Genomic DNA, 56,059 nt, shown 5'->3' with positions numbered 1-56,059 from the left:
GCCGACAACCAGCATTATCCGGAAGATATACCTGTGTTGCTTGAAGCCAATAAGAAATATCCGGGTTGCTTTGTTTTAGGGCGGAGGAATTTGTCTGGGGTAGAACGTTCTTTCGGGAGTAAGTTTGCAAATGTTTTCAGCAATTTCTGGTTTTGTGTGCAGACATTGCAGTATGTTCCGGATACCCAGACCGGTTATCGGTTATATCCCTTGCACAAACTTTACGGAATCAATGGGCTGACATCACGTTACGAGGCAGAACTGGAGTTGCTGGTCTTTGGAGCCTGGCGTGGCGTGAAAATTGTATCGGTTCCGGTGCGTGTCTATTATCCTCCTCGCGAAGAACGGGTGAGTCATTTTAGGCCAGGTAAGGACTTTTTTCGGATTTCGGTCTTGAATACGTTTTTGTGCCTGTTGGCTTTGGTATATGGATGGCCTTTAGCTGCATGGAGAGGATTAAGGATATTGGTTAGTACGCTCTTAGCCTTGTTGTTCTTCTTGGTAGGAACATTACTGGTGATTACTCCATTTTCGTTGTGTTATGTGGCTTTATCTAAAGTCGTAAAGTTGGATTTCAGTGCGATTCGTAAGCTTCTTCATGTATTTGGTTCTTTAACAGTCAGAATGCTTCCACTCATAGGGGTAAAGACGCGCATCATGAACCAATCTTTTGAAGATTTTTCAAAACCTGCCATGATAATCTGCAATCATCAAAGCCATTTGGATTTGATGTTGCAGTTGAGCCTGACATCTAAGATTGTATTTCTGACTAATGATTGGGTTTGGAAAAGCCGTTATTTTGGCTTTGTCATACGTCATGCCGAATATTACCCTATATCGGCAGGTATTGATGTGATTCTGCCTAAATTGAAGACATTGGTAGAGCGTGGCTATTGTATTTCTGTCTTTCCGGAAGGAACCCGTTCACCGGACGGACAAATCGGGCGGTTTCATAAGGGGGCTTTCTATATAGCCGAGCAATTGAAGCTTGATATTCTTCCACTGGTAATTTATGGTGCAAACAGGGTATTGCCTAAAAAAGGAAAATATATGCGGACCGGCAATATTCTTTTCTCTATCGGTGAACGGATTAGTCCCGTAAAACAAAGGGAAATAGCTGAATCCATTTTGCAGAGAGCAAAACTGTTCAGGCAGTTTTATGTAAATTCTTACCATAAGATTTGTAATAAATACGATCAGAATGCTTAACAAGGAGGTGATTGTTATTGGTGCCGGACTTGGCGGACTTTTTTCGGCTGCGTTGCTTTCGAAAGAAGGCATGAAAGTGACTGTTATTGAAAAAAACAGGAAGCCGGGTGGGGGAATGCAAAGTTACAACCGTAAAGGTGCTGTGTTTGATACCGATATGCATGTGATAACAAGCATGTTTGAAGGGGGGAGCGTATACAGGTTGTGCCGCTACCTGGGTATTTTGAATGATATTTGTATTGAAAATGTCGCTGATGGCATTTCTGATAAAATATATGTGGCAGAAGACAATTCTGTGTATAACATATCGGCAGGAAGGGAGGGATTCATGCAGTCTTTGTTGCATTATTTCCCTGATGAGGAGCACGACATCTGTGCATATGTAAAGGCATTGGATGCAATAACCGATGAGATGGATTTATTCTTGTTGCGTAATTCCAGACAAAACGTGTTTGTACAGAATGCAGACTTTTTTATGCCGGTCGACCAATTTATATCCAAGTATATCCATAACCTGAAATTGCGTCGCCTTTTGGCATACATGAATGTGCTTTATGCTGGAGATTGCCGTGTAACTCCCGCTTATCTTCATGCAGTGATAGCTGTTCTGTTGCAAAAAGGGGTCAGCCGGTTCAAAGGAGGAACATACCGTTTTGTCGAAGTCTTGGTTCGTTTTATTCAGGCACATGGGGGGACGGTTATAACAGGTGAAGGGGTTTCCGACATTATTGTGGAAGGAGATAAAGTGAAGTATGTGAAGACAGATGCCGGCCGTGTCCTGTCTGCCGATGTATATATTTCATCTATACATCCGGCTGTTTTATTGGACTTGTTGTCTGATAGATTTGCAGTATCAAAATCTTATTATGCTCAATTGCAAGGAACAGAAGATTCATGTTCTGCATTTATTCTCAATATCAAACTCAAGAAAGATTCGTTTCCTTATATGCGTTATTCCAGTTACTACTTTGAGAGTTATGAGAGTGTATGGAGTGCCAACCGCAAAGGGGCTATCACGAAATTTATGTTCTTGACTCCCCCGGTGCAGGATCAGGGAGAATATGCGCATACTTTATGCATTACGGTTCCTATGGACTGGAATGAGGTGGTTGCTTGGGAAAACTCAACGATTGGGAAACGCAGTAAAAGTTATTATGAGTGGAAAGATAAGGTAGCTGAAACGGTTTTGAGCAAAATGGAAAGATTGTTTCCTTTTTTTAGAGAAGTTATCGCATTGGTAGATACGGCTTCGCCTCTTACGATTCGTGACCATACAGGAGTACGGCATGGGGCTATGTGCGGATATAAGAAAGATGTAAATAATTTTATTACTTCTCATTTGCCCGTCCGTACGCGATTATCCAATCTGTTATTGACAGGTCAGAATGTGAATATCCATGGTTTTTGTGGAGTAATCTTGACTTCGTTGCAAACTTGTGAGGAAATTTTGGGAACTAATTATATAATAGAGAAATTGCATGTTGAAGGTTAAATTGTTCATACTTGCACTGGCATTTTCCATTAAAGGCTTGTCGCAGATAAATATTTGGGAAGGTACGGCTTGTCATGCAGATGTTATATTGACTCCTTATCTTTCGCCGGGAACGGATAATCCAGCAGTAGTTATTTTACCGGGAGGCAGTTATTTTTGGCATGCCGATGTAACAGAAGGCAGAGATGTGGCATTGTGGCTGCAAAAGAACGGTATATCTGCATTTGTCTTAAAATATCGGACAGCCAAGGTACCGGCATTCCTTTTCCGGTATCGGTATATCTTTAGAGGGAACCGTTATCCGGACCCGCAAAATGACTTACGGCAAGCTTTGCGTCTGATTAGGGAGAATGCAGCACAATATGGCATAGATGTAAAACAATTGGGGGTTATGGGATTTTCTGCCGGCGGACATCTGGCAATGTCGTCCGTGGTTTTGTTCCCCAAATCGGAATGGCCGGCTTTCATTGCTTCTGTCTATCCTGTAGTTACGATGAACGCTCCTTATGTCCATAAGCGTTCCCGTCGTGCATTGTTGGGAGACAATCGGATATGCAACCGTGTATTGTGTGATTCATTATCTTTGGAACGGCATGTTCCTGTTGATTGTCCTCCAGTCTTTTTAGTCAATTGTAAAGACGATCCTACCGTTGATTATCATAATTCCGTATTGCTGGATTCGGCTTTATCAGCTAATCATGTGCCACACCTGTATTTGCAATATGAAACAGGAGGGCATGGATTTGGTGCATCCTCAACCAAAGGAACGGCTGAGAGCCGGGCTTGGAAAAAGGAGTTTTTAAATTGGATGAATAGTTTATTAAAATCTAAGTCAATAGCAAGATGATACGTTTTGTAATCCGATTATACGATTATATGGCTGCACATAAAAGGTTGTGTGTATTGTCTTTTGTTGCCGTTACGTTTGTTTTCCTTGTTTCGTTGGTACGTTTGGATTACAAAGAAGACATATCGGCTTTTCTTCCTGTCAGTGGAAGTGAGAAGGAAGCTCTTTCGGTTTATCAGGATATTTCGGGAGCCAATCGGATTATTGCCGTGTTCGAAAATCAATGTGACTCTGATAGCATCTCAGCTTCTCCAGAATCGGTTATTGAGGCTATAAAAGATTATGAATCAATCATCCAGGAAACGGATACCCTGCATTGGGTATGTGGTCTGACTACTCAGGTTGATTTGGAAAAATATAATGAGTTGACTAGTTATATTTATGCTCATATTCCATATTTCCTGACGTCAAAAGATTACGTCCGGCTGGATAGTTTGTTGAATACGGAGGGATATATAAGCAGCCAGTTGGCTTTGGATAAGGAAATGCTGATGTTCCCGTCGTCTTCTCTTGTCTCGGAAAATATTTCACGTGACCCGTTGCATCTGTTTACACCTGTTTTGCAGTCATTGCAGACAATGAACGGAACGGCTTCTTTTGAAACTTATGATGGTTATATCTTTACGCCGGAAATGAATAAGGCTGTCGTGATGATGTATTCTCCGTTTGGGAATAGTGAAACGCAACACAATGCGCTCCTGGTGGATTATCTGTCATCTGTGGCTGATTCGCTGAAGATTTTACACCCCACGGTGAAGGTTCATCATACCGGTGGTCCCGTTATTGCTGTTGGTAATGCGAAACAGATAAAAAGTGATAGCCTTTTGTCGGCATCCATTGCCATCATTTTGATTCTTGTATTGCTTTTGTATGCGTTGAAACGGTTTTATCACTTGTTTCTGATAGCCGTGTCTATTTTGTGGGGTTGGGTTTTTGCCATGGGGATGCTGTCGTTTATTTATAAGGACATATCTCTGATTGTGGTAGGGATATCCAGTATTATATTGGGTATAGCCATTAACTATCCCCTTCATCTGATTGCCCATTTATCAGCAACAACCAGTATCCGGAGCGCATTGCGTGAAGTTGCTGCTCCATTGATTATTGGCAATGTTACAACGGTAGGTGCCTTTTTGGCATTGATTCCTTTGGATGCTGTTGCATTGCGTGACTTAGGACTTTTCAGTACTTTCCTTTTAATAGGCACTATCTTGTTTGTAATCATGTATTTGCCTCATGTCCTCCGTAATAAGGTGCGTGTGAAGGAGGATTCCGGTGAGAAAGCTACTGAGGCACCTTTTGAATGGGCTGGCAAGTTGTCGTTTAAGGGGAGTCCGTTGGTTTTGCTGGTATTATTGGTGCTGACCCTTGTATTGGGGTATTTCAGTCTGTCGACACGTTTTGATGCTAATCTGGCAAATATCAATTATATGACAGAAGAGCAGCGGAAAGATATGCAGTATTTCCAACAGCTGGCATCTGATGAGGATAACGATTTGGAATCGGTATATGTGGTTTCGAAAGGTTCTTCTTTCGATGAGGCTTTATCTTTCCATTCTGCCATACAAGACTCTTTGGCAAGTTTGGTGCACCCTGCAAAAGGTGAACGTTTATATTCCTGTACACGTTTCTTTTGTTCGAAGGATGAACAGTTGGAGCGTTTGTCTTTGTGGCATCAATTTATAGATACTCATCGGAACAAGCTTTTCGATGAGTTCAGAGAGGCGTGTAGCCAGGAAGGTTTTGTTGAAGAGGCGTTTGTGCCGTATTTTGATATTTTATGTGCTGATTATGCGGGAACCTTGCCGGATAAAGCCGGTTTATTAAAGCATATTTCGGATTCGTATATCAGTATAGACAGTATATCCGGCACTTACAAGGTTGTTGATGTCCTGTCGGTTGATAAAGAGCGTGTGCATGCTATTGAAGAACAGGTATCAGACTGGGAAAATGCTCATTATTTCAGTTTTGACATCCAAGGCATGAACAGTGCTTTGGCCAATCATTTGTCTGATAATTTCAACTATATCGGTTGGGCTTGCGGTATGATTGTCTTTTTGTTTTTATGGTTTTCGTTCGGCAGGATTGAATTGGCATTGCTGGCTTTTTTACCGATGGCTGTCAGTTGGATTTGGATTTTGGGTATTATGGGCATTTTCGATATCCATTTTAATATTGTCAATATCATCCTTGCCACATTTATATTCGGACAAGGAGACGATTATACCATTTTTATCACAGAGGGATGTTGTTATGAATATGCTTACCGCAAGAAACTGTTGGCTTCTTACAAGAGTTCCATTATTCTTTCCGCACTGATTATGTTTATAGGTATAGGTACGTTGATATTTGCGAAACATCCTGCATTGCATAGTCTGGCAGAGGTGACAATTATCGGTATGTTTTCGGTGGTGCTTATGGCGTTTGCATTACCTCCGATTGTTTTCAATTGGATGGTAAGGCAAAAAGGTACTTACCGGCGTCGTCCGCTCACTCTTTCTGCTTTGGCAAGAACCTGGTTTTGCGGAATGTGGTGGTTGTGTCAATTGTTGGTCGGTTATCTGGCAGGAGGATTGCTTTTCTTATTCGTCAGGAGAAAAGTTCGGAGGCAAAGGGTGCTGAACCGGTTTGTAAGCTGGGTACACCGCATAGACCAGCATTTAATACCTGGGGTGCGTTATTCGCTGCGTAATCCTTACCGGGAAGATTTCGGCAAGCCTGCTATTATCATCTGCAACCATCAATCTCTGCTTGATCCGATGTGCTTGATGGCATTAAGTCCTAAGATACTTATCGTTGCCAATACGCATTCCAGTCATAATCCTGTTATTCGATTTATGTTCCGCTGGTTGGGCTTCTATACGATAGACCAGAACAATTTTAGGGCATGGCAAGACAGTTCTTTGCAACGTGATATCCATGTATTCCGCCATTATGTGGAACAAGGCTATAGCATAGCTGTATTTCCAGAAGGCATACGGAATGCGAAGTCTTCGATTTTGCGTTATCATAAGGGGGCTTTCTATCTGGCGCACGAACTAGGCATTGACATATTGCCGGTCATTATCCATGGGATGAATAACATCATGCCGCTGTATAGTTTTACTGCTCATCCGGGCAGGCTTACCGTTTGCATAGAGCAACGCATTACCTTATCGGATGCATTACGGGGAGAAACCTATGCGGAAACGACAAGATTGGTACACCGCTTTTTCATTGAAAGATACGAGCATTTATGCAAAGAACTGGAAACCTCTTCTTATTATAAGAACCTGGTGCTGGAAAGATACATGTACAAGGGAACGGACGTATTTAGGATGGTAAAGGCAAATATGAGGAAATATGGCAATTATGCCCAATGGGTGGATAATTTGCCTTTGGATGTAAAGACTGTATATGTCAAGCATAGCGGTTGGGGGGAATTTCCTTTGTTGTTGGCATTGGTCAATCCCAATGTTTCGGTTGTAGCGTTTGAGTCGAATGAAGAAAAAAGGACTTTGGCGTATTATAGTGCAGACGGAATTGTTTCAAATTTGTTATATACAGATAATTTGTCTATCTTTGAGAACGCAAAGGATGAACCGCAATCAGTGGTTTATGATGCAAATAATCTGATGGTCTGATGTATATGAGAATTTGTTTCTTTATAGGGATAGTCTTTTTCTGCAGCTTGAGGATGATGGGGCAGGTAGAAGGGATTGTAATTCATCCCGACCATTCTGTGACCTTTACTTTTAAAGCTTCTCATGCAAGGATTGTCCAGATAGCCGGGTCTATGTTTGCCCAGCGTAATAGGATTAAAACTCCTATCGGTTCTTTCTCGAAAGAATCAAAGAAGAAAATGAAACGGGAAGGAGACTTCTGGACCTATACGACCGTTCCTTTGCCTTCCGAATTTTATACCTACCGTTATTTCGTGGATGAAGATACGATTTACCTGGATAGGAACAATCCGAACCGGGTGAGGGATATTGATAAAGAATTCAATTATTTTATCATTGGGGGAGGCATTGCCGATAATTATGCTACCCGGAATGTCAGGCACGGTACATTGCATCATGTATGGTATCCGTCTGAACTTAATGGGATGAAAAAGCGGCGCATGACCATATACCTTCCGGCGGCTTATAGCTCGGGTAAGTCGTCTTATCCAGTTTTGTATTTGCTGCATGGTTCGGGGGGTGATGAAGATTCTTGGACAGCTTGCGGAAGGGCTATGCAGATATTGGACAATCTGATAAGCCAAGGGCTTTGCCGGCCAATGATTGTAGTGATGCCTAACGGGAATGTCACATTGGCCGCTGCGCCTGGAAGCGATCCGGCTCATCCGGATGTCCAGCCTGATGCCAATAACGTGGCATCGATGTTCGGGAAGTTTGAAAAATCTTTTGTAAAAGAAATCGTCGGTTATGTAGATGCCCATTACCGGACAATAAAGAACAAGGATGGGCGTGCCATAGCAGGTTTGTCGTTGGGAGGATTGCATACGCTGTATATTTCGTTGAACAATCCGGAGGTGTTTGATTATATCGGCCTGTTTTCAGCACAGACCACCAATGCGTTGAATAATAAAAGGATTCAGGGCATGAGGGGCATCAATGATGCTTGGAACGACCTTAAAAGTATTTTGCCTTTTATCGGGAACCGAGGTTTGGATAAAAAGATATCTTCGTTGACGGAAGGTGCCAATAACGGCGATTTAGCAATCTATGAACACATGCAGGAAAAAATGGAACGTTTGTTTGCTGATCCTCTGGCACTTTATTATATCGCCGTAGGCAAGGATGATTTTACAAAGAAATTGAATGATGATTTGCGCAAATTGTTGGATGCAAATGCTTATCCCTATGTTTACCATGAGACGGATGGTGGGCATACATGGGAAAATTGGCGCAAATACTTGGTTGATTTTTTACCAAAACTATTTAAATAGGATATGAAAGAGCGTATTCGGACATTGCTTGAAGCAGAACTCCCGATTGTGGATTTTGATTCAGAATTTTTATTTAGCGAGTTGGATTCTTTAGGTGTAGTTACCATATTGATGATTCTTTCTCAAGAGTTTGGTATAGAGTTGGAATCCCGTGATGCCACACCTAAAAACTTCAGGTCGCTGGATACGTTGGTAGAACTGGTTGAGCGTAAACTGTCGGAGAAACATGACAAAGCTTGACGATTATTTGATACGCCATGCAGAGGAAAGGCCGGAGCATGATGCTTTGGTCTGTGGAACTGAATGTATTAGCTACGCCCGGTTATACGAACGTGTAAGGGAAGAAGCGGCGATATGGGCGTCTGTAAGCGGAAAGGCCGTTGTTGTCCGGGCTACTCAGTCGGTTGGTTTCATTGTGACTTATTTGGCGGTCCACTTGGCGGGCAAAACCGTTGTACCGTTAGAGAATGATATACCAGACGTCCGTATGGAACATATTGAACAGCAGGTAAGGGACAATGATATTCCGGAGGATGTCGCTGATATCCTTTTTACTACGGGTACTACCGGTGAGCAAAAAGGAGTGATGATTAGTCATCGTGCCATTGTGTCGAATGCAGAAAATCTTATCGGGTCACAGGGGTACACCGATGAGACCGTATTCGTAATCAGCGGTCCTCTGAACCATATCGGAAGCCTTTCTAAAATTTGGCCTGTCATCATGCTGGGTGGAACTATTATTATTACCGAAGGCATGAAAAACATGGATGCTTTTTTATCTGCATTCGAGTATCCGTCTTTCAGGCTTGCATCTTTTTTGGTTCCGGCAAGTTTGCGTATGCTGATTCAGTTTGCTTCCGGAAAATTAAGTGCTTTGGCAGGTAAGATAGATTTTATCGAAACCGGAGCGGCACCGATGTCTCAATGTGACATGCTGGTTTTGCGTGAGTTGTTGCCGCATACCAGGCTTTATAATACCTATGCCTCGACAGAAACGGGTATTGTTTCTACGTATGATTATTCATGCAACGAGTGCATTGCAGGATGTTTGGGATATCCCATGAAGCATGCTTCGGTTTTTATAACGGAAGCAGGTTCGGTGGCATGTAAAGGGCCTATGCTCATGACGGGTTACATAGGCGAACCGGCTCTTACACATTCTGTTTTGCATGAAGAGGCGTTATATACGTCAGATTTAGGTTTTATCGATTCCAAGGGACGTCTGAACCTTCAGGGGCGCATGGATGATGTGATAAATATCGGCGGTTATAAAATCTCTCCTGTCGAAGTGGAAAATCAGGTTTTGGCATATCCTGGTATAAAAGAATGCATTTGTATCTGTGCGGAGCATCCGGTTATCGGGCAAGTATTGAAGCTTCTTTATGTAATAGACGAAACTCCGGATTTTAGCCAGAAACAATTGGTTAAATTCCTAAAGAGTAATTTGGAGGCGCATAAACTTCCTTTCCTTTATGAACGGGTAGACAAAATAGAAAGAACCTATAATGGAAAGATTAACCGGAATTATTATAGGATATGAATGAATAGTCTGTCTCGTCCATCACGGCAAGGATGGTCCCCTTGGTCAGTCCCGAATGGTTGGCGATTTGTTCGGTCAGCTTCTCGAACGTAATCGTCCCTTTCGACACGATTTTAGGGTAAAGGCGTGGTGTGGTGTCTTCCACATTGGCAGAAGGCACAGGCAAGAAATCATAAAGAGCATCCATGATAATATGATATATTAAGGTTTATAATCTGTTTCCGGCAATATATATTTTACGTTCCACGGCGCGGAATGTACATTCCATGGGCTGGAATATACGTTCCAAGGCGTGGAATATACGTTCCAGCCCATGGAACATAAAATCGAAACGTCTGTAAACATAATACAATCCAAGCGCGAAAGCAAATGTTTGGGGAGAAAATGAGAATTTAATGCTGTGTCAGGATGAAATGATAAAGAAAGCCTTATCTTTGTATGGCGTTGTGTTTTTTTATTGGATAAATGTATAGGTGATGAAAACGGTATTGATTCTAGTATTCTTTTGGGCATCCGCTATGTTGGGTTATGGACAGGAGCAAGTATTTGATATGGACACTGATGGAAATATCACTATCAAGGGGAAGTATGTCGAAACATATCCGGTTAAAAAGTATAAGAATACTTCTCCTTACATTCGAATGTCGGATGAAAGCGAATATACGTCTAATGGAGACAGATACGACATAGAATGCTTGAAATACAGGAATTGGGAAAATGATCCGGGAGACATTTATTCGTATAAGCTGCCAAGGAAAGGAAATATGTAGTTTGGAAAACAACGAAGGTTGGGGATACCTGACGAATGAGCCTGATGGTGATATAAGGAAAACGTCTTTCTATTATAAAATAGACCAGGGTGAGTATTCCATGGCATTGTTGTTTATCGGCACTTATATAATGAGCCAACCGCCTCGCCTGACTATACTTGTTTTGAAAAATGGTAATGCCTCATTGGTATTTGACAGACCTTCCTATGTTAATAATGTAGATAAAAAAAGAATGAAACCATATTTACGTTACAGGCCAACACGGTAGAGTATAGGGATGTCGGTGTGCCATGCGACTCGCCGGAACTTCATACGTTGGTGTTTAAGGAGGGGATGATTTATTACGAATAGTTTAGGAAGGAGCAATGGGTTATTTAATGAAACAAGGTTTGTAAATTATGAAAAAAATTGTATTACTGGTAGTTGTTTTGTTTGTATACGTGATGAATATGTATGCCCAGTCTGAAATTTGTGTTATATTTACTTCTACCCAATCTGAAGTAAAAGGAGTGAGACATTACATAAGTCCTAAAGATAGCAAACGGTTTTGTGACAGGGTACATATATTTACACTTTTAGACCGTACGAATAAGGCGCAAAAGTATTCTTATGTTTTTGTGTATACACCTCTACGAAGCGAAGATTTGGTATTTTTGAGGGATACAACATTTTTGAAGGAAGTTCCCTTAATAGATTGGGACAAAGTTTCATCAAAGCAAGAAGCAGAGTCCTTGTATGAATCTATTTTATCTTGTGATAGAATCTATTTTATTGACCGGACGGAAACGGTTGATGGGAAATTAAAGGTTTATCCTGTCAAAAAATGGAAACCGGCGATGTATTAATTTGAAAATATATCAGAATTTGATTTGTCGGTACAGATTTGATAAAACACCTATACTTCTTATACTTCTTGCGGCATCTATTGTGCATAGTATATCTACGAAATATTTTGCTTTTAGTATCAAATTTAGTATCTTTGTGTTCAAATAATAAAAGGATGGGAACTAAAGAAAAATTGATTGCCCGTATATTGTCACAGCCGAAAGACTTCACTTATGATGAAGCTAAAAGGTTGTTCGGCATATTCGGATATACAGAAAACAATAAAGGAAGCACATCAGGTTCACGTGTTGAATTTGTAAACCCGGAAGGTGATGCTCCTTTCACGTTACACAAACCGCATCCGGGAAGCATATTAAAGGCATACGTGATAAAAGGTATTGTAGAGCATATACAGAAAAACAGGTTAATAGAAAAATACGAACAATCTAAAAACAAATAATTTATGGGATTCTTTAAATATAAGGGCTATTCGGGATCTGTAGAGTTCAGCCCGGAAGACAATTGCTTATTCGGTAAAGTACAGGGATTGCATAAAGCAACAATCTTGTATGAGGGGAACAGCGTGGACGAACTTCGTAAGGATTTTGAAGAAGGCGTTGACGATTATCTTTCGCAGTGTAAGGAACGGGGCGTACAGCCGGAAAAACCATATAGTGGAAAACTTATCGTAAGAATGTCTTCGGAACTTCATTCACGTGTGGCCGAGGCTGTAGCCGGAAGCGGAACTACTATTAATGACTTCATCAATAAAGCTATCGTGAACGAATTGGAACATGAATATGCCATGTGAACAAGAATGGCCGGAATGGCCGGAACCGGAATATGGAAAGTGAATCTGTTGATGTTTTCGGAAAAGAATTTAAAATCTTTTCGTATATTTGCAGTTCTTGAGGGGTGGCATAGTGAAGTGGCAAACAGAGGATGAACAAACAAAAATATACATAGCTCATGACTTACCAATTTAAAATTCAGATTAAAGGTATCACCAAACCGCCTGTATGGAGGCGGATATTGGTGCCGGACTCTTTTACTTTCCAGCAATTCCATTTTGTAATCCAAGAAGCCTTTGGGTGGGAAAACGCGCATTTGTATTCTTTTTCCGACAAAGCTTACGGCGGTTCTTTCTATATATCCGAACCGGATGAGATGGATGCTTTCTCTTTCGCTCCAAGAAAAGATGCAAGTAAGTTGAAATTGCGTACTTTTTGGGGAAAAGATTCCTCGAAAAGTCTGGTTTATTGGTATGATTTCGGGGATGACTGGATACATACGATCAAATTGGAGGCCGTATCCGATGAGGCTCTCTTGCATGCCCGTTGTCTGGCAGGTAAGGGAACTTGTCCTCCGGAAGATTGTGGCGGTGTGCCCGGCTATGAATATATGAAGGGATTGTTGGAAGAAGACCCGGAATCGGAAGAAGCTCAAGAAATGCGTGAATGGCTTGGGCTGGAAGACGATGAGACTTGGGATGCCAATTACTTTAATCTTGAAGCAACGAACCTGTTTTTGTCTCAGTTATAAGGGTGACATAACGTATCAAGTCCCGGCACAAAAGCATGATGCCTTGTGCCGGGACTTGCTGTATTGACTCCGTTTTAGGGAATTACCGGATTTCTTTGATGGCTTCTACCAGGCGTGTGAAGTCTTCGGGGAATACATCGCCGATATTTCCGATGCGGAAGGTATCAGCTTGAGAGATTTTACCCGGATAGATGACAAAGCCTTTCGCTTTCAGCTTCTGGTAGAAATCCTTGAAGTTGAAATCTGCAGAGGGATAATAGAATGAGGTGATGACAGGCGATTGTGCTTCATCGGGCAGCAGGGTACGGAATCCCAGTGAGCGCATGCCTTCTACCAGTGTACGGTGGTTTTCACTATAACGGGCATGACGTGCGGCGATGCCTCCTTCCGCCTTCAGTTCGTTCAGGGCTTGCATGAAGGCACGTACTACATGGGTAGGCGAGGTGAATCGCCATTTGCCGTGTCCTTTTTCCATGGTTTCCCATTGGTCGTAGAGGTCGAGCGAGAGCGAACGTGCTACGCCTTTGCATTGCTCCAGGAGCGAACGGCGTGCCAAGATGAATCCGAATCCGGGAACGCCCTGGATGCATTTGTTGGCAGAACTAATCATGAAGTCGATGCCTAATTGAGCCATATCGATGGGTACTCCCCCGAAGCTGCTCATGGCATCTACTATCAACACTTTATCGTGGCGTTTTACCACTTCGGCGATGGCTTCCAGCGGATTGAGCACACCCGTAGTGGTTTCGCAATGCACTACCGATACGTGTGTCACTTCGGGATGCTCGTTCAGGTATGCGTCTACCTGTGCCGGGTCTACCTGTTGGGTTTCGTCGAACTTCATCAGGTGATAGTTCAGGTGATAATAGTCGGCTATTACCCCCATGCGTTTGCCGTATGCACCGTTGGCGGCAACCAGCAGGTGGTCTTCGGGGCGGATGACCGAGCCTAATGTCGCTTCTACGCAAAAGCTTCCGCTTCCTTGCATCAGTACGGCGGTATATTCTTCGGGGCGGCTGCTTGCCAATTCTACCAGTTCTTTGCGGATTACTTCCACAATGCCTACGTTATAGTCTTCGTCCCACGTGCACCAGTCGCTCATCATGGCTTCTTTTACGGTTTCACTTGTGGTTAACGGTCCGGGGGTCAATAATAAATACGGTCTCATGTTGTATATAGGTTGATATTTAGTTTATTTTTTAGGAGTTAAGAAGTTAAGGAGTTATCACTCCGCTTTGCTCCGTTAGAAGTTAAGCCAATAGTAAGTCAAAGAACCGTATACACAGAGGTATTGGCTTAACTTCTTAACTTCTTAACTCCTTTAATTAAAAGGTGTATTATCGGTTATTCGTTGTTCATGCGTGCGTTAATGGCATTGATCAGGGCAGGAAGTTCCTTGATGGAATCCACTACATAGTGTGCTCCGGCGGCATACATGCGGTATCTTACTTCGAGCATACGTGCTTTCAGTTCTTCTTCGGGCATGTTTTGCACTTCTTCTTCGGTCAGTCCCAGCTCGTTGCTTCCCAAGATGACTCCCACGCTCCATACGCCGGCGTTTACGCCTTCTTTGATGTCGGAAATCGTATCTCCGTATTTCAATACCGAGAAGCGGGAAGGAATGGCGAGGTCGCACATATTCTTATAAATCATATAAGGTGCAGGGCGTCCGGCGGGCAGGTTGTCCGAGGTGACGCAATTGTCTACCTTGTATCCTTGCTCGGCGGCGGAAGGGATGACGATGTCCATCATCTCTTGGGTATATCCTGTGGTGGAGCCTATCAGGATGCCCATGCCACGCAGGGTGTCGATGGTTTCCACTACATGCGCTATCGGACCCGAATAGTTGCGCAGGGTGCTGAAAAGCAAACGTTGGAATTCGGCGTAGCAGGATTGGATATCATTTTCGTTATAGTCACGTCCGTATTTTTCGCGGAACGCCTGGCTTACGTGGTCGATACGGAACAGGGCACGGATTTCTTCAATCTTGGTCAGCCCCATGTGGGCACGTGTTTCGGCGGCACTCACTTCGAGTCCCAGCGTACGGAAGCTTTCGATGAAAGCCGATACCGGTGCAAAACATCCATAATCTACGGCGGTTCCCGCCCAGTCTAAAATCACACATTCAATCTTTTTCATATAGCAGAAGTTGTTAAGTAGATATTATTTTCTTTTTCATTCTTTCTTGTTTCAGGTTGTTCCGCCTTTTCGGGCAGGGGGCCTTGCTTGCGCTTCCGGGCATAAATCATGTAGATCAGCGAGGCGATGAAGGAAAGGCAGCATGCCACTCCGATGAACAGGCTCATGTGGTTGTAGAAGGATGCCCAGTCGATGTGAGAGGCGCAGAATTCCTTGAAGAGCAACAAGCCGAGTGTGCCTAAATAGCCTACAAAATCGATGGTAATGATGAAGAACCCCACGTTTCCCTTTATCTTGAAGCAGGCGATGAAGCGTTCGAAGAAGATGGTCTGGAAGCTCAGGTAAGCGATGTCCAGGCAAAGGCTTTGAAGGAAGAGCCAGATGGTGGTGGGGATATGCTCGTTTCCTTCGGTCGCCCCTAAGAACGCCAAGGTTCCCATACCGAATGTAGAGAGTATCAATAACATGCAAAGCACCTTCAGGTGATTGTAGGTTGTGGCGAGCAAGGCGAATACAGCCAGCAGGACAAAGGTCGCTATCGAGTCGATTTGCGCGAATGCCCACGAAGAGATGGTCTGTACATCGATGATGCATACGATAAAGTCTTCCTTGATGTCGCGTTGTACGGTGAGCAGGAGGTTGGCTCCGAAAAGCAGGATGAGCAGGGGCATGAACCGGCGGAACAATGCCCAGCGCTGGTGCCCGTTCAGTGTGACGCGTTCCGAACGCGAAGCGATGTCGGCTTCCGTAGGTCTGGGGAAGCGGGTCATCATCCATCCGGTGAAGCAGAGCAGGGGAAAAGCCGCGGCTCCGATGAGGGCAGGCATCCAGAACTCGCTCACGTGAAGCTGGTTGAGCGCATAAAGGCCTAACGATTTCGCCACGCCCGAGCTGAGCGCCATGCTTACGCCCATGATGCTGGCAAGGATGTCGGTGGTGCGCCGCCCTTCGAGGAAACTGAAAATCACTCCCCACATGCAGCCCAGCGAAAGCCCGTTGAAGTAGAGCGCCACTATATTATAAGGTATAGGGAGCACGCCGAAAGCGATGAGCGAGATTTCGGACAAAGCCGCCGAGCCGATGATGAACTTCAGGCGTCCTTCGGGCCTTAATTCGGAAATGTATTTGATGCCTAATAACTTTGCGCTTACATAACCCAGCAATTGGATGATGCTGACGGCTATCTTGTAGTCCATCCCGTACACTTGTAGCCCTTCGAACTCTGCCGCTGTGAAAGGCTTGCGCAGGGCATAGACCAGGGAATAGGAAAGCAGGGCTGTGCCTCCTGCCCAAAGCACGAAGAGCCAGTCGGGCATCGGCTTTTTGTTTCCGGGTATGGTTTGTGTTTGAGTTCTCATGTTTCTGTTCTCGTTTTGATTCCGGTGCAAAAGTAGGGTCTTGCCGTCAAGGGAAAAATGAATAAAGCAGGAATCATATTCGTGTAACAATTCAGAAACATTCCTGAAACGGTTCTTTTACAAAATAGACATGACACTGACATGGAAATGAAACCGGTTTGTAATATGAGGAAGCGTTACAATTGTTACAATTACAATTAATTGAAAATCGTTTTCATGTAAGCCAACCGATGGAGCGAACTTCTTCTTAAAATTATATATTATATATAATTTCTATGTTGTCTCAGTCTTCCCTCATTGGAATCTGGAATCGCCTTGTTGAAATACACTTTTATAATTGTCATTTGTAACAATTGTAACGCTTCGTGTCTTCCAAACTTGCATATACAGGCACATGCCGGTGCAGCTATATGCATCGGGCAACGCAACTATCTGCATGATTCGGGGCGGATATTTGAAGAATTTTGATTAACTTCGTGCCCAAACCCTGTTTTTATTATGGAGGAATTGAAAGAAATATACGACCGCATGACATTCTTGCGCCAGAAAGGCGTCAAGATGAAGGACATGGCGGAACGGGCAGGCTTTTCGCCCAGCGTCTTGTCGGCTATTTATTCGACGGTGCTTCCCGCTTATTTCAAGAACCGCGAGAAAGGGATGGGCGAGGAAGAGGCGTTGAACAATGCGCTGGTGTGGGTGAACAATGTGTCGAAAAAGAAATTGCTCGGTTCGCTTGCCCGATTGAAAGACTCTTTGTTCTCCACGGATTATCAGGCAAAGGCGGTTCCGGAAGATGCCCGATGCCCGTTTCTCGTACAGTTGGAAAACAATGTGCAGGAGACGATGGGGCGTGTGTTCAACTTCAGCGGCATTTACATCAGCTATAGCATTTCGTCGGGGAGCCGGAGCCTGAAGATTGAACCCTACCTGATTGCCCCTGCCGAGAACGGCAATTATGTGGAGGTGGGGCATAACAATGCGTATGGGGTGACCCATTGGGGTACGGCTTTGATGAACGGGTTCAACCACCTGTACCTGATGTTCAATGAGAACCCTTCGCCTCAACTCTCTTTGTTCTACATTTGCCTGAAGCTTCCGATGTACGACCGTCCGCCTTTCTTGCGCGGCCTGTACATGTGTTTCGACTATAATTACAATCCCGTGGCGCGGCGCATCCTTTTTGTAAAATATTCGGACAGCATAGCGCGCGACGAGTTTTTGAAACTGAAGGGAGAACTGAAGGCTCCGGAGGTGCTGGATGAAAAAGAAAAGGCATACTACGATTATACCTGTCAGGTGGAAGATATTATCCGTATGTGCAACATTCCTTCGCCTCGGATGACGGAAGACGACTTGAGGGTGGAAAAGAAAATATTGTCATTATAGCACAGATTTCGGATTATCTTGATTCTTTTGTTTGCTTTTAAAGAAATTTTATTACTTTTGTAATAGTATGAAGGGATGAGGCCCTTAAAGAATGCAAAGAAAGAGAAATGAAAGAAAATTGAAAAACATGTTTAAAGACATAAGTTTTTATTTGTTTAGTTCAGAAAAAGGCCTCATCTTTGTGGTGTTATCCTGAAAACAATCTTTTTACCTTAAAAAAAAACTAATACCTATTGAAAACTTAAAAAAGCTTCTTTGTGAAAAGAGGCTTTTTTTATGCCCTTACGTTTGCCTTTTTTATAAAATTCCCAGCTCTGTTTTTCCTTCACATCTTGAAAATACTTACTTTTGTGAGATAAAAAGTTAGAGTTATGTCACAACCATTGGCGGAAAGGATGCGCCCGAAAACATTAGACGATTATATCGGGCAGAAACATCTGGTGGGAGAAGGTGCCGTATTGAGGCGGATGATTGATGCCGGGCGCATCTCTTCCTTTATATTATGGGGGCCTCCCGGAGTGGGGAAGACCACGTTGGCACAAATCATAGCCAACAGGCTGGAAGTGCCTTTCTATACCTTGAGTGCAGTCACTTCGGGAGTGAAGGAAGTGCGTGATGTCATCGAAAAAGCTCGTGGCGGGCGTTTCTTTTCGCAGCAGAGTCCGATTCTTTTCATCGACGAAATACACCGTTTCAGCAAGTCGCAGCAAGACTCGTTGCTGGGCGCTGTAGAAACGGGGGTAGTTACCTTGATAGGTGCCACTACGGAGAATCCTTCGTTTGAGGTAATCCGTCCGTTGCTTTCAAGGTGTCAGCTGTATGTGCTGAAATCGTTGGAGAAAGACGACTTGCTGGAATTGCTTCACCATGCGCTGGAGAAAGACGCGGTGCTGAAAGAGAAACACATCGAATTAAAGGAAACCGATGCGATGTTGCGCTATTCGGGAGGAGATGCGCGTAAATTGTTGAACATTCTGGAACTGGTGGTAGAAGCGGACGATTCGGACCCGATTGTCATTACCGATGGGAAAGTGGTGGAACGCCTGCAACAGAATCCTTTGGCATACGACAAGGATGGTGAGATGCATTACGACATCATTTCGGCTTTCATCAAGTCGATTCGGGGAAGCGACCCGGACGGCGCTTTGTATTGGCTTGCCCGTATGGTAGAGGGGGGAGAAGACCCAGCCTTCATTGCCCGCAGGCTGGTGATATCGGCTTCGGAAGACATCGGGCTGGCAAACCCGAATGCGTTGTTGCTTGCCAATGCAGCATTCGATGCCGTAATGAAGATTGGCTGGCCCGAAGGGCGCATTCCGCTGGCAGAAGCCACCGTCTATCTGGCTACCAGTCCCAAGAGCAATTCGGCATACATGGGCATCAATGAAGCGATAAGTACGGTTCGCAGTACCGGAAACTTGCCTGTGCCACTCCACTTGCGCAATGCTCCTACCAAGCTGATGAAGGAGCTGGGATATGGGAAGGAATACAAGTACGCACACGATTATAAAGGACATTTTGTAGAACAGCAATTTTTACCCGACGGCATCCAAGGACATCGTTTCTGGCATGCGCAGGAAAACCCTGCCGAACAGAAGTTGAAAGACCGGATGGTGCAGTTGTGGGGAGAGCGGTTTAAAGAATAACAAAGAAAAGTAATTATGAAGATTGTAGTATTAGACGGATATACATTGAATCCGGGAGAACGTGAATGGGAAGAATTGAAAGAACTGGGCGAATTGACGGTACACGACCGTACGTCACAGGAAGATGTGATAAGGAGGGCAGAAGGGGCTGATGTGGTATTGACCAATAAAGTCGTGCTCGACCGTTACACGTTGGAACATTTGCCCGATTTGAAATACATAGGTGTGTTGGCCACAGGGTATAACATCATTGATCTGGAGGTAGCCCGTAAGCAGGGCATTGTTGTGACCAACATTCCGGCATACAGCACCGATTCGGTAGTACAGATGGCTTTTGCCCATATCCTGAACATTACATTACGCGTGGGGCATTATGCAAACGAGGTGCACAACGGTGTGTGGAGTGCACAAAATGATTTTTCTTATCGCGACACTCCGCTGGTAGAGTTGGCCGGGAAGCGCATCGGGCTGGTCGGTTTCGGGCATATCGGTCAGGCTATGGCTAAGGTGGCTTCGGCATTTGGCATGAAAGTGGTTGTTTGTCCGCATAATATGGATATGAAATTGCCGAAAGAATACGAGAAGGCGAAATTGAATGATGTGTTTTCTACTTGCGACATCGTGAGCCTGCATTGTCCGCTTACATCTGAAACGAAGGAAATGGTCAATTCGTTCCGTTTGTCATTGATGAAGAAAGGTTCGATTTTAATCAATACCGGCAGGGGTGGGCTGATAGACGAGAAAGCATTGGAACGTGCTTTGCTGAGTGGAAAACTGCTTGGGGCGGGACTTGACGTACTTTCATCGGAGCCTCCTTCGCCCGGGAACCCTTTATTGAAATTGAAAAATTGTTTCATTACGCCTCACATTGCCTGGGCTACTCAAGAAGCGCGTGAACGGTTGATGAAACAGGTAGTAGACAATCTGCAGGCATGGATTGGGGGGAAACCTATTAATAATGTATTGGAAAACTAAGCGATTATGATGACGAAAGAAGAACGTGTGGCGAAAGCTGTGTCTTTATTTAAAGAAGGATACAATTGTGCACAATCGGTGGTAGGGGCATACGCCGACCTTTATGGCTTTACACCCGAGCAGGCGTTCCGGATGTCGGCTTCGTTCGGTGCCGGAATCGGACGGATGCGTCTGACATGTGGAGCGGCATGTGGCATGTTTTTGCTTGCCGGACTGGAACGTAGTGCAGTCGTGGGAGCCGATCGTGCAAGCAAGTCTGCCAATTATGCTTTGGTGCAAGAGCTTGCCGCAAAGTTCAAGGAACAGACCGGTACGTTGTGTTGTGGAGAATTGTTGGGCTTGTCGAAAAAAGAGCCGGTAACCTCTGTTCCCGAGGAGCGCACGCCACAATATTATGCCAAGCGTCCTTGTCCGAAAATGATAGAGTTGGCAGCTCGTATCTTCGGTGACTTTTTGGAAGGACAAGGACATTTTTCGAAGTGAATGTTACGTTCAGAACATTTAAAGAGTTGTATTTTGCTTGTTTTTTCTTGATAAGCTGAAACTTTTTTAAATAAGCGTGCATAGATTTGTTTTTTTTAATTACTTTTGCAAGGGACTACGCAGACTTTTCTGAGTTAGTTTTTTATGTTTACTATTTAAAAGCAAAAGACTATGTTAAAAGAAAAAGCAGGTGTTATCGCCGGACAAATCTGGGAGGCACTGAATGGGAATGAAAAAGGCATGACTCAAAAAGAGCTGAAAAAAGCTACGAAACTGAAAACGGAGAAAGAATTGTTTTTAGGTTTGGGTTGGCTGTTGAGAGAAGACAAGATTGAAGAAAAAGAAGATGAAGCAGGTGAATTGACTTTTGTGTTGAAATAAGTAAAATCTTGCAGTACAGAAAAAGGCGTTGAAGAAGTCATCAGGGATTTTTTCAACGTTTTTTTTATGATTTTGGTGAGAAGCTGTTTTGAATTTCTCCAAAAAGTTTTTCTTGGCTTGATGTATTCGTTTTCGTGTGTGCTTTGGGCGATTTTTTGGTCCTTTTTGCTCCTGTTCTTCGTCAGATAGCCCGCTATCTTCCTCATCACAGAAGCGAAAATGCCTCAAAAACTCATCCCAAATCATCGCACGATAAATTCAAAACAGCTTCTGAAAATGAATGTCTGCAAACTGTCAATGCATACTCCTAAAAAATGAATATATACTGCATACGCGGTTGAATATATACTTCATCTGCCTACGGATATATACTTCATCTGCCAATGCAGTAGTACTGACTTTTTCAAGTAAGTGCATTCCGTAATCAGATGCAGTAATATGGAAACCACTTATGCCGTTATCTTCATTGTCAAAGGGTATGTATTGGTTGTTTGCGGACATTCATTATTGCTCTTTTTATCCGATGTAAAGACTCAGTTCAATATAAAGAGCGGTCGGGTGCTCGTTGTCACCCTCTTCAAATTGGATTTTTCCTTCGCGTGCCAACCAGCCGATTGCGGCATTTAGTTCACGGTCCCGTAAGCCTGTAGCCTTTTTTAATTCCTGGTATTCCCATTTTCTGTTGTCACCATAGAGTATTTTCCAGATGACTCCTGCGCTTTCGCCGATACTTTGCATGTTCATAGTCGTATGGTTTTTAAGATGAATGGTTCTGTTTGGGTCAGCGTTTTTTGATATTTCTGCCTAAACTTTGATACAAATATACTGAATTTAGCGATAAATTCCAATATTTTTTGTAATTTGGTGGCAAATAACCTATATGTTTAACTTTTAATTCTTATGGCTTATGAGAAAATATTTGGCAGAAATGCTCGGGACGATGATTCTTGTCCTGATGGGATGTGGCAGCGCTATCTTTGCAGGGAATGCGGCAGATGCTCTTGGTGCAGGCGTAGGAACGTTGGGAGTTGCTTTGGCTTTTGGTTTGTCGGTGGTAGCTATGGCGTATACCATCGGTAATGTTTCGGGATGTCATATCAATCCGGCTATTACGTTGGGTGTATGGATGTCGGGTCGTATGAGTACCCGTGATGCAGCAATGTATATGATTTTTCAGGTGATAGGGGGCATTATCGGTTCGTTGCTCCTGGTACTTCTTGTTTCTACCGGAGGGCATGGCGGACCTACCCTGTCTGGTGCGAATTCGTACGACTCTGGAGAAATGGCCCAGGCTTTTATTGCCGAGGCAGTGTTTACCTTTATTTTTGTATTGGTGGTATTGGGTGCGACTGATGAAAAGAAGGGAGCGGGTAATTTTGCCGGACTTGCCATTGGCTTGACTTTGGTTTTGATTCACATTGTATGTATTCCTATTACGGGGACATCGGTCAATCCTGCACGTAGTATCGGTCCTGCCTTGGTGGAAGGCGGTCAGGCACTGGAACAGCTTTGGCTCTTCATTGTAGCACCTTTCGTAGGAGCTGCATTCAGTTCGCTGGTATGGAAGACCATTGGTGGAGGACGGGTAAACCGGTAGTGTCATATATGTAATAAGGAGAAACACAAGGATGCGTCATTTATGTATTTTTTTGACGCATCCTTTTTTTAGAAGCTGTTTTGAATTTCTCCAAAAAGTTTTTCTTGGCTTGATGTATTCGTTTTCGTGTGTGCTTTGGGCGATTTTTTGGTCTTTTTCGCTCCTGTTCTTCGTCAGATAGCCCGCTATCTTCCTCATCACACAAGCGAAAATGCCTCAAAAACTCATCCCAAATCATCGCACGATAAATTCAAAACAGCTTCTTAGTGGTTTTGCCATAAATCTGCAAAAAGCCGATGCGGAGGTTATTTCATCCTTCCATTTCATCCTTCCTGAAAATATCCGTAAAGTCGTTTCGTTTATTCAAGAATATAGCGTAACTTTGCTTGTGAAATAACTTAATGGCAAGAAAAATGAAAGTAGGATTGTTTGTTCCCTGTTACATCAATGCCGTCTATCCCGAAGTGGGGGTTGCCTCCTACAAGCTCCTGAAAAGCCTGGGGGTGGATGTGGATTATCCATTGGACCAGACCTGTTGCGGACAGCCGATGGCAAATGCAGGGTTTGAAATGGAATCGAAAGAGCTGGCAAAGCGTTTCGACAGCTTGTTTGAGGGGTACGATTATATCGTCGGGCCTTCTGCCAGTTGTGTGGTGTTCGTACGCGACCATTATGGCAATTTGCTGAAAGAGGAACCGCACCGTTGTGCCAGTGAAGGCAAGATTTACGATATTTGCGAGTTTATCCACGATGTGATAAAGCCGGATTCGCTTCCGGCATCGTTCCCGCATAAGGTCAGTATTCAGAACAGTTGTCACGGGGTGAGGCTGATGCATCTCTCGTCGCCCAGTGAACTGAACGTACCTTATTATAATAAATTGCGCGATTTGTTGTCGTTGGTAAAGGGTATCGAGATTGTAGAGCCTGAGCGTCCGGACGAATGTTGTGGCTTCGGAGGCATGTTTGCCGTAGAAGAACACGATGTGTCGGGGCGTATGGGGCGCGATAAGGTGCAACGGCACATCGATACGGGTGCCGAGTATATCGTAGGAGCAGACAGTTCGTGCCTGATGCATCAGACAGGCATTATCGAGCGCGACCATCTGCCTATCAAGACCATTCATATTGTTCAAATTTTAGCTGCAGGATTATGAGTACGAAACATTCGAAAGCTGCCGGAGCGTTTCTGAAGAACCGTGAGATGGCTGCCTGGCACGACGAGACGTTATGGATGGTGCGTGCCAAACGGGATAAAATGAGTAAGGAGGTTCCTGAGTGGGAGCAGTTGCGTGATGCGGCATGTGCCCTGAAGATGTACAGCAACAGTCATTTGGACCAGTTGTTGCAGGAATTTGAGAAAAATGCACTTGCCAACGGGGCATACGTGTATTGGGCAAAAGATGCCGATGAGTATTGTAAAATTATTTATAATATCCTGAGCGGGCATCAGGTGAAGCATTTCATCAAGAGCAAATCGATGCTTGCCGAGGAGTGTGGGCTGAACGAGTATCTGGAAGAAAAAGGAATCGAGGTGGTGGAAAGTGACTTGGGCGAACGCATCCTTCAACTGATGCACAAGCGTCCGAGCCATATCGTGATGCCTGCCATTCATATCAAGAAAGAAGAAATCGGTGAATTGTTCGTGCGTGAAATGGGTACCGAGCCAGGCAATAACGACCAGACATATCTGACTCATGCAGCACGCAAGAACTTGCGCCAGAAGTTCATTCATGCGGAAGCAGCCATGACGGGTGCCAATTTTGCGGTGGCATCGACCGGTGAATGTGTAGTGTGTACCAATGAAGGGAACGCCGATATGGGCACTTCGCAGCCCAAACTTCAGATTACGGCTTTCGGGCTGGAAAAGATTGTTCCCGACCGTGAAGCTTTGGGCGTATTTACCCGTCTGTTGGCACGTTCGGGCACAGGGCAGCCCATTACTTCATATACGTCGCATTACCGTAAGCCACGGAAGGGAGGCGAGTTGCATATCATCATTGTAGATAATGGGCGGAGCCAGATTCTTGCCGACCAGGAGCATGTGAAGACGCTGAATTGCCTGCGTTGTGGTGCGTGTATGAACACTTGTCCGGTGTACAGGCGTTCGGGAGGTTATTCGTACACCTATTTCATACCGGGCCCCATCGGCATCAATCTGGGTATGCTGAAGGCTCCTTTGCACTATTATGACAATGTTTCGGCATGTTCACTGTGTTATTCGTGCCAGAATGTGTGTCCGGCAAAGGTTGACCTTGCCGACCAGATTTACCGTTGGCGCCAGCGCATGGACGGCTTGGGTGTGGCAAGCAAGGAAAAGAAGCTGATGTCGGGCGGCATGAAGTTCCTGATGGAGCGTCCTGCCTTGTTCAACTTTGCCTTGAAGAATGCTTCCATCGCCAATTCGCTTCCCCGCTGGGCATTGTACAACGATATGAATGACTGGGGCAAGGAGCATGAGATGCCGAAGTTTGTCAAAGAGAGTTTTAACGAGATGTGGAAGAAAGGAAAAGTTTGAGTATAAGGGGACTGGTTGACCAGGTACTAGGTGACTAGGTTTTAGATACTTTTTGTGGGCGTTGACAAAGTAATGCTATTTAGAACCTAGTCAACTAGTACCTGGTACCTGGTTTCTTAAATAAAAAAATAAACAATGAGCAGTAGAGAAGATATATTACAGAACATACGCCGCAATACGCGGACACGTTATGAGCGGCCGGACTTGACATCGCTGGAAGAGGAAGCTTTGACTTATGCGGATCCGGTTGGCCAATTTTGTAAAATTATGGTACAGATGGGCGGTAAAGCTGTTGTATTGGGAAAGGAAGACGATTTGAACGAAGTTATCCGGCAATTGTATCCGGATGCCAAACGCATTGCGTCCATTCTGAAAGAAGTGCCTACAGGTGAAAAAATCCAACTTATCACCTGTGCGACTTTCCATCCGGATGAGGTGGAAAATCCGGGAGAACTGGACGGTACAGACCTTGCCATCGTTGATGGCAGGATTGGTGTATGCGAAAACGGTGCTGTCTGGTTACAGCAGGATGTGGAACAACGTGCCATTTACTTTATTTCGGAGGCACTGGTGATTTTGCTGGACCGTAAGAATCTTGTCAACAACATGCACGAGGCTTACAAGCGGATTGATACGGGCGAATATGGTTATGGGGTCTTTATGTCGGGACCTTCGAAGACTGCCGATATTGAGCAGGCTTTGGTTATGGGAGCTCACGGTCCGCGTAGCGTGACCGTGATATTGTTGTGACCAGAGATGTGCAGGAACCAATGAGACTATTCGAAGAAAGCGTTGGGATAATGTACCCATCCGTGTACATCTTGTAGTCCGTCCGGTTCCAGTTCGATAGCCATGCAACATTCATCGGGGGCATTGAAAGGAAATCTTATGCCATAGGATGAAGCTTTCCGGTAACCAAATCGTGGATAGTAATCCTTATGCCCCAGCAACAGGACAGCTTTGTAACCCTGCAGGGCTGCCCGTCTGTGGGCTTCACGCAGGAGCATGCCTCCGATGCCTTGCCGTTGAAATTCAGGCAATACAGACAGGGGAGCGACACTAAGTACGGTGGTCGTGCCTTTTTCTGATACGATTCCCACTTTTGAAAGCAGGATGTGTCCTACGATTTTTCCTGTGTTTGTTTCTGCCACCAAAGACAGTTCCGGAATATAGGCTTCTGATTGCCGCAGGCGTTCCACCAGTAAGTGTTCTGTATGGTCGCTTTCCGGTACGTTTAGAAATGCCTGTTCGGTCAGGCTACGTATGAAGGGAAAATCCTTGCTTTTTTCTTCTCTGATTGATAGGTCGTTTCTCATTTTTTGTTTATAGCATAAAGCCCCGGCATCTGCCGGTTCTGGTGTGAACCGCAGCATGCCGGGGGATTTGTTTTATGGAGGTTTCCTTTCGGATTTAGCTTTCTGCTTTGTTGTCGTTTTCCAGATTTTCTTCTTCCGAATCTCTAAGCATTGATTTGTGGTGTTTCAATACTTCCGCATCAATGTAGAATACAGTTTCTTCGGCGAGGTTGTTGATGTGGTCACCCGCACGTTCCAGTTTGCGGAAGATGCCTGCGATTTCCAGACACAACTTGATATCTTCGGGATGTTCGTTGGCGTATGCCGCCAGTGTATCGATGGCGTTTTTGTTCAAGATATCCAATGTTTCGTCTTTGTCGAAGATGGATTTTGCAAGTCCGATGTCCTGTTTCTGCAAAGCATCGTATGTGGTGCTGAGCATGTGCAATACCATATCGAACATGTCTTCCAGCTGGAGTTCGGCAAACAGTGCCTTGTTTTCCGGTTTCAAATCGGTGCGGATGACAAAGCGTGCGATGCTGTCGGCATAGTCGCCGATGCGTTCCAGGTTGGTATTGATTTTCAGCATGGCAAGTGCAAAGCGCAAGTCTACAGCTACGGGATTGTACAATGCGATGAAATCTTCGATGTCACTGTCGATACGCAATTCGAATGCATTGACACGTTTTTCGCGTAATATTACTTTATCGGCAAGTTCCATATTGACTTCCAATACAGATTTATAGGCATTGTTCAGTTGTTGGTAAACCAACTGCCACATATCGTTTACTTCTGTCTTGATGTTGAGAAGTTCGTTTTCTACAAATTTTACCATGTCTGTATAATTAATAGTGAATAGTTAATGATTGACAATTAATAGTTGACAATTTATCCGAAGCGTCCGGTAATGTAATTCTGGGTAGCTTCTTTATCGGGGCTGGTAAAGATTTTCTTGGTTTCGCCGTATTCTACCATTTCGCCCATATAGAAGAAAGCAGTCTTGTTACTTACGCGGGCAGCCTGTTGCATGCTGTGGGTTACGATGACTACAGTAGTCTGTGAGCTCAGTTCGCAAATCAGTTCTTCAATCTTTGCAGTAGAAATGGGGTCGAGGGCAGATGCCGGTTCGTCCATCAGCAATACCGAAGGTTCTACTGCCATGGCACGTGCGATGCACAGACGCTGCTGTTGTCCTCCGGAGAGATCGTAGGCAGAAGCCTTCAACTTGTCTTTCACTTCGTTCCACAAGGCTGCGCCTTTCAATGCTGTTTCCACCCGTTCGGTGATGAATTCCTTGTCTTTGATGCCATTGACGCGTAACCCGTAAGCTACATTTTCAAAGATACTTTTCGGGAACGGGTTGGGACGTTGGAATACCATACCGACGTTTTTGCGTAAGATGTCTACATTGACCGACGGTTCGTAGATGTTTCGTCCGTCAATACAGATTTCTCCAGTCAGCCGGGTTCCCGGAATCAAATCGTTCATGCGGTTGAACAAGCGCAGGAAGGTTGATTTACCACATCCGGAAGGACCGATAAAGGCAACCACTTCATTGTTTGGAATCGTGATATTGATATTCTTCAGCGCATGAAAGTCGCCGTAATAGAAATCTACGTTTTTAGCTTCAATCTTATTCATACAGATGACGATTATGGTTTATTTGGATTTTAATTTGTTTTCAAAATATTTTCGGATGTTGTTGGCAAGCAAGTTCATAATCAGTACGATGACAATCAGAACAAATGCTGTGCCATAGGCGATAGGCGTTTGTGCCTCAATGTCGGTACCGCTGGTAGCGATGACATACAGGTGATACGGCAACGCCATACATTGGTCGAATATGCTTTCGGGCAGCTTGGGCAAGAAATAGGCGGCACACGTAAAGAGGATGGGGGCGGTTTCGCCCGATACACGTCCCAATGAAAGTATCAGTCCGGTAATGATGCGGGGCATCGCCATAGGCAGCAATACTTTCCAGATGGTCTGTGCCTTGGTAGCGCCCAAAGCAAGGCTTCCTTCGCGATAACTGTTTGGGATGTCTTTGAAAGCTTCCTCAGTGGTACGGATGACAATCGGCAAGGCAAGCAAGCCTAACGTAAGTGAACCGGCAATGATGCTGTCGCCAAAGTCGAGGTAATTGACAAAGAAAGCCATACCGAACAAGCCGAATACGATAGACGGGATGCCGGCAAGGTTGTTTGTCATTGTGCGGATGAAGTTTACCATTTTGCCTTTAGGGGCATATTCGTTCATATAAATGCCGCTCATTACACCTACAGGAAACGAGAATACGGCACTTCCTATCATCAGGTAAAACGTACCCACAATGGCAGGCAGGATTCCTCCTTTGGTCATACCATCGGTAGGAGCCTGGGTGAGGAAGTCCCAATTGATGACGCTGATGCCTTTTACGATGATAAATCCCAATATGTAGAACAATACTGCTGCAATGAAGTAGCTCAGTATGCGGAAGCAAGTGAACATTCCTTTCTGAATGCCTTTTTTGTGCTTCATGTAAGACGGATCGATTTCTACAGCCATACGTTATTTCTTGAATTTATTGCGCGAAGATACGATTTCTACGCAAGAGTTAATAATTAAAGTGATGAAAAACAGGATGACACCCAGCAGGAAAAGTGACTGGTAGTGTGCACCTCCGGCAGGCGCTTCACCCAATTCGGCAGCAATGGTTGCCGGGATGGTGCGCAATGGTTCCAGAATGCTATGGGGCATGACTGCTGCATTACCGGTTACCATCAATACCGCCATGGTTTCGCCGATGGCGCGTCCGATGCCCAATACAATGCCAGAGGTAATACCGGAAATAGAAAACGGGATTACGACTTTATAAATAGTCTGCCATTGTGTAGCTCCCAAGGCAAGGCTGGCTTCGCGCATGCTTCGCGGACAACTGCGCATGGCGTCTTCGCCTACGGTGATGATGGTCGGCAATGCCATGATGGCAAGTACCAGGCTGCCTGCCAACCCCGATTCACCTACAGGCAGGTTGAATGTCTGCTGGAGGAAAGGTACGATGACCGCCAGGCCAAAGAAACCGTAAACGACAGAAGGAATACCATTCAGTAATTCGATAATCGGCTTCAGGAATTTTCGGGTCTTTTCGTTTGCCACTTCGGCAAGATAAATGGAAATGGCAAGCCCGAAAGGCAAGGCGATGAGGATGGCGAAAAAGCTTACCCATAGCGTACCGCTAATCAATGGAAGAATACCGAAAATAGGGGAAGGAGTTGCGGTAGGGAACCATTCGTTGCCTAATAAGACGTCTTTTACGGGAATATCTTGGTTTTCGATGTAATGGATGTCTTTTTGTCCTTTCATCAATACATCGGGGACGTAGGCAACAATACCCGGAGTCTGGTGAACCTGTTCAGCAATCTTGTCGCCGGCATATTCATATTCCGCTCCTAATTCTGCTTCTGTATAATGCTTGTCGAGGTCTTCCAGACGGAACACGGTAATGGGCATGTCTTTGCCTCCCACTTCTTTCCAGTTGGTGATTTCCTCATCGAAAATGTTTTTGATTTGTTGTGCGCTGAGTCGTTTTACATCGTTTTCCTTGTTCAGTGCCAGCACGTATCCGTCTTCTACGATGGGATTGTTGAAGAGGCCTACTGCTTCTTTGAACAAGAAGCCGATAATCAGCAGGATTACCACACTGGTGGTGAATCCGCTCACGGTAAGCACATACCGTGCGATGTTATCAATCAATCTTTTCATATTTCTATATACCTTATTTATATATACCTGTTACGTATCGTGGTTAACGAGGAATAAAGCCCAAATCCAATGTTTTGGCTTGCCCTTCTTTCGAGGTGGTGAAATTGAGGAATGGCATGACATTCTTTTCGTTTTGCTTGTCGTAATAGTAATACAACGGACGGACAATGGGATATTCTTTTCGCGTCGCGCTTTCTACCGAGGGATAGACGTAGTGTTTGCCTTGGTCGTAGGATACGGCAATGGCTTTCACATAAGGATTCAGGTAAGCCAATCCTACATAGCCGATAGCGCCTTTGGTCTGGCGTACTGATTGGATGATAGCACCTGTGGCAGGCATAGAGAGCACGCTGCTCATATAGTTTTTGTTGTGTAATACACTTTCTTTGAAGAATTCGTATGTACCCGAAGACGTTTCGCGCGAGTAGACTACGATGCGGGCATCTTCACCTCCCACTTCTTTCCAGTTGGTGATTTTGCCCCGGAAGATGCCTTCCAATTGTTCGCGGGTAAGTTGTTTAACCGGATTTTGAGGATTGACAATAACAGCCAGTGCATCGTATGCCACGATATATTCGCAGGGCTCGTGCTTCGACTGTTTCATTTTCATTTTCTCGCTGAACTTTATTTTTCGGGATGCCATTGCCAAGTCGGTTGTTCCGTCAAGTAATGCCGAGATTCCTACACCGCTACCACCTCCGGTGACAGTAACTGTAGCAGAGGGATTTTGATTCATGTACATTTCCGATAGTTCCTGAGTAAGAGGAAGTACGGTATCGCTTCCCTTGATGCGTTGTGCCATCAGTATGCCAGGAAGACACATACAGCACGCTCCTAAGAAAAAAGAAACACATTTCTTCATACGCCGTTAATATCCAGTTTTTTGATTCTAAAATTTAACGGCTCAAAGGTACAACGAATTCTCCGAAAGGGGTGTTACAAAAATATTACATATCTGAGGCATTCCAGCTAAATTTGAAGTAATGGGAAAGACCGATGCTCTTTTTGTCAATCATTGTCTTTAAACAACTGGACCTTTACTCCAAACGATATTCGTAATATGTCTTTCATTTTCAGACTGCTGTTGGTTGCTTTGCTGATGATGTACAATTCGCAACTGCTTATTTCGTAAAACATGGCAACGTGTTTTACAATGCTGTTTTTCAAATTAAAGTTCATCCGTTGTCCGATAAAAATGTATGGGCGCATCTTGGTACTGAAATTGTAGTAGCCGTTGGGATAGCGTCCTGGTTCTTTTTTCCAGAATTCCTCTCCGGCAATGGTCGTTACATACAGTCCGCAATAGAAAGGCTCTAGTGCCCAGTGCTTGTCGAAACTCATGCTCCAAGGGATATAGCTTTGTTTTACGGTAAAGGTCAGTCTGAACTTGTCGGCATATTTGCCCGGCAGGAAACCTACTAGAAAATCGCTTTCCCACTGGCGGCGTTTGCCATAATCCCATCCTATCCCGACTGCTGAAACTCCCATGCCTCCGGCGTATTGGTATTTTACGTGAGTAGGACGTAACCGCTCCCAGCCTTCATAACGCTGGTGAACCCGTTTGTCCCATTTCCGGGGAGATGGCAAACTGGTTGAGTCGGAGGGACTTCCAAGGGTGGTGATGGGCAACAATGGAAGGAGCAATAGGGCAATCAGGTTAAAAAGCGATTGTTTCATATTGGTAAGTGTCAGGAGTGAAAGTAAAACGGAGTAGCGTACGTTTTTTGATGGAAGGGGCTGTATAATATAACACATCGTCATCGAATAGTTCTTCTACAGAAAGGCTGTGCGTGTGCCCTGCCAGACAGAGCTGGAGCGAAGGATAGGTTTTCAGGTAGTGTTGGAAAACGAGGGCGATATTGTTGTTGAACTGTTCGGTATAAGGTGCCGCGTGCATGGCAGCAACGGTGCGGGTACAGCTTCCGGGCAGTTGGTTGCGGTCGTTTTCCATAAAGGCAAGGTCAGGTATTGCTTCGGTATAGTCGAACTCCAAAGCATTGGTGTTAAGACATACGAAATGTGTGTTTCCTGCCTCGAAAGTGAAGTTCTCGTCACCGAATATGAGCCGGTACACGTCCTGTCCTGTAGCAAGGCAATCGTGGTTGCCCAGCAGGCATACGTATGGTACGTTCAGTTTGTTCAGTATGTTACGTTGTAATTCAAATTCTAGTTTCAATCCGAAGTCGGAGAGGTCGCCTGTATGTATCACGAAGTCTACACTGTCCAGCCGGTTGATGGCAGCTACGGCATCTTCTGTTTCATCGTACCAACGTTGCGTGTCGCTGATGAATACGAAAGAGAACGAATCTTTTCCTTGTAATGCACTTTCAATGCGTTCGATGTTTTTGGCATTGATGCCTGTTTCACCATCAATGTCCAGATCGTATGGATGATATTCTATCATTTCGCATCCACTCAGCCAACAGGCAGAGAAAAGGGATATGCAACTCATAAAGAGGCTTGTGTAAAACTTTTTTCCGGTAATTTTGCGCATAAAATGTGTCTCTTTTATGTATGGGTTGCAAAGTTTGTCATAAAAAGCCAATTGTACAATATTGATTTTTCGGGAATATTGTTCCAATCGTTGTTTTTTGTCAACGGACATTTACGAACTTGTAAACTGTATGGCTTGTAAAGGTCTCGTCCGGATGCAACGTCGTTGAGGGGAACTGAGGATTGTTGGGGCTGTCTTGGAAATGACACGTTTCGAAACAGACAGCACCACGGAAAGGATAATAAATGTTGTTTTTCCCTTTTACTTTTCCTTTCAGTCCGTTTCCGGTATAGATATGGATGGCTGGTTCGGTGGTATAGATTTCCATTTTCCGTCCGCTCTTCTCGTCGTAAATCCAGGCTGCTACATGTGTGTCATTTCCCGGATGGTTCAAAGCCCAGGCATGGTCGTATCCGTTCACTACATTCAGTTGTCCGTAGTCGTCGTTAATATGGTCGGCAAGTTTGTGGGGGATTCTGAAATCAAGTGGGGTAGAAGCAACAGGCCATAATTCTCCTGTGACACATTTGTTCCGGTCGTATGCGCTGAAATAGTCGGCATCTACCCACATGGTTTGGTTTTCTACACTTTGGTTCAGGTTGCCCGATATATTAAAGAAGGAGTGATTGCATAGGTTGAGTACGGTGGTCTTGTCGGTCGTTGCCTCGTAACGGATGTCCAATGCGTTGTCTTCGGTCAGGGTATAGGTAACTGAAATATGCAGATTGCCTGGAAATCCGTTTTCACCGTCGGGTGAGAGATAATGTAACGTAACGGATGAAGGAGATACGTGTGTGGCTTTCCACATCCGCGCTCCGAAGTTGGGATTTCCTCCATGGGCGGTATGTCCCAGGGAGTGGTTGGCTTGGAGGTGGTAGGTTTTCCCCTCCAATGTATATTGTGCGTTTAGGATGCGGCCGATATATCTGCCCACAGTGGCTCCGTAGTTTTGCGACTGGCTGATGTAATCTTCGATATTGGAAAAGCCGCATACTATGTCTTCCAGTTTTCCGTTTTTATCGGGTACCATGAGTGACACTACGCGTGCGCCGTAATTGGTGATGCATGCTTCTATGCCTTTCGAGTTGGTTATCTTGTATAAGCTCGTTTTTTGTCCTTCTACTTTTTGCAGGAAAGCTTTAGGCTGCAGGCCTGATGCGGTGGTAAACCTGTGACTGCTGCACGAAGTGGTGAGTACCAGCAGTCCGATGCTTACTATGTGAGATAGATTGGTTAGTTTCATATGCAATGTTTGTTCTATCGGCAAAGATAGTTTTTTCTTGTCAATTTGTGGGCTTGTCGGGGAATAAAATCATTGGTCCCCGGTCGGTTTGAAAATCACTATTTTTAGGTATTTCTTATTTTGGTGTTTTGTCTTTACTTTGTATCATCAAATCACAAACACAAATAGAAATGAAAAAAACAGGAGTATTTTATGGTTCTACGACCGGTACCACGGAAGCGATAGCCGGTCGGATAGCAGAGAAGTTAGGTATTGCATCAGCTGATGTACACGATGTGAGCAAGATGAGTGCTGATATGGTGAATGCTTACGAAGCTTTGATTTTAGGTACATCTACATGGGGTGATGGTGAATTGCAGGACGACTGGTATGATGGCATCAGGGTGCTGAAAGGTATGGACTTGAAAGGGAAAACCATCGCATTGTTTGGGTGCGGTGATTCCGAATCGTATGGTGATACTTTCTGCGACGGCATGGGAGTGCTTTACGAAGACTTGAAAGACAGTGGGTGCCGTTTTGTGGGTGCCGTGTCCGACAGCGATTATACCTATGCTTCTTCGATTTCGGTAATTGACGGTAAATTCGTAGGACTTGCCATTGATGATGTGAACGAAAGTGACAAGACAGACGAACGCATTACGGTCTGGACTGATATGCTAAAGTCTGATTTGGCATAGTTCTTTGTTTATCGGCTGATGGGTGATAGTTGAAGAACCGGCGGTTGACAATTGCCATACAAGGTTATTCATGTTCATTTGTCATTCTTCGGATTATTGCTTATCAGCTTAGAAATTGTTTTGAAAAACGAATACATCAAGATGAGAAAAAAACTTCTGTAGAAATTCAAAACAGCTTCTTACTCTCCTTAATTATTTATTTCCGTTTTCCTCAATCATCAACTACAATCATTCACTGATTATGGAATTGAACCCTGCTGACATCAAAGTGTTTTTGAATCACATTTATGAATTCAAGAAAGGAGTACGCCGTATGGTGCTGTATACGACCAACAAGAAATACGAGTCTTTTGCGGTCAAGCGTCTGGAGAACCAGCATATCAAATTCATCGTGTTACCGGTCGATGACGAGCGTATCAATTTGTTTTTCGGTTGTGACGAATGTATCGAGGCCATCCGTCTGTTGGTCAACCGGCCGTTGAACAGGTTGACACCGGAAGAAGACTTCATTTTAGGAGCAATGTTGGGATACGATATCTGTGTGCAATGCAAGCGATATTGTGACCGGAAGATGCGGCATCTTGTTTCTTGACCGTGTATCCATGCAGACAGTTGTGCAAGGTGGCAGGGAGGAATCTGTACGTTTTTGTTCGCTGGGTAAGTGGCTGCCTGAATAGTAAAAACAAGTGCGGAGATTGTGCTTTCTTTTTGAGGGAAAGTATATTTATACCTGAAATCTGCATTCAATATTGAATCTTTTCATTAGTTTTGCATGGTCTTAACAAAAACAAGTAAAGATGGAAGATTCATTTTCAAGAAATGCATATGTAGGGAATGGTCGGAAGAACAGTCTGATAAACCAGAAGATGATTTGCCGCATTTTAGGGCTTCTGTTGTTTATCGAAGGTGTGATGCTGATGGTGGGTGCTGCCGTTGCGCTTTTCTATCACGAATCCGATTACATTTATTTCGTTTATTCTACGCTGATAACGGTAGGAGCGGGAGGAGTGTTGGTTTTCTTGGGACGCAATGCCGAAAACAGGCTGACGCGTCGTGACGGCTATTGCATCGTTGCCTTCACATGGATATTATTTTCAGCTTTCGGGATGCTTCCTTTTTATATCAGTGGGGCAATACCCTCGATTCCTGATGCTTTCTTCGAGATTGTTTCCGGATTTACGACGACTGGAGCCACGATTCTTGACAATATCGAGTCGCTTTCGCATGGCATCCTGTTCTGGCGTTGTTTCTCGCACTGGATAGGCGGTTTGGGAATTGTGTTCTTCACCATAGCCGTGTTGCCGATATTCGGTGTGGGGAATCAGGTGCTTTTCTCTGCCGAGGCTACGGGAGTGACGCACGACAAGATTCATCCTAAAGTGAGCATCATGGCGAAATGGTTGTGGACGGTGTACCTGATATTGACCGTTTCGGAAACCTTGCTGTTGGTTTGGGGAGGCATGGGATGGTTTGATGCCATTTGCCATTCGTTCTCTACGACGGCCACGGGTGGTTTTTCCACCAAGCAGTCGAGTGTGGCTTATTGGAATTCGCCTTTCATCGAGTATGTCATCGCTATCTTTATGATGCTTTCCTCGCTAAACTTTTCATTGTATTTCATGTGCTTGAAAGGGAAGTTCCGCCATCTGCTGAAAGACGATGAAGTGAAGGGCTTTCTGATTTCTGTATTTACGGTGACTTTATTCATCACCGTTGCGCTTATCATCAATAATCATTATGATGTGGAGAAAGCTTTCCGAAAGGCGCTTTTCCAAGTTGTTACGGTGCATAGTTCTACCGGTTTTACCACAGATGATTACAATTTTTGGCCTCCATTCACATGGATGCTTATCATGTATGCTACAATCGTAGGCGGTTGTACCGGTTCTACCAGTGGCGGCATTAAAGTGATGCGCTTGCTCATCCTTTTGCGTAATGCGAAGAACGAATTGGCACGTCTTATTCATCCGCGTGCTGTATTTCCGGTAAAAATAAATCGCCAGACAGTCGACCCGTTGACTATTTCAGCGGTAACGACTTTTACGTTATTATTCTTGATATGCGGTTTTGTAGGTTGGGTTCTTTTGATGATGATGGGGGTAGGATTGACAGACGCTTTTGGAACGGTGTTTTCCAGTATGGGGAATGCTGGTGTGGCTTTGGGGAATTATGGACCGGCATTTTCATGGAGCGGACTTCCTGACGGTGCCAAGTGGGTGCTTTCTTTTCTGATGTTGTTGGGCCGTTTGGAACTGTATGCTATCTTGTTGATGTTTGTTCCGAGTTTCTGGCATAACCGTTGAACTATATATAAAATAAGGTATATGAAAATATTGATAGTAGAAGATGACCGCGATTTGCGGGAGATAACTACCCGTTCGTTGGAAAAAGAGCGGTATGTAGTGTCACAGGCTCCTGATTATCGTACTGCCTTGCAGAAAGTAGAGGATTATGATTACGATTGTATCCTGTTGGATATTATGTTGCCCGATGGAAATGGTCTGAATTTGTTGAAAGAACTTCATGATTTGGGTAAGCGTACCAATGTGATTATTCTTTCGGCTAAGGATTCGCTGGAAGATAAAGTGGCGGGACTTGATCTGGGGGCTGATGATTATTTGCCCAAGCCTTTCCATTTGGCCGAACTGCATGCTAGATTGAAAAGTCTGTTCCGGCGCAGCCAGCGTGAAGGGGAGCATAAGCTTCAGGTAGGGAATATCGAATTGTTCCCCGATTTGTTCCGCGTACAGATAGCAGGCAGGCAGGTAGAGCTGAATCGTAAGGAATATGACATTTTATATTATTTCATGTCACGTCCCGGTAGGTTGGTCAATAAGAATACGCTTGCCGAGTCGGTATGGGGGGATCATATTGACCAGGTTGACAATTTTGATTTCATTTATGCGCAAATCAAGAATCTCAGGAAACGTTTGAAAGATGCAGGGGCTACTCCCGAATTGAAGTCTGTTTACGGTTTTGGCTATAAATTTGTAGTAGAATGAAGTTATCCCATCTTGTCTTATGGCGTTTGTCACTGGCATTGATTGTTGTATTGTCTGTATGGGCAGGTCTGTTTTATATGGCGGTGATGGAAGAGGTAAACGATGAAGTCGATGATTCACTCGAAGATTATTCCGAGCAGTTAATCATCCGTGCCTTGCAGGGTGAAGAGATGCCTGCCGCCAATAACGGCTCGAATAACCAGTATTACTTATACGAAGTGAGTAAAGAGTATGCGCTTTCTTATCCGCAAATAACTTATCGTGATGAAATGGTATATATTACAGAGAAGAAAGAAGAAGAACCTGCCCGTGTGCTCATTACTATTTTCCGGGCATCGAACGATCGGTATATGGAACTGGTGGTCTATACGCCTACGATTGAAAAGATGGATCTTCAACGTGCTATAACAGGATGGATTATATTCTTGTACGTGTTATTGTTGCTGGTCATTCTGTTGATAACGATGTGGGTCTATTACCGGAACATGAAACCTTTGTATCGTTTGCTGGGTTGGTTGGACCGTTATCGTTTGGGGCATCCGAACGAGCCTTTAGACAATCGGACAACTATTACCGAGTTCGGCCGGCTGAACGAAGCGGTAACAGATTTTGCCGGGCGTAATGAAACGCTTTTCGAACAGCAAAAACAGTTTATCGGGAACGCCTCACATGAGATGCAGACACCGCTTGCCATTTGTCGTAACCGCATTGAAATGCTGATGGAAGACGATGGATTGTCCGAACGTCAATTGGAGGAACTGGCAAAGACACATCGTACTTTGGAAAACCTTACCCGCATGAACCGTTCATTATTGCTTCTGTGCAAGATAGAAAACGGGCAATACATGGATAAACATGCCGTTTGTCTGGATGAAGTCCTGAAACATTACCTCTCCGACTATCAGGAAGTTTATGCTTATCGGAATATACACGTAGAGATGCAGGTTACGGCTTCTTTCTGTGTGGAAATCAATGACTCTTTGGCTTCGGTCTTGGTGACTAATTTATTGAAAAATGCTTTTGTGCATAATGTTGATGGCGGACTTATCCGGATTATTATCGACAGAAATGTTTTCTGTATCTGCAATACGGGAAACGAGCCTTTGGACGGTATCCGTATTTTCGAACGTTTTTATCAAGGGACCAAAAAAGAAGGGTCTACAGGCTTGGGGCTGGCTTTGGTCGACAGCATCTGCAAGACCAATCATCTGGCTATCCGATATTTTTATGAAAAAGAAATGCATTGTTTCGAGATTTCAAAATCTTTTCAGATTCCTTCTTCATCTTTGCAATGAAAACAAATGATAAATGTATTAACCATTAAAAGCAAATTTGATATGAAGAAGTGGATTTTATTATTGGTATGTGTGTTAGGTATCCAGGCAGTGGCATTGGCAGACAATGACAAACCCATTCAGATAGGGCAGTTGCCAACGAAGGCTCAGACTTTCATTACTACGTATTTCAAAAATCATAAGGTGGCTTTGGCCAAGATGGAGTCTGGATTATTTTATAAGACATACGATGTGATTTTTACAAACGGTGAGAAACTGGAGTTTGACAAGTCTGGTGAATGGACCGAAATCAAATGTAAAATGTCTGCGGTGCCAGTACAGGCTATTCCTGCTGAAATCCGTTCGTATGTTTCGGCCAATTATCCTGAAGCGAAAATTCTGGAAATCGAACGTGACGGAAAAGAGTATGATGTGAAATTGTCCAACCGTTGGGAAATCACGTTTAACAACAAGTTTCAGGTGATTGATATAGACGATTGATTGGACGTGATGTATCTCCTGTAAGCTGATACTGTTTTACAAGCAGAGACACAAATATAAGGGAAATAACCTATATATTTGTGTCTCTGTATTTTTTATGGATGTCCGCCAACAATCAATACATACCCCTGAAAAATGAATATATACTGCATCCGCAGTTGAATATATACTGCATTCGCGGTTGAATATATACTGCATCCGCCTACGAATATATCTTCATCGGCAAATGCAGTACTACTGCGTTTTTAACCCCGTCGGATTGGCTGATGGCGGACATTCATATAAGCTCAAAATTATGAATTCATACTCATTAGGAATTCATCGTTGTCTTTGGTTTTTTCCAAGTGCTCTTTTACTGAATTCATTGCTTCGATCGGGTTCATGTCTGCAAGGAATTTGCGCAGAATCCACATACGATCCAAAGTCGTTTTGTCAAGAAGCAAGTCGTCACGACGCGTACTTGATGCTGTCAGGTTGACTGCAGGGAAGATGCGTTTGTTGCTCAGGTTACGGTCAAGCTGAAGCTCCATATTACCTGTACCTTTGAATTCTTCAAAAATTACTTCGTCCATTTTCGAACCTGTATCAATCAGAGCCGTAGCGATGATGGTAAGCGAACCTCCTCCTTCGATGTTGCGGGCAGCTCCGAAAAAACGTTTCGGCTTGTGCAGTGCATTGGCGTCTACACCTCCCGATAATACTTTTCCCGATGCCGGAGAAACTGTATTATAAGCACGTGCCAGACGGGTGATAGAATCGAGGAAGATAACAACGTCGTGTCCGCATTCTACCATACGCTTTGCTTTTTCTAAAACGATACCTGCTATCTTCACGTGACGTTCTGCAGGTTCGTCAAATGTAGAAGCGATGACCTCGGCATTGACGCTGCGCGACATATCGGTTACCTCTTCCGGGCGCTCGTCTATCAGCAGCATAATCATGTATACTTCCGGATGGTTGGCTGCGATGGCATTGGCAATGTCTTTCATCAGGATTGTTTTACCGGTTTTAGGTTGTGCCACAATCAGTGCACGCTGTCCTTTTCCAATAGGGGTAAACAAGTCTACAATGCGTACCGACAGGTTGTCGTTGTTACTTGTGCAAAGTTTGAATTTTTCATCAGGAAACAGAGGAGTCAGGTGGTCGAACGGTACACGGTCACGTACCAGTTCTGGGGGCAGTCCATTGATTTTCGAGACTTTGACCAAGGGGAAATATTTTTCTCCTTCTTTGGGTGGGCGAATGGTTCCATCTACCACGTCACCCGTCTTTAGTCCGAAAAGTTTTATTTGTGATTGAGATACGTAAATGTCATCGGGTGAAGAGAGATAGTTGTAATCCGAAGAACGGAGGAAACCATATCCGTCGGGCATGATTTCCAATACGCCTGAGCCTTGCAGGATATCATCAAATTCATAAGGCTTTTCTACAGGTTTAATTGGTGCTGTTTCGGCAGCAATTGTAGCAGGCAGGTTTTCTGTTGTAGCCTGTGTCGTCTGGTTGGCAGTCGGGTTATTGGTGCGTCCGTTAGCTTGCCGGTTATTGTTGTTATGGCGTTGTTGGCGTTGTTGGAAACGGTTGTTTGTCGGTTTGTTATCTTTCTCAGTGATGACCGGTTGTTCCATTTTGGTAGCTTCAAACTTACCGAGCAATTCGGTAGGTAATTCTACTTTATCAGATGGAAGGTCTTCGATAGGAATAAAATCATCTACATTTGCCATATCCAGTTCCGGAAGTTCTGGTTCGTTTTCGGTTGCCGGAATTTGTTCGGCTGGAGTTTGAAAAAGTGTATTTTCGTTCTTTTGGGCTTGTTCTTTTGCCAAAGTCGTTTTGTTTTTACTTCCAGGTTTTCTTCCCCGTTTGGCTTTGGGCTTTTCTTCCGGTGCAGGTGCCGGACTGCTTTCCTGTTCTGTCGCAACAGTTTCTGTCTCTACCAGATTATCTACTTTGAATAAAGGAGCCGGTGCCGGGAGTGGGGGAGTGTTTGCTTCTAGCTTTTGTGCCTTGTCTTTAGTGGCTGTATATACTTTGTCTCCTTCTTTTTTTACACTGATTCGTGAACGTTTGCGGGGTTGTCCTTCTTTCCGTTCCTCATTGGTCTTTGTAGCAGAAGCCTTTTGGGTAGCTCCTACAATAGCTTGTTCGTCTAAAATGCGATACACCAGTTCTTCTTTGGGTAAGGTACTGGTTTTTTTCAGTCCCAACTCTTTGGCAATCTGTTGCAATTCGGACAAATCTTTGTCGTTTAATTGAATAATGTTATACATAAGTATAGGTGTAATGAATTGTAATTGTGTAATTTTGTAAGCGTGCATTATTACGATGCGACCATCTGTTGTGGATGTGCGTCGTTAAAGATTGGACACTTATCAATAATTACGGATTTAATGATTAGTTTTTGATTCTTTGTTTGAAGTGAGTTTGCAAACTGTTTTCGTTTGTCTCACGTATTGACACTACAAAAGTAGGTATTTTTTTCAATATCCTATAGGTTTTCGTTAATTTTTTTTTGAATATTTCCTTTGATTGGCGGAAAAGTGCTAATTTAGCACTGAATTTTCAAGCGAGGTGGATAAGCTCCGGCTATTTCTTCGCTTGTTGTTTAGTAATAATTAAAAAAACAATTGTAACAATGAAGAAAGTGATTTTTACAGAAAAGGCTCCTGCTGCCATTGGTCCTTACAGTCAGGCAATCGAAGCGAACGGAATGGTTTTTGTGTCCGGACAGTTACCGGTTGACCCGTCTACAGGAGAGTTTGCTCCTGGTGGCGTGGCAGAGCAAACTACCCAATCGTTCGAAAATATTAAGAACATTCTGGCAGAGGCAGGCCTGACCACGGCAAATATAGTGAAGACTACGGTGTTTTTGTCGGATATGGCATTGTTTGCCGAGATGAACGGTGTGTATGCCAAGTATTTTGAGGGAGATTTTCCGGCACGTTCGGCCGTAGCAGTGAAGGCATTGCCTAAAGGTGCATTGGTAGAAATCGAATGCATTGCGGTGCGATAAACTGATTGGTTCGCAGCACAGGTGCAGGCAGGTCTATGTCTTTGCAGCCTGTGAGGCGAATCTTTTTTGTATCTGATTATGAACTATCGGAATCTGTTGTCTCACGTGGAAAACAAATGGAAACTTGCCACATTTTTGCTGGCAGGAGTTATCGTGTTGGCCTCATTAGGGTATATTTACCGTTACGAACCTTTCCGTTCGGATTTCGAGATTACGGACGAGTTGGGCGGAAACATCTTTCCGGTGACGATACTTTCCACTGCCACAACGGATGCCGAACTTGTTCTTCCTTCTGATACCGGTTATATAGGCAATCCGAAGTCGTGCATCGGTATTCGTATCAAGAATATGCATCCGAACAGCAAGTTACACATCGAGGTGGAAGAAACTCCGTTTTTTTCCCGTTCGGTATCCGAGTTTGTGCTGCCCGAAGCACGCAAGGAATATTTGGTCTTTCCGGATATTATATGGAAATATGAAACGTTGCGCGAGCACACGCAGCCACTTCCGGTTACCGTGTCTGTTTCGGTCCGGCTGAACAATCACGAGCTGGGTAGCAATGTCCGTACGTTTTCCGTACGCAGTATTAATGAATGCCTGCTGGGGTATATGGACAGCAAGATGAAGTTTCATGATACCGGAAAGTTTTTTGCAGCCTATGTGAACGAAGACAATCCAAATATAGATGTGATATTGCGCGAAGCGTTGAACACGCGTATCGTCAATCGTTTCTGGGGTTATCAGAGCAAGAACAGCGATGTGGTCGACAAACAGGTGTATGCCCTGTGGTACGTATTGCAGAAAAGAGGATTCAAGTACAGTTCCATCAGCAATACCAGTCTTTCGTCGAACGTTGTGTTTTCGCAGCGTGTACGTACATTCGATGATGCGATGGCTTCGGCACAAATCAACTGTGTAGATGGAAGCGTGCTTTTTGCTTCCTTGCTGAAGGCTATCAACATCAATCCCATTCTGGTGCGTACCCCCAAACACATGTTTGTGGGTTACTATACAGACCGTATGCATCAGAATATCCATTTTCTGGAAACTTCGATGATAGGAGATGTCAACTTAGACGATTTTTTCCCGGAAGAGAAACTCGATTCTACCGTGGCAGGCAAGTCACAAGAAAGTATGTCACGTTTTGTATTCGAGAAATCGAAGGAATATGCTACTCGTATTTATAAGGAGAATGAAGCCTTGATACATTCGGGCAAGGTTAATTACATGTTTCTGGAAATAGACAAGGCTATCCGTGCCCAGATTCAACCAATAGGAAAATAATAACAAAGGAATACATGGAAAAGAATAAAAGAACATATATCTCGCCGGGGGCATGGTTTTTACTGGAATACCCGTCCGATTGGCGCGAATTTGAAGATACAGAAGAAAGTTTCTTGTTTTATAATCCCGACAAGTGGACAGGCAATTTCCGCATATCTGCCTATCGGGGTGAAAGACGTGATTATGCAAAAGCTTGCATGGAAGACGAACTGTCACATACACGGGGAGCAAAGTTGGTGCAGGTCGGACGCTGGAAATGTGTGTATCTGTCCGAAAGTTTCCAAGAGAACGGAACCTGGTACACATCACATTTCTGGATAACAGGGTTGGATGCCGTATCTATAGAATGTTCGTTTACGGTAGCAAAAGGGGAAAGCATCAGGGTAGGTGAGGAAATCATAGCTTCGCTTAAGGTACGGAAAGCAGATGAAAAGCCTTGGAAAGCGGTTATTCCGGTAAGAGTGCTCGAAATCAATACCATTAATGAAGCATACGACTGGGCTGTTTCTGCCATCAAAAAGCAGTTGGCGAAAGACTTTACTGGTACTGAGGCAGATATCAGCAATATTCAGAAAGTGATGGATAGCGGTCATTTCAAACCTGGCCAGCGTCAGGTGTGGGAGAGTTTTGGTATAGTTTTTGGTACCATTCTGGTAAATGAAATGGACGGCATGGACTGGGTAACGGTTATCGACGGGAAACAGGAATATCCTGCCTTGCGTTTTTCAGATACCAATGTAATGGTCTGTCCCACCAGACTTGTATGGGATAAGGTAAAGAATGGAGAAGTCTGCCGCTTAAAAGATGAATACTTACGTGTGCGCGGCGAGGTCGAAAAGGTACTTTCAATATAAAGATATGGTTGCTTATTTACAAGTAGAGAATTTGACCAAGTCATTCGGTGACTTGGTGTTATTCCGTCAGATTTCCTTTGGTATCGCGCAAGGGCAACGCGTCGGACTGATAGCCAAGAATGGAAGCGGTAAAACCACTTTGTTGAATATACTGGCAGGGAAAGAAGGGTACGACGAAGGGCAAGTTACTTACCGGCGCGATTTACGTGTGGGATACCTCGAACAAAGTCCGGTCTATCCTTCCGGACTGACTGTGCTGGAGGCTTGTTTTCATCGTGGAAATGCCGTAGTAGAACTTATCAAGGAGTATGAGGCTTGCATGGCTGCTCCGGGCAATCCTGGGCTTGATGTGCTTTTAGAACGGATGGAGCATGAAAAAGCATGGGATTATGAGCGGAAAGTGAAACAGATACTCTCGCAACTGAAAATCCGTGACTTCAGCCAGTTGGTAGGGAACCTCTCCGGCGGGCAACTGAAACGGGTAGCATTGGCGAATGTACTGATTACCGAGCCTGATTTGCTTATTTTGGATGAGCCTACCAACCATCTTGACCTGGATATGATAGAATGGTTGGAAGGATACTTGAACCGTTCCAAACTCAGTTTGCTGATGGTTACGCACGACCGCTATTTTCTTGACCGTGTGTGTGCTGAAATTATGGAGATAGATGGTCAGCAGCTGTATTCTTATAAAGGAAATTACAGCTATTACTTAGAGAAACGACAGCAGCGTGTCGATGCTGCCAATGCCGAAATAGCGCGTGCCAATAACTTATATCGCACAGAACTGGAGTGGATGCGCCGGATGCCGCAGGCACGTGGACACAAGGCACGCTATCGTGAGGAGGCTTTTTATGAGCTGGAAAAAGTGGCTAAGCAGCGTACTTATGATTCGAGTGTGAAGCTGGATGTGAAAGCCTCCTATATCGGTTCGAAGATTTTCGAGGCAGACCATTTGTGTAAACGTTATGGGGATATTACAATATTGGAAGACTTTTCATACATTTTTTCCCGTTACGAGAAGATGGGTATCATCGGGAACAACGGTACAGGAAAGTCCACCTTCATTAAAATACTGATGGGACTGGAAAAGCCCGACAGTGGAACGCTCGATATCGGTGAGACGGTTCGTTTCGGCTATTATTCGCAGGAAGGGTTGAAGTTTGACGAGCAGATGAAAGTAATCGATGTCATTACATCGGTAGCGGAAGTCATTGAGCTTGGGAATGGCAAGCGGCTTACGGCTTCGCAGTTCTTGCAGCATTTTCTTTTCCCGCCCGAAAAGCAGCACAGTTACGTATATAAGTTGAGTGGGGGAGAACGGCGCAGGCTGTATTTGTGCATGGTCTTGATGAAGAACCCCAATTTCCTGGTGCTCGACGAGCCGACGAACGATTTGGATATTGTTACGCTTCAGGTGCTGGAAGAATACTTGCAGAGTTTCAAGGGGTGTGTCATTGTTGTGAGTCACGACCGGTATTTTATGGATAAGGTAGTCGATCACTTGCTGGTGTTCAATGGTCAAGGTGATATCCGCGATTTCCCGGGAAACTATACAGATTATCGTAGTTGGAAGGCTGCAAAAGAAGTGTTCGAAAAAGAGAATGCTCCAAAGCCTAAAAAAGAGAACAAGCCACAGCGCGAACGTCCCGAAGGTAAACGCCGTATGACTTTCAAGGAGCGGAAAGAGTTCGAACAGTTGGAACAGGAGATTGCTGCTTTGGAAGAAGAAAAGAAAAACATCGAGGCTGCTTTGTGCAGTGGAACGCTGGGTGTGGACGAGTTGACCGAGAAGTCCAAACGTCTTCCCGTCCTCAACGATGAACTCGATGAAAAGAGTATGCGTTGGCTGGAGTTGAGTGAGATAGAGGGATAAAAACTATATCGAAAGAAATGCTTGAACCGTACCGGATGAGGGGAAACTCTCATGTACGGTTCTTAGACGGAGTTGCACTCCTAACTTGACGGTGGGACTCTGCCATGCACAGTAGAAGTGAAAACTTTAGCAACTTCACCGTATACAAATTTGTGAATGTTCGCTAATATTCCTATCTTTGAGGCATGAAGAGAAAAGAAAGATACATGGCGCATTTTGTAAACCCGTTTACGGATATCGGCTTCAAGATCATCTTCGGGCAACCTGCCAGCAAGGAACTGCTCATTACCTTGCTGAACGAGCTGCTTGCGGGGGAGCATCACATTGAAGACCTGACGTTCATCGATAAGGAAGACAATTCGGACAACGTAAACGACAGGGGAATCATCTTCGACCTGTATTGCCTGACTTCGAGTGGGGAATACATCATCGTGGAGATGCAGAACCGGTGGCACAGCAATTTCCTGGACCGTACGCTGTATTACGTGTGCCGTGCCATCAGCCGGTTGATAGAACGTCCCATAACGGATGAAGTGGAATTGCCGGCTGGAGGAAAAGACAGTGTGTCGGACACGGTAAGTGAAGCACCACTCCGCTACGGTGACCGCTACAAACTCTCAACCGTGTACGGAATATTCCTGATGAACTTCAAGGAAGGGAAGTTAGAGCCGAAATTCCGTACGGACACGGTAGTGGCAGACCGTGAGAACGGGCGGACGGTGAACCCGCATTTCCGGCAGATATACTTGCAGTTCCCTTACTTCACCAAGCAGTTGGAGGAATGCGAGACATTGTATGACAAACTAATCTATGCACTGAAGAATATGAACGAATGGAACAGAATGCCGGATGCGCTGAAGGAACAGGTGTTCAAGCATCTGGAACGGCTGGCTGCCGTAGCGAACCTGTCGGAAGCGAACCGTGTGGCTTATGATAAGGCAGTAGATCGCTACTACGTCAACCGTATTTACGAGGAGGACATGCAGGACCGAGTGGAGAACGCGATGCGGGAAGGAAGAGAAAAAGGAATGCAGGAAGGAAGGGAAGAAGGCAAGAAAGAAGGCAAATTGGAGGATGCACAAAACTTTAAGCGCTTAGGTGTCCCTGCAGATATCATAGCAAAAGCTACCGGACTTAGTGCGGAAGAAATAGCAAAGCTTTAAGAAAAACGGTCTCTACGGTCACAAAGTCTTATGCCTCTTAGTGAAATAAAGAGCTTATCTTTGCCCACATAGAATGATGGAAGCCTTGAATAGACTTGCTATTATATTCCGATTGATATGCGCTTACCTTTTTGCTGTCTTGCTGATACCGATAGCTTTGGTTTGTAAACTATTTCGTAAATAAAAGATTCTTATTTGCCAAATGGGTTTTTGTATATGCCCAATAATTGTTTGGTAAAATAATAGAAGAACTGCATATCGTCTACGAAGTAACGTTTGAATAACCGTTTCGGCTCTTTCATGCATCGGTAGAGCCACTCCATGCCGATTTTTTGCCAGAATACAGGAGCACGTTTCAGTGTACCTGCCTCAAAATCGATAGTTGCCCCAAGAGCCATGAATACATCTACACCAGGCATTCGGTCACGATACTTCATTATCCATTTTTCTTGTTTCGGAGCTCCAACGCCCACCAACAGTACATTGGCCCCGCTTTTATTCACGATGTCAATAAGTTCTTTACATTCATCTTCATTCTTCTCAAATCCGAACGAAGGCGAATGTGCACCTACGACAATCTGCCTGCCCACGCGTTGGTTTATCTCTTCCATTGCTTTTTGTGCGACTCCCTCTTTTGCACCCAATAGAAAGATTTTACAATTCGGGTTATCTTTGTGATGTAAATAGAAAGCCGTAAAAAAGCTTGAACCCGGTATGGCTTCCGGTAATGGATGTTTCAACAGTTTAGACAACAGATAGAGTATCTTGCTGTCGCATACCACCCATTCCGCTTGTTGATATACCTCATAAAACTCCTTATCTCTTTGAAGTTTCACCAAATGGTCTACGTTAGGGGTTATCAATACGCCTTTTTGCAGGCTGGACAATAAATCTTTTTGAGTAAGTGAAAGAATGTCAACGTTCAAAATTCTGGTTGTATTCATAGATATAAAATCTTGATTTTTACGGCATAAAGATTCGAGGGAACACACCAGTGTGCTCCTTTATAACATATTTAGTAAAATGTAGAATTTGTGTTTTAGGGAATTTGCGATAGCAAGATTATAAATCAATCTTGGACATATCCGCATTTAAATCTGATGTAATCAATGCGTTTCAATTAACACGTCAACATCATGTAACTCTTGTGGGGATAAATAATCCTTATCCACCAAAATCAGTACATCAATGTCGCTGTTTTTCTTTGCTTCCCCACGTGCTTCCGAACCATAAAGAATGGCGTCCGCATCTGGGACGACTTTCTTGATTACTACTTTCAAACGATTGGTCAAATCTGTACGGTTCATAAGACTTATTGCGCCATTTCGTTCACATTCAACTTGCAAATTTTATGACGGACAAAAAAAGATTATTCCAATTTAGACCGAAGCTCTTGAAAATAAGAATAAAAAGAAGATTGCAATGCAGCGGCTTCTTCATGCTTCTTGTTATAGATGAACGAGATAAAAAATGTAGTTTCTTCAACTTCAATTCTCTCAGTAAGCAATTCTAAGGATTCTGTATCAGCATACTTTTGAAACCAAGATTTAAACTTACGGTGTCTGGCTGCTTCATGTTTGTCGGTTGTATCGCAAACATAAAACAACACATGCCGTTTATTATAAAAAAATGATGTAACAATCGCAGCGATAGTTTCTGCTATTTTAGGATCAGTTCCTAATATTTTGCTTCTATTCTTATTCGATAAAACTAATTGGTAAGCATGTTTTATGCCAATATTTGTCTCTTCAATAAAGTTTACCAAATATTCCGCGCCTTTATCGGTTACAAAGTAAGCTGTGCCTTCTTCATATTCACTGACCAAGTAAGGAGACATGGAATTGATATGGTTCAATGAATATAACATATTAGGAAATTCAACTCAACACTTCGCTCAATTTGGCAACTTTAATTCCACGAGAAGCTAATTCAGACACAGGACGTCCCTCGCAGACACAATCCGTGCATGCCCGCTTCTTATCGACAAACTGCTGCAAGAATTTTTTTACATCCTGCTTCGTTTTAACTTGATTGATAGTTATAAAATCCTTATCCATACTTTCTTCTCTTATTTTGCAAAGGTCGCAATAAAAAATCATATAGCCAACGTTTTAGCTGTAAATTATATAGATACCATGTTGAATTTTTACAAAAGGACAGATTTTTCTGAGAAAGGTTAATTTATTAGGAAAAAATCATTGCATCAGTTTATCAAACACCTTCTCCCACGACCGATAAATACTTTCCAATGAGTAATCACGTTTGCTGGTCAGTATGGCATTCTGTGCCATTTCGTTCCGTTTGGATTCATTCTCCATGACAAAAGCTAATCGCTTAGCCATTTCATTTACCTCAAACTTACCGTTCTGTGGCTGTACAATCATTCCGTTTTCCTTGTGTTTGATAATGTCGTACACGGCGGAGTAGCTTCCATAAACGACAGGTACTACACCAAACGACATACATTCTGCCAACACCAGAGGAAAACCTTCATATTCAGATGTCAGAATCAAAATAGACGTTCTTTCGTAATAGGGAATCGAACTTTGAAAGCCTTCAAAACTAACATGCTGTAATCCTAAATCCTTTACTTGTTGCTCTAACTTCTTACGTTCCGGTCCGTCACCTACAACGGTCAGTTGCCAATCCGGAAATTGCTTTTCCAATACCGACCAAGTATCAATCACCCGGTAAACCCGTTTCTGATTGTAATCGATACGACCCATATAGATAATCTCTTTCCATTTCTTTTCGGACGAAAAAATATAATCTGATGCATCTACCGTTACCGGATTGGTTTGCACAATCAAATGATTGGGATGCTTGATGCCTGTGAAATCTTTAAATTTATCAATGAAGCTGGGAGACAATACCATGTATAGGTCGCTATGATTGTAGACATAGCGCATACTTTGGCTGGTGATTTGCTTGAATGCAAACTTCTTGCATTGCAGCATCCAGCGTTTCAGATGATTCCTTGTTTGCAACAAAGCTATCTCCACCTCTTTTATTCTTGCGTTGCTATCCGGTGAATTATGATAAACGGCAATTGTTTTGATAGCCAGTCCTTTTTTTGCTTCATTTAAAACTTTGGCTGGAATATACGGAAGTCCCCATTGGTTGATAACAATATTTATTTGCTTATTTATCAAGACGGAACGGAACTTTTCTATATTTTCTTTCGAATAACAGAGTTCGTCTAATGTAAAAACCTCAATCCGTTTGTCCAACCGTTCCAGCATCAACGGATTCGGTTGTTTAAAGCTAACAATGGTGACAGAATGACCGTGAGAAACAAAACTTTGTGCTAAAGTTGACGTTACGACCTCTTGACCGCCAACTTCAAAGACTTTCATTAAGAAAAGTATGTTCATATTTTCTAAAAGAATTTTCTTTTCAAAGACAGATAGATTGAAAAAATACCGGCTTTATAGAGGAAAGGTTTGAAGTGGGCTGATAGATTTTTCAGATTAGATTTAGGTAAATATTTCTTTTCAATCTCGATTATAGAGCAATTTTTTAAATCTCTGAAAAAATCATCACGTTTCGGATTCATTGGAACACAATGTTTTATCATAACTCCGTCCCGTTTTATGATAGGGACTATGTTTGAAGGTGCCCATATAAAATCGCTTTTTAATTGTTCAAAAACAGCTTTGCCTTTTTCTGTATGAATAAACACATTTGTCGCTCCTTTATTACTGAATTTCTTTGAAACTGAAGAAGCATCCCAACAATCGAATATCGTGATATCACTTATTCGGTGCAATGTTTTGAAATGACACTGATAACAACTGGGTCGTGATATTAAATCTTTGAAGTACAATCCTAACATCAGGTCAGATTCTTTTCCTTTATGATATTGTTTGGATGCATCGGCAAACGTGATGGTAGCCGTACTGAAATCATATCCATAATATTTGTCTCTTGACCGATAATCCACCACTTTGCTTTTTGCCAAGGTGGCATGGTATGCCAAATATTTTCGTAATAACCGTGGACTTGGTGTGCCGTGGCACACCAAGTCCACGGTTATTAAATTTTCATATTTCCGATTCCTAAGATAACCATATAACCCAGCTACCTGACAAGGAGTACCACTGAATACCACCAGCCTACCTGCATCCAAAAACTTTTTTGCCTGCGTATAACTATCCCCTATCAGGCTTTGTACATATTTCGAACCACGAAACCGAGTACATCCTTCCAATGTTTCACTATATGTATGACGCAGAGTCATATTTTCATCGAATGCAGCCCCGAATACAACCCCTCCTTTCTCTATCACATAATTAGCAATGGCAGAATAAAAACCACCCGATGTGCTGTTACGTAAAATTTGAGCGTTTTTATTCTGCACCACAAAACTTTCAGGAACTGTATCGTTCTGTCTCGGTTGCTTTATCGGGCACACTTTTTCGCATAGTCCACATTCAATGCACTTTTCTGTATTTACTTTAGGGTAACGAAAACCTTCATTATCTTCTTCCATGCGAATGCAACTCTTGGGACATACATTTTCACAAGCCCAACAACCGCAACATTGTGATTTATCTGTAATGGTAATCATTAGTCTGCTTTATCTAAATCTTGTACATATCTTTTATAATAACCCGAACGTTTAAGCAATTTATTGCGGAAATAATTCTGATAAACCCAATCCAATAAGAAACAATGAAACCGACACCATTTAAAAGTTTTTCTCAGCAACTCTTTCGTTTTTGTCTTTTTCCCATGCCAAGACCCCATAAAATGATGTACACTATATCCACCCTCTTTGCCTAAAGTAGGGACTTCAAAATAGAAACGCGGATAAATGAAACATCTAGGAGCAAACTCTCTGGCTTTACCGTTCAGACGAAAATTCGGATAGTTTGCAAAAGTATAGTCATTAAAGACTGTATTATTAGGTGTATTTTTGTGGAAAGGCATTGTTCGGTATAAATCCAATAATCCTTTGATATAAGGATGTTTGGGTTTAGCCATAATGACAGCCGTCGAAATAGCACATTCATACATATACCCTAACACCAAATCAGCTTCAAAGAAACTTTCTGGAAAAGTTTTCTTCACTTCCACATCTGTATCAAAATAAATACCTCCATAATCATATAAAGCCTTTAATCGAAAATAATCACTTACAAATGCCCATAATTTATTATTGTATGCTTCACGTATATAATTGTTTTCGTCCAAGTCGCAATTTTGCTCATTCCATTCAATAATTTTTACCCCCCCCCCCAATTTGTTAAAAGATTTAACGTATCGATTTGCTAAATAATTCTTGGGAGTATTGCCAAACCAACAATAATGTACAATTTTGGGTATCATGATTTTATTCCTTTTAAAGCCGTATGTAAATAATCAATAGAAGATTGCCTTAACATATCCAGTCTTTCATCTACTCCCTTATAATTACAAGGCATATCCAAAATAGAGTGCAAATCACTTTGGGAATTGATTCTTCTTTGCGACAACTCTGTCAGATTCAATAAATTGTCTATACGTGTATTTGTGCTCTGTTTAGCTCGCTCGCTGAAACGGCTGAACGTAAAGAACTGTTTTTTATAGAGAATGGAAAACACCGAACAATGGAAAGAATCGGTAAATATATAGTCTGCATTCCGAATATAATTAAGAAATTCCCGTGGTCCGACATTATAGGGTGCTTCATCGGCAAAGCCTTCGTCCGACGGTATATATTCGTCCAAATGTTGTAAAGCTACAATTTTCAATCCTGTTTTTTTCTGTACCTGTTTGATTAATGTACGCTGGTCGGGATTGTTTCCTAATAGATAACAGAAAATATAGTTATCCGTAGTCAATGGCTCTATCTGTTGGATATTCATCCATTGTTCTCCCGTAAACAACAGCGTAGGGTCAAGCACCACCTGCACTTTACGTCCAGTCAGCTTATAAACCAAATCACAAGCACTTTGCTCACGTAAGGCAATATAGTCGAACCGATTCATAAAACGTCTGTTCTTTTCTACTTGAAACCAAGGCACTTCTTTTACACCGATACTGGTAGAATAAGCTATCTTCCGTACATTGTCAGGTACCCATTCCAATGTATAATAGCCATGCTCCACACTATCCGTACGCCACAACTGGTCACTTCCTACAAGGATAGCCGAATAATCGTTTGCCATTGCTTTCAACTCCGCACGGTTCTTGCAATAAGGTGAAAGATGAAACGATTCTTTCGCAAACAGATTGAACGCTTCATCACGTATTGTCCAATTTCGGGCAAAAATCGGATTCTTTTTCTTTTCCCGTTCTATCTTCATCTTGCCAAGCCGCATCTTCCAGTCGCCAATAAGCAATTTCTTGACAATGTAAATTGCTTTGTTTTCTTCCATATAATCTATTGGAGCTTTACAAGCAATGGTTTGATAAGGCAAGTGCATCTGCTGCATAATCATTTCGGTAGCGTATGCTTGCAGCATACTTCCGTAATTGTGATGAAAATAACAGGTTACGAGGGCTATGGGTTTCATAGATTATATATTGATAATAATTTTTCTCTTAAACAATTTTTAGAGTAATGCGAATCGTAATACTTTCTTTCGCGTGCAGAAATGAGATTCAAATTATCTTTTAACAAATCTAGAATCTTTTCTTGCATATTTTCCACATTCCCTTTTTTGAAATTTCTTCCAAATTCTAGTTCTGAAACCATCATGAAAAAAGGAATATCTGAAGCTATTATTGGTTTGCCAAAATAACAAGAAAGAGAAAGTACTCCAGACTGAGTGGCTGAGAGATATGGATATATTGTTACTAATGCATTCTTAAAAAGATAAGCTACTTCATCATCATTTATATAGCGATTGATAAAAATGATGTTATCTTCTTTATTCAAGTTTCTTGGGAAATATATGTCACCACTTCCTGCTATTACGAGAGTTACGTTTTTTAGTGCGGTAGATTCTGTAAATACCCTGTAAGCTAAATCAACACCTTTATATTTTTCAATGCGTCCAAAATACAATACATAATTGTTTTTGCCTGCAAGTTCCAATGGGGAGGATTGACCAGTAATTATAGTACTATTCACTAGTGACGGAAAGTCAAAATAATAAATATTTTTATGCGGAAACATTGCTTTCAGTTCTTTTTCTTGTGTGTTACTATTGGTGACTAAATTGTTGATAGATTTTCTGATTTTATCTAATTTCTTATACATTAATTTTTGTCGCAACATCTTATAAAAAGCCTTATTTGCTTCATGCGGATGTAAATCGTGAACCGTGAAAAAGACTTTATACTTTTTAGACAAATCCGTTATTATTTTTCCATATGGGACTTCACTTGTCATGAAATGTATTGTATCAACTTCATTTTCATCACAGTATTTGAACAAAAGCCGTGAAATTTTTTTTGATGGATAAATTAAATCACATAACTTGTTTATATTGGAATTTTTACGGTATATAATGATGCCATTGTTTCGCATTTCTTCAGCTATATTTTTACTGAAATAATGTCTTTCGTCTTCAACTAAAAAGTATTTTACCTTGTCTTTTGGACAGAATGCATTGATTATTTCACTCGCATATGGCCCCATTCCCGCCCAAGAACTAGTTGCTACAAATAAAATATTAGACATGAATTCAAAGTATTATTAAAACATTTTTGAGGTTTTGGTTATTTATAACAGCAAATACCTTTAAAGGATAATTTTTTATTTATCAAAATGTTATTTGCTGGTAGATTTACAATACGATTTAAAGCATCTATTAAATGCCTACATTGTGTATTTCTTATAATGAAATACTTCAAGTGTAAGTTTTTGAAAAACATAGGATAATCATTTGCTTGATTTTAATGTTCTTATGCATAAGAAATCTGCATAATCTGTGGTATTTATGGATTTAAAATCATAGCAATTTGCTGTTATAAAAATTTCAAACAAAACATTAGTAATTTGCAACTATGAGTTGGGTTTAGAATCTTGTTATAATAACTTAATAAGTCTTTTTTTTGTTTTTGCGTCAAATTCTT

At 43.2% G+C, this 56,059-nt stretch carries 59 protein-coding genes (2 of these 59 only partly in view); 32 read left to right on the top strand and 27 right to left on the bottom strand.

The features are described 5' to 3' along the window. The 7 genes in view from B5F25_RS05685 to B5F25_RS05655 are tightly spaced (at most 3 nt apart) and all read left to right on the top strand, a layout consistent with a single transcriptional unit that may run on beyond the window. Positions 1 to 1,209, top strand: the 3' portion of a protein-coding gene (locus B5F25_RS05685) for a glycosyltransferase (protein ID WP_087210163.1). It extends 297 nt beyond the left edge of the window; only the last 1,209 of its 1,506 coding nucleotides appear in the window; its start codon lies beyond the left edge, outside the window; it ends in the stop codon at positions 1,207 to 1,209. Then, positions 1,202 to 2,701, top strand: coding sequence for an NAD(P)/FAD-dependent oxidoreductase (locus tag B5F25_RS05680; RefSeq protein ID WP_087248187.1), 1,500 nt, complete (start codon positions 1,202 to 1,204; stop codon positions 2,699 to 2,701). Before B5F25_RS05685 ends, B5F25_RS05680 begins: the two co-directional genes overlap by 8 nt. Continuing rightward, complete coding sequence (locus tag B5F25_RS05675; protein ID WP_087210157.1) at positions 2,688 to 3,548, top strand: alpha/beta hydrolase; 861 nt, start codon at positions 2,688 to 2,690, stop codon at positions 3,546 to 3,548. Before B5F25_RS05680 ends, B5F25_RS05675 begins: the two co-directional genes overlap by 14 nt. Next, entirely contained in the window at positions 3,545 to 7,171 is a 3,627-nt protein-coding gene (locus tag B5F25_RS05670; protein WP_087248185.1) for a 1-acyl-sn-glycerol-3-phosphate acyltransferase, read from the top strand. Before B5F25_RS05675 ends, B5F25_RS05670 begins: the two co-directional genes overlap by 4 nt. Further along, positions 7,171 to 8,481 carry an alpha/beta hydrolase-fold protein gene (locus B5F25_RS05665; RefSeq protein ID WP_087248183.1) on the top strand — a complete coding sequence of 437 codons (1,311 nt, stop codon included), beginning with the start codon at positions 7,171 to 7,173 and terminating at the stop codon, positions 8,479 to 8,481. The genes B5F25_RS05670 and B5F25_RS05665 overlap by 1 nt, the downstream gene beginning before the upstream one ends. A gap of 3 nt (positions 8,482 to 8,484) precedes the next feature. Next, positions 8,485 to 8,721, top strand: a complete 237-nt coding sequence (locus B5F25_RS05660; RefSeq protein ID WP_022040301.1) for an acyl carrier protein — start codon at positions 8,485 to 8,487, stop codon at positions 8,719 to 8,721. Continuing rightward, positions 8,708 to 10,021, top strand: a complete 1,314-nt coding sequence (locus tag B5F25_RS05655) for a class I adenylate-forming enzyme family protein (protein WP_087210148.1) — start codon at positions 8,708 to 8,710, stop codon at positions 10,019 to 10,021. Before B5F25_RS05660 ends, B5F25_RS05655 begins: the two co-directional genes overlap by 14 nt. Here the strand turns inward: B5F25_RS05655 and B5F25_RS05650 are convergent. Then, on the bottom strand, positions 9,996 to 10,208 hold the full coding sequence (locus B5F25_RS05650; RefSeq protein WP_241148363.1) for a hypothetical protein: 213 nt from the start codon (positions 10,206 to 10,208) through the stop codon (positions 9,996 to 9,998). The genes B5F25_RS05655 and B5F25_RS05650 overlap by 26 nt on opposite strands. A 289-nt stretch (positions 10,209 to 10,497) precedes the next feature. Here B5F25_RS05650 and B5F25_RS05645 point away from each other — a divergent pair, with 289 nt between their 5' ends. From B5F25_RS05645 to B5F25_RS05620, 5 genes are all read left to right on the top strand, one after another. Continuing rightward, positions 10,498 to 10,791, top strand: a complete 294-nt coding sequence (locus B5F25_RS05645; protein ID WP_140406866.1) for a hypothetical protein — start codon at positions 10,498 to 10,500, stop codon at positions 10,789 to 10,791. A 398-nt stretch (positions 10,792 to 11,189) separates the two neighbouring features. Next, positions 11,190 to 11,636 carry a hypothetical protein gene (locus B5F25_RS05635; protein ID WP_087248177.1) on the top strand — a complete coding sequence of 149 codons (447 nt, stop codon included), beginning with the start codon at positions 11,190 to 11,192 and terminating at the stop codon, positions 11,634 to 11,636. Positions 11,637 to 11,791: 155 nt separating this feature from the next. After that, the gene (locus B5F25_RS05630) at positions 11,792 to 12,076 is read left to right on the top strand and encodes a type II toxin-antitoxin system HicA family toxin (RefSeq protein WP_013617533.1); all 285 of its coding nucleotides are present in this window, start codon (positions 11,792 to 11,794) and stop codon (positions 12,074 to 12,076) included. 3 nt (positions 12,077 to 12,079) lie between these two features. After that, positions 12,080 to 12,427 (top strand): type II toxin-antitoxin system HicB family antitoxin, encoded by a 348-nt coding sequence (locus B5F25_RS05625; protein ID WP_087248175.1) that lies wholly within the window; start codon positions 12,080 to 12,082, stop codon positions 12,425 to 12,427. A gap of 158 nt (positions 12,428 to 12,585) precedes the next feature. Further along, on the top strand, positions 12,586 to 13,158 hold the full coding sequence (locus B5F25_RS05620) for a plasmid pRiA4b ORF-3 family protein (protein ID WP_087213170.1): 573 nt from the start codon (positions 12,586 to 12,588) through the stop codon (positions 13,156 to 13,158). Positions 13,159 to 13,240: 82 nt separating this feature from the next. On the opposite strand, the gene phnW is transcribed toward B5F25_RS05620, so the two are convergent. The 3 genes from phnW to B5F25_RS05605 form a co-directional block, all read right to left on the bottom strand. Then, positions 13,241 to 14,326 carry a 2-aminoethylphosphonate--pyruvate transaminase gene (gene phnW, locus B5F25_RS05615; protein WP_087248173.1) on the bottom strand — a complete coding sequence of 362 codons (1,086 nt, stop codon included), beginning with the start codon at positions 14,324 to 14,326 and terminating at the stop codon, positions 13,241 to 13,243. Between the two features lie 176 nt (positions 14,327 to 14,502). Next, positions 14,503 to 15,297, bottom strand: coding sequence for a phosphonoacetaldehyde hydrolase (gene phnX, locus B5F25_RS05610; RefSeq protein ID WP_087248171.1), 795 nt, complete (start codon positions 15,295 to 15,297; stop codon positions 14,503 to 14,505). Then, positions 15,294 to 16,655 (bottom strand): DUF5690 family protein, encoded by a 1,362-nt coding sequence (locus tag B5F25_RS05605; RefSeq protein WP_087213177.1) that lies wholly within the window; start codon positions 16,653 to 16,655, stop codon positions 15,294 to 15,296. The genes phnX and B5F25_RS05605 overlap by 4 nt, the downstream gene beginning before the upstream one ends. A gap of 498 nt (positions 16,656 to 17,153) precedes the next feature. Here B5F25_RS05605 and B5F25_RS05600 point away from each other — a divergent pair, with 498 nt between their 5' ends. The 5 genes from B5F25_RS05600 to B5F25_RS05580 all read left to right on the top strand — a co-directional run bounded on the left by B5F25_RS05600 (position 17,154) and on the right by B5F25_RS05580 (position 21,526). Then, the gene (locus tag B5F25_RS05600; RefSeq protein ID WP_087248169.1) at positions 17,154 to 18,041 is read left to right on the top strand and encodes a hypothetical protein; all 888 of its coding nucleotides are present in this window, start codon (positions 17,154 to 17,156) and stop codon (positions 18,039 to 18,041) included. Between the two features lie 371 nt (positions 18,042 to 18,412). Continuing rightward, positions 18,413 to 19,687, top strand: coding sequence for a replication-associated recombination protein A (locus tag B5F25_RS05595; RefSeq protein ID WP_022040290.1), 1,275 nt, complete (start codon positions 18,413 to 18,415; stop codon positions 19,685 to 19,687). Positions 19,688 to 19,702: 15 nt separating this feature from the next. Further along, complete coding sequence (locus B5F25_RS05590) at positions 19,703 to 20,662, top strand: D-2-hydroxyacid dehydrogenase (RefSeq protein WP_022040289.1); 960 nt, start codon at positions 19,703 to 19,705, stop codon at positions 20,660 to 20,662. A 9-nt stretch (positions 20,663 to 20,671) separates the two neighbouring features. After that, entirely contained in the window at positions 20,672 to 21,145 is a 474-nt protein-coding gene (locus tag B5F25_RS05585) for a C-GCAxxG-C-C family protein (protein ID WP_087209755.1), read from the top strand. Positions 21,146 to 21,316: 171 nt separating this feature from the next. Then, a complete protein-coding gene (locus tag B5F25_RS05580) occupies positions 21,317 to 21,526 on the top strand; it encodes a winged helix-turn-helix domain-containing protein (protein ID WP_022040287.1) in 210 nt (69 codons plus the stop codon). Here the strand turns inward: B5F25_RS05580 and B5F25_RS22205 are convergent. Next, positions 21,443 to 21,772: a hypothetical protein gene (locus tag B5F25_RS22205; RefSeq protein ID WP_204471826.1), complete on the bottom strand. Its 330-nt coding sequence runs from the start codon at positions 21,770 to 21,772 to the stop codon at positions 21,443 to 21,445. The two genes, B5F25_RS05580 and B5F25_RS22205, sit on opposite strands and share 84 nt — an antisense overlap. A gap of 270 nt (positions 21,773 to 22,042) precedes the next feature. Continuing rightward, on the bottom strand, positions 22,043 to 22,270 hold the full coding sequence (locus B5F25_RS05570) for a winged helix-turn-helix domain-containing protein (protein WP_022040285.1): 228 nt from the start codon (positions 22,268 to 22,270) through the stop codon (positions 22,043 to 22,045). A gap of 163 nt (positions 22,271 to 22,433) precedes the next feature. Between B5F25_RS05570 and B5F25_RS05565 the strand changes: the two genes are divergently transcribed. Further along, positions 22,434 to 23,123 carry an MIP family channel protein gene (locus B5F25_RS05565; RefSeq protein WP_087209746.1) on the top strand — a complete coding sequence of 230 codons (690 nt, stop codon included), beginning with the start codon at positions 22,434 to 22,436 and terminating at the stop codon, positions 23,121 to 23,123. Between the two features lie 40 nt (positions 23,124 to 23,163). Here B5F25_RS05565 and B5F25_RS21560 read toward each other — a convergent pair whose 3' ends face one another. Continuing rightward, the gene (locus tag B5F25_RS21560; RefSeq protein WP_162614358.1) at positions 23,164 to 23,361 is read right to left on the bottom strand and encodes a hypothetical protein; all 198 of its coding nucleotides are present in this window, start codon (positions 23,359 to 23,361) and stop codon (positions 23,164 to 23,166) included. A 175-nt stretch (positions 23,362 to 23,536) separates the two neighbouring features. On the opposite strand from B5F25_RS21560, the gene B5F25_RS05560 reads away from it, so the two are divergent. The 3 genes from B5F25_RS05560 to B5F25_RS05550 all read left to right on the top strand — a co-directional run bounded on the left by B5F25_RS05560 (position 23,537) and on the right by B5F25_RS05550 (position 26,388). After that, positions 23,537 to 24,277 (top strand): (Fe-S)-binding protein, encoded by a 741-nt coding sequence (locus B5F25_RS05560; protein WP_013619499.1) that lies wholly within the window; start codon positions 23,537 to 23,539, stop codon positions 24,275 to 24,277. Continuing rightward, positions 24,274 to 25,638 (top strand): lactate utilization protein B, encoded by a 1,365-nt coding sequence (locus tag B5F25_RS05555; RefSeq protein ID WP_087209741.1) that lies wholly within the window; start codon positions 24,274 to 24,276, stop codon positions 25,636 to 25,638. The genes B5F25_RS05560 and B5F25_RS05555 overlap by 4 nt, the downstream gene beginning before the upstream one ends. Positions 25,639 to 25,773: 135 nt before the next feature. Continuing rightward, positions 25,774 to 26,388 carry an LUD domain-containing protein gene (locus B5F25_RS05550; RefSeq protein WP_013619501.1) on the top strand — a complete coding sequence of 205 codons (615 nt, stop codon included), beginning with the start codon at positions 25,774 to 25,776 and terminating at the stop codon, positions 26,386 to 26,388. 26 nt (positions 26,389 to 26,414) lie between these two features. Here the strand turns inward: B5F25_RS05550 and B5F25_RS05545 are convergent, their stop codons facing one another. The 9 genes from B5F25_RS05545 to B5F25_RS05505 all read right to left on the bottom strand — a co-directional run bounded on the left by B5F25_RS05545 (position 26,415) and on the right by B5F25_RS05505 (position 34,411). After that, the gene (locus tag B5F25_RS05545; protein WP_087248204.1) at positions 26,415 to 26,954 is read right to left on the bottom strand and encodes an N-acetyltransferase; all 540 of its coding nucleotides are present in this window, start codon (positions 26,952 to 26,954) and stop codon (positions 26,415 to 26,417) included. Between the two features lie 94 nt (positions 26,955 to 27,048). Continuing rightward, on the bottom strand, positions 27,049 to 27,768 hold the full coding sequence (gene phoU, locus B5F25_RS05540) for a phosphate signaling complex protein PhoU (protein ID WP_013619502.1): 720 nt from the start codon (positions 27,766 to 27,768) through the stop codon (positions 27,049 to 27,051). Positions 27,769 to 27,821: 53 nt separating this feature from the next. Then, positions 27,822 to 28,574, bottom strand: coding sequence for a phosphate ABC transporter ATP-binding protein PstB (gene pstB / locus B5F25_RS05535; protein ID WP_013619503.1), 753 nt, complete (start codon positions 28,572 to 28,574; stop codon positions 27,822 to 27,824). Between the two features lie 18 nt (positions 28,575 to 28,592). After that, positions 28,593 to 29,450: a phosphate ABC transporter permease PstA gene (gene pstA / locus B5F25_RS05530; protein WP_083802666.1), complete on the bottom strand. Its 858-nt coding sequence runs from the start codon at positions 29,448 to 29,450 to the stop codon at positions 28,593 to 28,595. A gap of 30 nt (positions 29,451 to 29,480) precedes the next feature. Then, positions 29,481 to 30,674 carry a phosphate ABC transporter permease subunit PstC gene (gene pstC, locus B5F25_RS05525; RefSeq protein WP_013619505.1) on the bottom strand — a complete coding sequence of 398 codons (1,194 nt, stop codon included), beginning with the start codon at positions 30,672 to 30,674 and terminating at the stop codon, positions 29,481 to 29,483. A gap of 43 nt (positions 30,675 to 30,717) precedes the next feature. Further along, on the bottom strand, positions 30,718 to 31,497 hold the full coding sequence (locus B5F25_RS05520) for a phosphate ABC transporter substrate-binding protein (protein ID WP_041584124.1): 780 nt from the start codon (positions 31,495 to 31,497) through the stop codon (positions 30,718 to 30,720). A gap of 185 nt (positions 31,498 to 31,682) precedes the next feature. Beyond that, positions 31,683 to 32,351, bottom strand: a complete 669-nt coding sequence (locus B5F25_RS05515) for a hypothetical protein (RefSeq protein ID WP_022040280.1) — start codon at positions 32,349 to 32,351, stop codon at positions 31,683 to 31,685. Further along, positions 32,332 to 33,126 (bottom strand): metallophosphoesterase, encoded by a 795-nt coding sequence (locus B5F25_RS05510; RefSeq protein ID WP_225226437.1) that lies wholly within the window; start codon positions 33,124 to 33,126, stop codon positions 32,332 to 32,334. Before B5F25_RS05510 ends, B5F25_RS05515 begins: the two co-directional genes overlap by 20 nt. 142 nt (positions 33,127 to 33,268) lie before the next feature. Then, the gene (locus tag B5F25_RS05505) at positions 33,269 to 34,411 is read right to left on the bottom strand and encodes an aldose epimerase family protein (RefSeq protein WP_022040278.1); all 1,143 of its coding nucleotides are present in this window, start codon (positions 34,409 to 34,411) and stop codon (positions 33,269 to 33,271) included. A gap of 170 nt (positions 34,412 to 34,581) precedes the next feature. Here B5F25_RS05505 and fldA point away from each other — a divergent pair, with 170 nt between their 5' ends. From fldA to B5F25_RS05475, 6 genes are all read left to right on the top strand, one after another. Further along, positions 34,582 to 35,088, top strand: coding sequence for a flavodoxin FldA (gene fldA, locus B5F25_RS05500; protein WP_022040277.1), 507 nt, complete (start codon positions 34,582 to 34,584; stop codon positions 35,086 to 35,088). A 241-nt stretch (positions 35,089 to 35,329) separates the two neighbouring features. Continuing rightward, positions 35,330 to 35,680, top strand: coding sequence for a DUF2023 family protein (locus B5F25_RS05495; RefSeq protein ID WP_022040276.1), 351 nt, complete (start codon positions 35,330 to 35,332; stop codon positions 35,678 to 35,680). A 205-nt stretch (positions 35,681 to 35,885) separates the two neighbouring features. After that, positions 35,886 to 37,391, top strand: coding sequence for a TrkH family potassium uptake protein (locus B5F25_RS05490; protein ID WP_022040275.1), 1,506 nt, complete (start codon positions 35,886 to 35,888; stop codon positions 37,389 to 37,391). A 21-nt stretch (positions 37,392 to 37,412) separates the two neighbouring features. Continuing rightward, complete coding sequence (locus tag B5F25_RS05485) at positions 37,413 to 38,090, top strand: response regulator transcription factor (protein ID WP_022040274.1); 678 nt, start codon at positions 37,413 to 37,415, stop codon at positions 38,088 to 38,090. Next, complete coding sequence (locus B5F25_RS05480; RefSeq protein ID WP_087248165.1) at positions 38,087 to 39,385, top strand: HAMP domain-containing sensor histidine kinase; 1,299 nt, start codon at positions 38,087 to 38,089, stop codon at positions 39,383 to 39,385. The genes B5F25_RS05485 and B5F25_RS05480 overlap by 4 nt, the downstream gene beginning before the upstream one ends. A 42-nt stretch (positions 39,386 to 39,427) precedes the next feature. Further along, on the top strand, positions 39,428 to 39,865 hold the full coding sequence (locus B5F25_RS05475) for a PepSY-like domain-containing protein (RefSeq protein ID WP_022040272.1): 438 nt from the start codon (positions 39,428 to 39,430) through the stop codon (positions 39,863 to 39,865). A 293-nt stretch (positions 39,866 to 40,158) separates the two neighbouring features. Here B5F25_RS05475 and rho read toward each other — a convergent pair whose 3' ends face one another. Beyond that, positions 40,159 to 42,132, bottom strand: a complete 1,974-nt coding sequence (gene rho / locus B5F25_RS05470; RefSeq protein WP_087209727.1) for a transcription termination factor Rho — start codon at positions 42,130 to 42,132, stop codon at positions 40,159 to 40,161. A 365-nt stretch (positions 42,133 to 42,497) separates the two neighbouring features. Between rho and B5F25_RS05465 the strand changes: the two genes are divergently transcribed. From B5F25_RS05465 to B5F25_RS05445, 5 genes are all read left to right on the top strand, one after another. After that, the gene (locus B5F25_RS05465) at positions 42,498 to 42,875 is read left to right on the top strand and encodes a RidA family protein (RefSeq protein WP_022040270.1); all 378 of its coding nucleotides are present in this window, start codon (positions 42,498 to 42,500) and stop codon (positions 42,873 to 42,875) included. 78 nt (positions 42,876 to 42,953) lie between these two features. Further along, on the top strand, positions 42,954 to 44,159 hold the full coding sequence (locus B5F25_RS05460; protein WP_022040269.1) for a hypothetical protein: 1,206 nt from the start codon (positions 42,954 to 42,956) through the stop codon (positions 44,157 to 44,159). 14 nt (positions 44,160 to 44,173) lie between these two features. After that, entirely contained in the window at positions 44,174 to 45,013 is an 840-nt protein-coding gene (locus B5F25_RS05455) for a DUF3805 domain-containing protein (RefSeq protein WP_022040268.1), read from the top strand. A 4-nt stretch (positions 45,014 to 45,017) separates the two neighbouring features. Further along, positions 45,018 to 46,889 (top strand): ABC-F family ATP-binding cassette domain-containing protein, encoded by a 1,872-nt coding sequence (locus B5F25_RS05450; protein WP_087209721.1) that lies wholly within the window; start codon positions 45,018 to 45,020, stop codon positions 46,887 to 46,889. 206 nt (positions 46,890 to 47,095) lie between these two features. Beyond that, a complete protein-coding gene (locus tag B5F25_RS05445) occupies positions 47,096 to 48,052 on the top strand; it encodes a PD-(D/E)XK nuclease family transposase (protein ID WP_087248163.1) in 957 nt (318 codons plus the stop codon). A 191-nt stretch (positions 48,053 to 48,243) separates the two neighbouring features. Here the strand turns inward: B5F25_RS05445 and B5F25_RS05440 are convergent, their stop codons facing one another. From B5F25_RS05440 to B5F25_RS05395, 10 genes are all read right to left on the bottom strand, one after another. Then, positions 48,244 to 48,996 (bottom strand): WecB/TagA/CpsF family glycosyltransferase, encoded by a 753-nt coding sequence (locus B5F25_RS05440; protein WP_087248161.1) that lies wholly within the window; start codon positions 48,994 to 48,996, stop codon positions 48,244 to 48,246. Between the two features lie 162 nt (positions 48,997 to 49,158). Then, a complete protein-coding gene (locus B5F25_RS05435) occupies positions 49,159 to 49,359 on the bottom strand; it encodes a nucleotidyltransferase domain-containing protein (RefSeq protein WP_087248159.1) in 201 nt (66 codons plus the stop codon). 62 nt (positions 49,360 to 49,421) lie between these two features. Next, positions 49,422 to 49,889, bottom strand: coding sequence for a DUF6169 family protein (locus B5F25_RS05430; RefSeq protein WP_241148362.1), 468 nt, complete (start codon positions 49,887 to 49,889; stop codon positions 49,422 to 49,424). A gap of 40 nt (positions 49,890 to 49,929) precedes the next feature. Then, positions 49,930 to 50,109, bottom strand: coding sequence for a hypothetical protein (locus tag B5F25_RS05425; protein ID WP_140406865.1), 180 nt, complete (start codon positions 50,107 to 50,109; stop codon positions 49,930 to 49,932). A 138-nt stretch (positions 50,110 to 50,247) separates the two neighbouring features. Continuing rightward, positions 50,248 to 51,426, bottom strand: coding sequence for a glycosyltransferase (locus B5F25_RS05420; protein WP_087248153.1), 1,179 nt, complete (start codon positions 51,424 to 51,426; stop codon positions 50,248 to 50,250). A gap of 5 nt (positions 51,427 to 51,431) precedes the next feature. Beyond that, entirely contained in the window at positions 51,432 to 52,622 is a 1,191-nt protein-coding gene (locus B5F25_RS05415) for a Coenzyme F420 hydrogenase/dehydrogenase, beta subunit C-terminal domain (protein WP_087248151.1), read from the bottom strand. Next, complete coding sequence (locus B5F25_RS05410) at positions 52,622 to 53,383, bottom strand: glycosyltransferase (RefSeq protein ID WP_087248149.1); 762 nt, start codon at positions 53,381 to 53,383, stop codon at positions 52,622 to 52,624. The genes B5F25_RS05415 and B5F25_RS05410 overlap by 1 nt, the downstream gene beginning before the upstream one ends. Next, positions 53,380 to 54,552, bottom strand: coding sequence for a polysaccharide pyruvyl transferase family protein (locus B5F25_RS05405; RefSeq protein WP_087248147.1), 1,173 nt, complete (start codon positions 54,550 to 54,552; stop codon positions 53,380 to 53,382). Before B5F25_RS05405 ends, B5F25_RS05410 begins: the two co-directional genes overlap by 4 nt. Next, positions 54,549 to 55,664: a glycosyltransferase gene (locus B5F25_RS05400; protein WP_087248146.1), complete on the bottom strand. Its 1,116-nt coding sequence runs from the start codon at positions 55,662 to 55,664 to the stop codon at positions 54,549 to 54,551. The genes B5F25_RS05405 and B5F25_RS05400 overlap by 4 nt, the downstream gene beginning before the upstream one ends. Positions 55,665 to 55,951: 287 nt before the next feature. Beyond that, on the bottom strand, positions 55,952 to 56,059 hold the end of the coding sequence (locus tag B5F25_RS05395; RefSeq protein WP_087248144.1) for a glycosyltransferase family 2 protein. Its footprint extends 810 nt past the window's final position; 108 of the gene's 918 nt are visible here — the last part of the coding sequence; its start codon lies off the right edge, out of view — the gene reads right to left on this strand; it ends in the stop codon at positions 55,952 to 55,954.

The sequence above is a fragment of the Bacteroides sp. An19 genome, from assembly GCF_002160215.1.
Lineage (GTDB): Bacteria > Bacteroidota > Bacteroidia > Bacteroidales > Bacteroidaceae > Phocaeicola > Phocaeicola intestinalis.
Note: the sequence above shows the minus strand (reverse complement) of the source record. Positions and strands in the feature narration are given on the sequence as shown.

Excerpts from the sequence above, each read along its gene's own strand:
- B5F25_RS05680 (WP_087248187.1), top strand. The coding sequence starts at position 1,202 with ATGCTTAACAAGGAGGTGATTGTTATTGGTGCCGGACTTGGCGGACTT.
- B5F25_RS05675 (WP_087210157.1), top strand. The coding sequence starts at position 2,688 with ATGTTGAAGGTTAAATTGTTCATACTTGCACTGGCATTTTCCATTAAA.
- B5F25_RS05670 (WP_087248185.1), top strand. The coding sequence starts at position 3,545 with ATGATACGTTTTGTAATCCGATTATACGATTATATGGCTGCACATAAA.
- B5F25_RS05665 (WP_087248183.1), top strand. The coding sequence starts at position 7,171 with ATGTATATGAGAATTTGTTTCTTTATAGGGATAGTCTTTTTCTGCAGC.
- B5F25_RS05660 (WP_022040301.1), top strand. The coding sequence starts at position 8,485 with ATGAAAGAGCGTATTCGGACATTGCTTGAAGCAGAACTCCCGATTGTG.
- B5F25_RS05655 (WP_087210148.1), top strand. The coding sequence starts at position 8,708 with ATGACAAAGCTTGACGATTATTTGATACGCCATGCAGAGGAAAGGCCG.
- B5F25_RS05650 (WP_241148363.1), bottom strand. The coding sequence starts at position 10,208 with ATGGATGCTCTTTATGATTTCTTGCCTGTGCCTTCTGCCAATGTGGAA.
- B5F25_RS05645 (WP_140406866.1), top strand. The coding sequence starts at position 10,498 with ATGAAAACGGTATTGATTCTAGTATTCTTTTGGGCATCCGCTATGTTG.
- B5F25_RS05635 (WP_087248177.1), top strand. The coding sequence starts at position 11,190 with ATGAAAAAAATTGTATTACTGGTAGTTGTTTTGTTTGTATACGTGATG.
- B5F25_RS05630 (WP_013617533.1), top strand. The coding sequence starts at position 11,792 with ATGGGAACTAAAGAAAAATTGATTGCCCGTATATTGTCACAGCCGAAA.
- B5F25_RS05625 (WP_087248175.1), top strand. The coding sequence starts at position 12,080 with ATGGGATTCTTTAAATATAAGGGCTATTCGGGATCTGTAGAGTTCAGC.
- B5F25_RS05620 (WP_087213170.1), top strand. The coding sequence starts at position 12,586 with ATGACTTACCAATTTAAAATTCAGATTAAAGGTATCACCAAACCGCCT.
- phnW (WP_087248173.1), bottom strand. The coding sequence starts at position 14,326 with ATGAGACCGTATTTATTATTGACCCCCGGACCGTTAACCACAAGTGAA.
- phnX (WP_087248171.1), bottom strand. The coding sequence starts at position 15,297 with ATGAAAAAGATTGAATGTGTGATTTTAGACTGGGCGGGAACCGCCGTA.
- B5F25_RS05605 (WP_087213177.1), bottom strand. The coding sequence starts at position 16,655 with ATGAGAACTCAAACACAAACCATACCCGGAAACAAAAAGCCGATGCCC.
- B5F25_RS05600 (WP_087248169.1), top strand. The coding sequence starts at position 17,154 with ATGGAGGAATTGAAAGAAATATACGACCGCATGACATTCTTGCGCCAG.
- B5F25_RS05595 (WP_022040290.1), top strand. The coding sequence starts at position 18,413 with ATGTCACAACCATTGGCGGAAAGGATGCGCCCGAAAACATTAGACGAT.
- B5F25_RS05590 (WP_022040289.1), top strand. The coding sequence starts at position 19,703 with ATGAAGATTGTAGTATTAGACGGATATACATTGAATCCGGGAGAACGT.
- B5F25_RS05585 (WP_087209755.1), top strand. The coding sequence starts at position 20,672 with ATGACGAAAGAAGAACGTGTGGCGAAAGCTGTGTCTTTATTTAAAGAA.
- B5F25_RS05580 (WP_022040287.1), top strand. The coding sequence starts at position 21,317 with ATGTTAAAAGAAAAAGCAGGTGTTATCGCCGGACAAATCTGGGAGGCA.
- B5F25_RS22205 (WP_204471826.1), bottom strand. The coding sequence starts at position 21,772 with ATGATTTGGGATGAGTTTTTGAGGCATTTTCGCTTCTGTGATGAGGAA.
- B5F25_RS05570 (WP_022040285.1), bottom strand. The coding sequence starts at position 22,270 with ATGAACATGCAAAGTATCGGCGAAAGCGCAGGAGTCATCTGGAAAATA.
- B5F25_RS05565 (WP_087209746.1), top strand. The coding sequence starts at position 22,434 with ATGAGAAAATATTTGGCAGAAATGCTCGGGACGATGATTCTTGTCCTG.
- B5F25_RS21560 (WP_162614358.1), bottom strand. The coding sequence starts at position 23,361 with ATGATTTGGGATGAGTTTTTGAGGCATTTTCGCTTGTGTGATGAGGAA.
- B5F25_RS05560 (WP_013619499.1), top strand. The coding sequence starts at position 23,537 with ATGAAAGTAGGATTGTTTGTTCCCTGTTACATCAATGCCGTCTATCCC.
- B5F25_RS05555 (WP_087209741.1), top strand. The coding sequence starts at position 24,274 with ATGAGTACGAAACATTCGAAAGCTGCCGGAGCGTTTCTGAAGAACCGT.
- B5F25_RS05550 (WP_013619501.1), top strand. The coding sequence starts at position 25,774 with ATGAGCAGTAGAGAAGATATATTACAGAACATACGCCGCAATACGCGG.
- B5F25_RS05545 (WP_087248204.1), bottom strand. The coding sequence starts at position 26,954 with ATGAGAAACGACCTATCAATCAGAGAAGAAAAAAGCAAGGATTTTCCC.
- phoU (WP_013619502.1), bottom strand. The coding sequence starts at position 27,768 with ATGGTAAAATTTGTAGAAAACGAACTTCTCAACATCAAGACAGAAGTA.
- pstB (WP_013619503.1), bottom strand. The coding sequence starts at position 28,574 with ATGAATAAGATTGAAGCTAAAAACGTAGATTTCTATTACGGCGACTTT.
- pstA (WP_083802666.1), bottom strand. The coding sequence starts at position 29,450 with ATGAAGCACAAAAAAGGCATTCAGAAAGGAATGTTCACTTGCTTCCGC.
- pstC (WP_013619505.1), bottom strand. The coding sequence starts at position 30,674 with ATGAAAAGATTGATTGATAACATCGCACGGTATGTGCTTACCGTGAGC.
- B5F25_RS05520 (WP_041584124.1), bottom strand. The coding sequence starts at position 31,497 with ATGTGTCTTCCTGGCATACTGATGGCACAACGCATCAAGGGAAGCGAT.
- B5F25_RS05515 (WP_022040280.1), bottom strand. The coding sequence starts at position 32,351 with ATGAAACAATCGCTTTTTAACCTGATTGCCCTATTGCTCCTTCCATTG.
- B5F25_RS05510 (WP_225226437.1), bottom strand. The coding sequence starts at position 33,126 with ATGAGTTGCATATCCCTTTTCTCTGCCTGTTGGCTGAGTGGATGCGAA.
- B5F25_RS05505 (WP_022040278.1), bottom strand. The coding sequence starts at position 34,411 with ATGAAACTAACCAATCTATCTCACATAGTAAGCATCGGACTGCTGGTA.
- fldA (WP_022040277.1), top strand. The coding sequence starts at position 34,582 with ATGAAAAAAACAGGAGTATTTTATGGTTCTACGACCGGTACCACGGAA.
- B5F25_RS05495 (WP_022040276.1), top strand. The coding sequence starts at position 35,330 with ATGGAATTGAACCCTGCTGACATCAAAGTGTTTTTGAATCACATTTAT.
- B5F25_RS05490 (WP_022040275.1), top strand. The coding sequence starts at position 35,886 with ATGGAAGATTCATTTTCAAGAAATGCATATGTAGGGAATGGTCGGAAG.
- B5F25_RS05485 (WP_022040274.1), top strand. The coding sequence starts at position 37,413 with ATGAAAATATTGATAGTAGAAGATGACCGCGATTTGCGGGAGATAACT.
- B5F25_RS05480 (WP_087248165.1), top strand. The coding sequence starts at position 38,087 with ATGAAGTTATCCCATCTTGTCTTATGGCGTTTGTCACTGGCATTGATT.
- B5F25_RS05475 (WP_022040272.1), top strand. The coding sequence starts at position 39,428 with ATGAAGAAGTGGATTTTATTATTGGTATGTGTGTTAGGTATCCAGGCA.
- rho (WP_087209727.1), bottom strand. The coding sequence starts at position 42,132 with ATGTATAACATTATTCAATTAAACGACAAAGATTTGTCCGAATTGCAA.
- B5F25_RS05465 (WP_022040270.1), top strand. The coding sequence starts at position 42,498 with ATGAAGAAAGTGATTTTTACAGAAAAGGCTCCTGCTGCCATTGGTCCT.
- B5F25_RS05460 (WP_022040269.1), top strand. The coding sequence starts at position 42,954 with ATGAACTATCGGAATCTGTTGTCTCACGTGGAAAACAAATGGAAACTT.
- B5F25_RS05455 (WP_022040268.1), top strand. The coding sequence starts at position 44,174 with ATGGAAAAGAATAAAAGAACATATATCTCGCCGGGGGCATGGTTTTTA.
- B5F25_RS05450 (WP_087209721.1), top strand. The coding sequence starts at position 45,018 with ATGGTTGCTTATTTACAAGTAGAGAATTTGACCAAGTCATTCGGTGAC.
- B5F25_RS05445 (WP_087248163.1), top strand. The coding sequence starts at position 47,096 with ATGGCGCATTTTGTAAACCCGTTTACGGATATCGGCTTCAAGATCATC.
- B5F25_RS05440 (WP_087248161.1), bottom strand. The coding sequence starts at position 48,996 with ATGAATACAACCAGAATTTTGAACGTTGACATTCTTTCACTTACTCAA.
- B5F25_RS05435 (WP_087248159.1), bottom strand. The coding sequence starts at position 49,359 with ATGAACCGTACAGATTTGACCAATCGTTTGAAAGTAGTAATCAAGAAA.
- B5F25_RS05430 (WP_241148362.1), bottom strand. The coding sequence starts at position 49,889 with ATGTCTCCTTACTTGGTCAGTGAATATGAAGAAGGCACAGCTTACTTT.
- B5F25_RS05425 (WP_140406865.1), bottom strand. The coding sequence starts at position 50,109 with ATGGATAAGGATTTTATAACTATCAATCAAGTTAAAACGAAGCAGGAT.
- B5F25_RS05420 (WP_087248153.1), bottom strand. The coding sequence starts at position 51,426 with ATGAACATACTTTTCTTAATGAAAGTCTTTGAAGTTGGCGGTCAAGAG.
- B5F25_RS05415 (WP_087248151.1), bottom strand. The coding sequence starts at position 52,622 with ATGATTACCATTACAGATAAATCACAATGTTGCGGTTGTTGGGCTTGT.
- B5F25_RS05410 (WP_087248149.1), bottom strand. The coding sequence starts at position 53,383 with ATGATACCCAAAATTGTACATTATTGTTGGTTTGGCAATACTCCCAAG.
- B5F25_RS05405 (WP_087248147.1), bottom strand. The coding sequence starts at position 54,552 with ATGAAACCCATAGCCCTCGTAACCTGTTATTTTCATCACAATTACGGA.
- B5F25_RS05400 (WP_087248146.1), bottom strand. The coding sequence starts at position 55,664 with ATGTCTAATATTTTATTTGTAGCAACTAGTTCTTGGGCGGGAATGGGG.